Origin of the sequence: Leptolyngbya sp. FACHB-321, from assembly GCF_014695975.1 — a bacterium.
GTDB lineage: Bacteria > Cyanobacteriota > Cyanobacteriia > Leptolyngbyales > Leptolyngbyaceae > Stenomitos.
In genome coordinates this window covers 1-57,671 of sequence record NZ_JACJPI010000058.1, presented here as the reverse complement: position 1 = coordinate 57,671, position 57,671 = coordinate 1, and the positions used below count along the sequence as shown (strand labels likewise).

46 protein-coding genes and 2 pseudogenes are annotated in these 57,671 nt (G+C 50.5%); 18 read left to right on the top strand and 30 right to left on the bottom strand.

The window, feature by feature from the left end; all coding sequences use genetic code 11:
* Positions 1-73: 73 nt before the first annotated feature.
* The 4 genes from H6F76_RS11075 (at position 74) to H6F76_RS11060 (ending at position 2,973) form a co-directional block, all read left to right on the top strand.
* Complete coding sequence (locus tag H6F76_RS11075) at positions 74-289, top strand: hypothetical protein (protein WP_190451015.1); 216 nt, start codon at positions 74-76, stop codon at positions 287-289.
* Between the two features lie 127 nt (positions 290-416).
* Positions 417-683 (top strand): RNA-binding protein, encoded by a 267-nt coding sequence (locus H6F76_RS11070; RefSeq protein ID WP_190508187.1) that lies wholly within the window; start codon positions 417-419, stop codon positions 681-683.
* A 179-nt stretch (positions 684-862) separates the two neighbouring features.
* Positions 863-2,086 carry a (E)-4-hydroxy-3-methylbut-2-enyl-diphosphate synthase gene (gene ispG / locus H6F76_RS11065; protein WP_190450268.1) on the top strand — a complete coding sequence of 408 codons (1,224 nt, stop codon included), beginning with the start codon at positions 863-865 and terminating at the stop codon, positions 2,084-2,086.
* Positions 2,087-2,316: 230 nt separating this feature from the next.
* Positions 2,317-2,973 (top strand): hypothetical protein, encoded by a 657-nt coding sequence (locus H6F76_RS11060; protein WP_190508185.1) that lies wholly within the window; start codon positions 2,317-2,319, stop codon positions 2,971-2,973.
* A gap of 74 nt (positions 2,974-3,047) precedes the next feature.
* Here H6F76_RS11060 and H6F76_RS11055 read toward each other — a convergent pair whose 3' ends face one another.
* The 9 genes from H6F76_RS11055 to H6F76_RS11015 all read right to left on the bottom strand — a co-directional run bounded on the left by H6F76_RS11055 (position 3,048) and on the right by H6F76_RS11015 (position 10,362).
* Positions 3,048-3,590, bottom strand: coding sequence for a GIY-YIG nuclease family protein (locus H6F76_RS11055; protein ID WP_190508184.1), 543 nt, complete (start codon positions 3,588-3,590; stop codon positions 3,048-3,050).
* A 165-nt stretch (positions 3,591-3,755) separates the two neighbouring features.
* Complete coding sequence (locus H6F76_RS11050) at positions 3,756-4,085, bottom strand: hypothetical protein (RefSeq protein WP_190508182.1); 330 nt, start codon at positions 4,083-4,085, stop codon at positions 3,756-3,758.
* Between the two features lie 90 nt (positions 4,086-4,175).
* Positions 4,176-4,874, bottom strand: coding sequence for a CatB-related O-acetyltransferase (locus H6F76_RS31000; protein ID WP_190508180.1), 699 nt, complete (start codon positions 4,872-4,874; stop codon positions 4,176-4,178).
* A 188-nt stretch (positions 4,875-5,062) separates the two neighbouring features.
* The gene (plsY, locus tag H6F76_RS11040) at positions 5,063-5,746 is read right to left on the bottom strand and encodes a glycerol-3-phosphate 1-O-acyltransferase PlsY (RefSeq protein ID WP_190508178.1); all 684 of its coding nucleotides are present in this window, start codon (positions 5,744-5,746) and stop codon (positions 5,063-5,065) included.
* A gap of 91 nt (positions 5,747-5,837) precedes the next feature.
* A complete protein-coding gene (locus H6F76_RS11035) occupies positions 5,838-6,803 on the bottom strand; it encodes a DUF3086 domain-containing protein (protein WP_199322076.1) in 966 nt (321 codons plus the stop codon).
* Positions 6,804-7,130: 327 nt separating this feature from the next.
* Positions 7,131-7,526: a DUF3119 family protein gene (locus H6F76_RS11030; RefSeq protein ID WP_190508173.1), complete on the bottom strand. Its 396-nt coding sequence runs from the start codon at positions 7,524-7,526 to the stop codon at positions 7,131-7,133.
* A 362-nt stretch (positions 7,527-7,888) separates the two neighbouring features.
* Complete coding sequence (locus H6F76_RS11025; protein WP_190450275.1) at positions 7,889-8,215, bottom strand: thioredoxin family protein; 327 nt, start codon at positions 8,213-8,215, stop codon at positions 7,889-7,891.
* Between the two features lie 129 nt (positions 8,216-8,344).
* A complete protein-coding gene (locus H6F76_RS11020; protein WP_190450276.1) occupies positions 8,345-9,145 on the bottom strand; it encodes a PspA/IM30 family protein in 801 nt (266 codons plus the stop codon).
* Between the two features lie 773 nt (positions 9,146-9,918).
* Positions 9,919-10,362 carry an STAS domain-containing protein gene (locus H6F76_RS11015; RefSeq protein WP_190508171.1) on the bottom strand — a complete coding sequence of 148 codons (444 nt, stop codon included), beginning with the start codon at positions 10,360-10,362 and terminating at the stop codon, positions 9,919-9,921.
* Positions 10,363-10,838: 476 nt separating this feature from the next.
* Between H6F76_RS11015 and H6F76_RS30440 the strand changes: the two genes are divergently transcribed.
* Positions 10,839-11,342: a CPBP family glutamic-type intramembrane protease gene (locus H6F76_RS30440; protein WP_190508169.1), complete on the top strand. Its 504-nt coding sequence runs from the start codon at positions 10,839-10,841 to the stop codon at positions 11,340-11,342.
* Between the two features lie 145 nt (positions 11,343-11,487).
* On the opposite strand, the gene infB is transcribed toward H6F76_RS30440, so the two are convergent.
* The 6 genes from infB to H6F76_RS10980 form a co-directional block, all read right to left on the bottom strand.
* Positions 11,488-14,706, bottom strand: coding sequence for a translation initiation factor IF-2 (infB, locus tag H6F76_RS11005; protein WP_190508167.1), 3,219 nt, complete (start codon positions 14,704-14,706; stop codon positions 11,488-11,490).
* Positions 14,707-15,549: 843 nt separating this feature from the next.
* The gene (locus H6F76_RS11000; RefSeq protein ID WP_190450280.1) at positions 15,550-15,861 is read right to left on the bottom strand and encodes a YlxR family protein; all 312 of its coding nucleotides are present in this window, start codon (positions 15,859-15,861) and stop codon (positions 15,550-15,552) included.
* 11 nt (positions 15,862-15,872) lie between these two features.
* Positions 15,873-17,228 carry a transcription termination factor NusA gene (gene nusA, locus H6F76_RS10995; protein ID WP_190508165.1) on the bottom strand — a complete coding sequence of 452 codons (1,356 nt, stop codon included), beginning with the start codon at positions 17,226-17,228 and terminating at the stop codon, positions 15,873-15,875.
* An 87-nt stretch (positions 17,229-17,315) separates the two neighbouring features.
* Positions 17,316-17,777, bottom strand: coding sequence for a ribosome maturation factor RimP (gene rimP / locus H6F76_RS10990; protein ID WP_190450282.1), 462 nt, complete (start codon positions 17,775-17,777; stop codon positions 17,316-17,318).
* Between the two features lie 218 nt (positions 17,778-17,995).
* Positions 17,996-19,807: a signal peptide peptidase SppA gene (sppA, locus tag H6F76_RS10985; RefSeq protein ID WP_190508163.1), complete on the bottom strand. Its 1,812-nt coding sequence runs from the start codon at positions 19,805-19,807 to the stop codon at positions 17,996-17,998.
* Between the two features lie 64 nt (positions 19,808-19,871).
* Complete coding sequence (locus H6F76_RS10980) at positions 19,872-22,691, bottom strand: zinc-dependent metalloprotease (RefSeq protein ID WP_190508161.1); 2,820 nt, start codon at positions 22,689-22,691, stop codon at positions 19,872-19,874.
* Positions 22,692-23,770: 1,079 nt separating this feature from the next.
* Here H6F76_RS10980 and H6F76_RS10975 point away from each other — a divergent pair.
* Positions 23,771-29,125, top strand: coding sequence for a caspase family protein (locus H6F76_RS10975; RefSeq protein WP_190508159.1), 5,355 nt, complete (start codon positions 23,771-23,773; stop codon positions 29,123-29,125).
* 113 nt (positions 29,126-29,238) lie between these two features.
* Here H6F76_RS10975 and gndA read toward each other — a convergent pair whose 3' ends face one another.
* Positions 29,239-30,750, bottom strand: a complete 1,512-nt coding sequence (gene gndA, locus H6F76_RS10970; RefSeq protein ID WP_190450286.1) for an NADP-dependent phosphogluconate dehydrogenase — start codon at positions 30,748-30,750, stop codon at positions 29,239-29,241.
* A gap of 321 nt (positions 30,751-31,071) precedes the next feature.
* Here gndA and H6F76_RS10965 point away from each other — a divergent pair, with 321 nt between their 5' ends.
* A complete protein-coding gene (locus tag H6F76_RS10965) occupies positions 31,072-32,016 on the top strand; it encodes a Ycf66 family protein (RefSeq protein WP_190508156.1) in 945 nt (314 codons plus the stop codon).
* Positions 32,017-32,029: 13 nt separating this feature from the next.
* Here H6F76_RS10965 and H6F76_RS10960 read toward each other — a convergent pair whose 3' ends face one another.
* Positions 32,030-33,256, bottom strand: a complete 1,227-nt coding sequence (locus H6F76_RS10960; protein WP_190508154.1) for an amidohydrolase family protein — start codon at positions 33,254-33,256, stop codon at positions 32,030-32,032.
* A gap of 49 nt (positions 33,257-33,305) precedes the next feature.
* On the opposite strand from H6F76_RS10960, the gene H6F76_RS10955 reads away from it, so the two are divergent.
* The gene (locus H6F76_RS10955; RefSeq protein WP_190508152.1) at positions 33,306-33,956 is read left to right on the top strand and encodes a hypothetical protein; all 651 of its coding nucleotides are present in this window, start codon (positions 33,306-33,308) and stop codon (positions 33,954-33,956) included.
* Between the two features lie 39 nt (positions 33,957-33,995).
* On the opposite strand, the gene H6F76_RS10950 is transcribed toward H6F76_RS10955, so the two are convergent.
* From H6F76_RS10950 to H6F76_RS10940, 3 genes are read right to left on the bottom strand one after another with little or no spacing between them, the layout of a single operon-like run.
* The gene (locus tag H6F76_RS10950; protein WP_190508151.1) at positions 33,996-35,138 is read right to left on the bottom strand and encodes a CO2 hydration protein; all 1,143 of its coding nucleotides are present in this window, start codon (positions 35,136-35,138) and stop codon (positions 33,996-33,998) included.
* A 46-nt stretch (positions 35,139-35,184) separates the two neighbouring features.
* The gene (locus H6F76_RS10945; protein WP_190508149.1) at positions 35,185-36,702 is read right to left on the bottom strand and encodes an NADH-quinone oxidoreductase subunit M; all 1,518 of its coding nucleotides are present in this window, start codon (positions 36,700-36,702) and stop codon (positions 35,185-35,187) included.
* Positions 36,703-36,717: 15 nt separating this feature from the next.
* Entirely contained in the window at positions 36,718-38,553 is a 1,836-nt protein-coding gene (locus H6F76_RS10940; RefSeq protein WP_190508146.1) for an NAD(P)H-quinone oxidoreductase subunit F, read from the bottom strand.
* 756 nt (positions 38,554-39,309) lie between these two features.
* Here H6F76_RS10940 and H6F76_RS10935 point away from each other — a divergent pair.
* The 6 genes from H6F76_RS10935 to H6F76_RS10910 all read left to right on the top strand — a co-directional run bounded on the left by H6F76_RS10935 (position 39,310) and on the right by H6F76_RS10910 (position 44,626).
* Positions 39,310-39,618, top strand: coding sequence for a carbon dioxide-concentrating mechanism protein CcmK (locus tag H6F76_RS10935; RefSeq protein WP_190450293.1), 309 nt, complete (start codon positions 39,310-39,312; stop codon positions 39,616-39,618).
* A 187-nt stretch (positions 39,619-39,805) separates the two neighbouring features.
* Positions 39,806-40,159 carry a carbon dioxide-concentrating mechanism protein CcmK gene (locus tag H6F76_RS10930; RefSeq protein WP_106256501.1) on the top strand — a complete coding sequence of 118 codons (354 nt, stop codon included), beginning with the start codon at positions 39,806-39,808 and terminating at the stop codon, positions 40,157-40,159.
* A 6-nt stretch (positions 40,160-40,165) separates the two neighbouring features.
* A complete protein-coding gene (locus tag H6F76_RS10925; protein ID WP_190450294.1) occupies positions 40,166-40,468 on the top strand; it encodes a EutN/CcmL family microcompartment protein in 303 nt (100 codons plus the stop codon).
* A 271-nt stretch (positions 40,469-40,739) separates the two neighbouring features.
* Positions 40,740-42,758 (top strand): ribulose bisphosphate carboxylase small subunit, encoded by a 2,019-nt coding sequence (locus H6F76_RS10920; RefSeq protein WP_190508144.1) that lies wholly within the window; start codon positions 40,740-40,742, stop codon positions 42,756-42,758.
* A gap of 156 nt (positions 42,759-42,914) precedes the next feature.
* A complete protein-coding gene (locus tag H6F76_RS10915; RefSeq protein WP_190508142.1) occupies positions 42,915-43,535 on the top strand; it encodes a transferase in 621 nt (206 codons plus the stop codon).
* A gap of 323 nt (positions 43,536-43,858) precedes the next feature.
* Positions 43,859-44,626: a BMC domain-containing protein gene (locus H6F76_RS10910; protein ID WP_190508140.1), complete on the top strand. Its 768-nt coding sequence runs from the start codon at positions 43,859-43,861 to the stop codon at positions 44,624-44,626.
* Between the two features lie 180 nt (positions 44,627-44,806).
* On the opposite strand, the gene H6F76_RS10905 is transcribed toward H6F76_RS10910, so the two are convergent.
* Entirely contained in the window at positions 44,807-46,864 is a 2,058-nt protein-coding gene (locus H6F76_RS10905; protein ID WP_190508138.1) for an AarF/ABC1/UbiB kinase family protein, read from the bottom strand.
* 196 nt (positions 46,865-47,060) lie between these two features.
* Positions 47,061-47,567 (bottom strand): N-acetyltransferase, encoded by a 507-nt coding sequence (locus tag H6F76_RS10900; RefSeq protein ID WP_190508136.1) that lies wholly within the window; start codon positions 47,565-47,567, stop codon positions 47,061-47,063.
* A 526-nt stretch (positions 47,568-48,093) separates the two neighbouring features.
* Here H6F76_RS10900 and recN point away from each other — a divergent pair.
* Complete coding sequence (gene recN / locus H6F76_RS10895; RefSeq protein ID WP_190508134.1) at positions 48,094-50,070, top strand: DNA repair protein RecN; 1,977 nt, start codon at positions 48,094-48,096, stop codon at positions 50,068-50,070.
* A 1-nt stretch (position 50,071) separates the two neighbouring features.
* Here recN and H6F76_RS10890 read toward each other — a convergent pair whose 3' ends face one another.
* A complete protein-coding gene (locus H6F76_RS10890) occupies positions 50,072-50,851 on the bottom strand; it encodes a YdcF family protein (protein ID WP_190508132.1) in 780 nt (259 codons plus the stop codon).
* 365 nt (positions 50,852-51,216) lie between these two features.
* Positions 51,217-52,035 (bottom strand): YdcF family protein, encoded by an 819-nt coding sequence (locus H6F76_RS10885; RefSeq protein ID WP_190508130.1) that lies wholly within the window; start codon positions 52,033-52,035, stop codon positions 51,217-51,219.
* 295 nt (positions 52,036-52,330) lie between these two features.
* On the opposite strand from H6F76_RS10885, the gene H6F76_RS10880 reads away from it, so the two are divergent.
* From H6F76_RS10880 to H6F76_RS30995, 3 genes are all read left to right on the top strand, one after another.
* Positions 52,331-52,579, top strand: coding sequence for a hypothetical protein (locus tag H6F76_RS10880; protein WP_190508128.1), 249 nt, complete (start codon positions 52,331-52,333; stop codon positions 52,577-52,579).
* Entirely contained in the window at positions 52,530-53,018 is a 489-nt protein-coding gene (locus H6F76_RS10875) for a molybdenum cofactor biosynthesis protein MoaE (protein WP_190508126.1), read from the top strand. Before H6F76_RS10880 ends, H6F76_RS10875 begins: the two co-directional genes overlap by 50 nt.
* Positions 53,019-53,156: 138 nt before the next feature.
* Positions 53,157-53,288 carry a hypothetical protein gene (locus tag H6F76_RS30995; protein WP_277881212.1) on the top strand — a complete coding sequence of 44 codons (132 nt, stop codon included), beginning with the start codon at positions 53,157-53,159 and terminating at the stop codon, positions 53,286-53,288.
* Positions 53,289-53,605: 317 nt separating this feature from the next.
* Here H6F76_RS30995 and H6F76_RS10870 read toward each other — a convergent pair whose 3' ends face one another.
* The 6 genes and pseudogenes from H6F76_RS10870 to H6F76_RS10845 form a co-directional block, all read right to left on the bottom strand.
* Positions 53,606-54,445, bottom strand: a complete 840-nt coding sequence (locus H6F76_RS10870) for an aldo/keto reductase (protein WP_190508123.1) — start codon at positions 54,443-54,445, stop codon at positions 53,606-53,608.
* Positions 54,446-54,475: 30 nt separating this feature from the next.
* Positions 54,476-54,793, bottom strand: a complete 318-nt coding sequence (locus H6F76_RS10865) for a DJ-1/PfpI family protein (RefSeq protein WP_190508121.1) — start codon at positions 54,791-54,793, stop codon at positions 54,476-54,478.
* 137 nt (positions 54,794-54,930) lie between these two features.
* Positions 54,931-56,043, bottom strand: a complete 1,113-nt coding sequence (locus H6F76_RS10860) for an L-dopachrome tautomerase-related protein (protein WP_190508119.1) — start codon at positions 56,041-56,043, stop codon at positions 54,931-54,933.
* Between the two features lie 183 nt (positions 56,044-56,226).
* Positions 56,227-56,931 carry a TMEM175 family protein gene (locus tag H6F76_RS10855; protein WP_190508117.1) on the bottom strand — a complete coding sequence of 235 codons (705 nt, stop codon included), beginning with the start codon at positions 56,929-56,931 and terminating at the stop codon, positions 56,227-56,229.
* Between the two features lie 282 nt (positions 56,932-57,213).
* Positions 57,214-57,558 (bottom strand): annotated as a pseudogene (locus H6F76_RS10850) (glutathione-dependent formaldehyde dehydrogenase); the annotation flags it as partial.
* A gap of 7 nt (positions 57,559-57,565) precedes the next feature.
* A pseudogene (locus H6F76_RS10845) lies at positions 57,566-57,671 on the bottom strand (IS1 family transposase); the annotation flags it as partial.

Here is a 57,671-nt window from a genome sequence, read left to right as displayed (position 1 = left end):
TGCTCCATCAATGTTGTCTAGCAGTGCGACGCTGATACAAGCTCAAATTCGTATCTTACAGGAGCCTTTATCTGTGTTTCTTGATGAACTAACCCCCCTTTGGCAAGAGTTTTCGCAACAACCTGTGGCATTTTTAGGTGGCTTTCTCTCTGGGGTCTTTCGCCTTAATCTGTCTGAAGATCCGGTGAAAAGCTGGCTTGATCAGCAGGCGGGCAGCACTACAACGTCATCAACGATTGGGGGCAATAATGGCAATAGCGGTGCGCCCAAGTCGATTTCGATCGATTAAAGTGTGCTAACCCATAACTAATCGCCTCTACAGGTATCAGATTTTTCAGAATGAGAGGGAAGCGATGTGCTATGACCTGCTTGTAGGGTTTTGCACAAATCCTTCGCCCCCTCCATCTGATCATCTTATGACTATCTACGTTGGCAATTTGTCCTACCAGGCAACTCCTGAAGACCTGACCGAAGTCTTTGCTGAATACGGCTCGGTTAAACGCATATCTCTTCCATCTGATCGCGAAACGGGCCGCTTACGTGGCTTTGCCTTTGTGGAACTTGCTGAAGAGGCTCAGGAAGATGCCGCGATCGCCGAGCTAGATGGTGCCGAATGGATGGGTCGCCAGCTTAAAGTGAATAAAGCAAAACCTCGTGAAGAGGCTCGTAGCGCTGCACGGTAAGCCGAGTGCGAGCACTATTGTTGCGTCAGGTTTAAATTTTGGGGCTTGAGGGCAGTTGTAGATCCTTCTGTACCCAAGATTTTGCCGCGTCTTAACCGTCAAACTTGCCCCATCTATGGCAATCTGTAAGAACAGAGACAAATTATCCTGTCTTGCTGCCAAGACTTAATTAATAGCGTATGCAAACTCTGCCTAGCCCACCCACCGCCGCAACACCTCTTACCGCAACCACCGATACCACCATTCAGCGTCGTAAAACTCGCTCTGTGCCTGTAGGGAGCATTACGATCGGCGGTCAGCATCCTGTAGCTGTCCAGTCCATGATTAACGAAGACACGCTGGACATTGAAGGATCGGTTGCTGCTATTCGTCGCTTGCATGAAATTGGCTGCGAAATTGTGCGCGTGACCGTCCCTAGCATGGCGCACGCCAAGGCGATGGAGGAGATTAAACGTCGGCTGCTTGCGACCTACCAGCCTGTGCCGCTGGTGGCAGATGTGCACCATAACGGATTGAAAATTGCGCTTGAAGCCGCTAAGCACGTTGATAATGTGCGCATTAATCCAGGGCTGTATGTGTTTGAGAAGCCGAAGAGTGATCGCACTGAATACACCCAAACTGAGTTTGACGACATTGGCGAGAAGATACGCGAAACGTTAGAACCCCTTGTCGTTTCGCTCCGCGACCAGAACAAATCCATGCGAATTGGCGTGAACCACGGTTCCCTGGCAGAACGCATGATGTTTACCTATGGTGACACGCCCGAAGGCATGGTTGAGTCGGCGCTAGAGTTCATTCGCATCTGTGAATCGCTTGACTATTACCATCTAGAACTTTCGCTCAAAGCCTCTAGAGTGCCCGTCATGCTCGCCGCTAACCGCCTCATGGTGCAGCGCATGAATGAGTTGGGTATGGAGTACCCGTTGCATCTAGGCGTGACTGAAGCAGGCGATGGTGAGTATGGGCGTATCAAATCCACTGCTGGCATCGGTACCCTTTTGGCAGAAGGCATTGGCGATACGATTCGTGTGTCTCTCACTGAAGCACCCGAAAAAGAGATTCCTGTCTGCTACAGCATTTTGCAAGCGCTAGGGTTGCGGCGCACCATGGTGGAATATGTTGCCTGCCCGTCGTGTGGACGCACGCTCTTTAATCTTGAAGAAGTGCTGCATAAAGTTCGGAATGCAACCAACCATCTCACTGGGTTAAATATTGCGGTCATGGGCTGCATTGTAAACGGTCCTGGCGAAATGGCAGACGCGGACTACGGGTACGTCGGCAAACAAGCAGGCTGGATTTCGCTTTACCGTGGGCGTGATGAAATCAAAAAAGTACCCGAAGCACAAGGCGTTGAAGAATTGATTAATTTAATCAAGTCAGACGGCTGCTGGGTCGATCCTTAGGAATGGGAAGGTCGTTGAAGCGTTGAGCAGAATAAAGCTGTTTTCAACCGGTAGATAGATACTGACACATGACCTTTTCTATAATCTTCACTGCCTTTATCTGTCTAATCTTCATAACGTTGCCAGCTCTGATTCTGTACCTCATCTACTCTCGTATATCAAACTCTTGGCAAACTCGTCAGGAAAGCAAGAGGAGAGGAAAGGAATATGCTGCTTATAAGGTACGTTCATTGCAACAAGAAATTTGTGCTAGACAGCCCTGGTTTGATCCTAGATCGCCGCATGACCTGAAAGTTACGACTTACTTGGAGCCGCAAGACCCGATCGAAGTGGATACGCTCGAGAATCTGCGCTTGAGCCAATCGAATCTCTACTCCCCCCGCAACCAGTTTATTGTTTACCAGCAGTGGGGTGAAAGGCTACCGGAGGGTGGTCGTCCCTATCTGGCGTTAACCGTGCCTGCTGCCGCTGCTGTAGCTGAAATCATTAAGGGTGGTCCAACCTGCAACCTGATTCTTCTTTGCACTACTTTTATGCCAGGTGCCATACGCTGCTTCGTTGACACACTGATACAAAATGAAACTCCTGATAGTGCGCCACAGCTAGAGTTTTTAGGTCTTTTCTGGTATTTCAGCGGTGATGATATTACTGATGAACCAGAGCATTCATCTGATGTTGCTTATGCCGCCAATCGTCTCCGGCTTAAACGCTTAACAGTTTTAACGGGAGCCTTCAACACCGAATGCGAAGATCTTTTAGTAGCAGGCTTACAGCAAAACACAACGCTGGAATATTTTGGTGTCTTCCATAAAACGGAGCAATACACCTGGGAACAGATCCCTACTCCATGGGTTGATGCATTGGTCAGTGCTAATCGCAGTCGGTAAAGATGGGAAGAGTATAGAGATCTCTTAACCATACACAAAATACGAGCTAGAAGAGCCTTCATGAAGTAACACAATTACTTTAAATCCAGCAATCCTGTTTCTTTTAGTTTGGGATTGAAGCGAATTTCGACTTGAACGCCGCGAGATTTTAGCACTTCAAGAATTGCTGCCTCCACTCGACGAGCCACCTGCTTGAGTACTTTCGTTTGAGCAAGTTCATCGATCGCCCCCGCATAACTAGCCTGTTCTGCTGGTGTCATCTGTGCCTTCGCATCGATCGCCTGCGTCCACTTGCCTTCATCCGCACTATTGCCCAACGGCACTGACCCGTTTTCACTGATCCACGCTGTCCGAATTTCTTCCAAGATCGTGCGATTGGGACGATCAATTGTCAGTACCTTTAGTCCATAACATTGGTCTGGTTGACGGACTAAATGCTGCTTCAGGCTTAAATAAACATCGCGTGAGTAGCCAATATATTGCAGCGTTTGCTGTTGATCAAAAATGGCATACACGCCCACTTTGCCCTGAAATTGTTCCGGCAGTTGACCGCGATCGTCAATGTAGGTAAGAGCTTCCAGACTGGAAAGTGTCGGTGTATCAGTTTGGGAAGACATTTTGTAAAAGATGGAGATCAAGAGGTAAGGATGAAAAGTTGCTTTTAGCCTACTCCTTCAAAAGAGCAAGCTACAGCATTTAGCTTTATCCTTTCTTATTAACTATTTATGGCAGAGGAAAGGATTACGTTTAGCCTTAAGTCTTTCTTTCAGCTAAAACTCTCACTAAGACTCGTTGCTGTGCCGATAAATTGCACAAAGCCGACTCGGCTTAAAGATTTTTGCTTTAAACATGAAATTGGGCGGCACATTAATGATGACGTAACCAGCAGCATTTTGAAATTTCTCGAACTCGGCTGGCATTCCTTTCGGCGTTGCTGCACTGTAGGGAACAGGTTGAAAAAGTAATTCGGTAAACTCCACCGCTTGGCACTGTGCCTGTTGAGCAACCTGCTGAAGAAAAGGGTCACTCGTCAGCAACTCAAACAACGCTGCTTTTGCATCTGGGTCTAGAGTAAAACTGCTATCGAAGTGATCAATAATTTTGAGTAGCATACGGCTAAAGTGCGCGATGACGAATTGACTGCATACAATAGGGAAAGAAACACCCGAAGATCTATTACAGCTTTAATAGACTGACTTGCTTCAATTTGCCATGTGTCGATCTATAGCTTCAAAAAAAGCTACTGGGTTATCACTAAGAAGCTTTGGAAGAAACTCTTCAATCTGAGCATCGTCCCAATTCCACCATTTGATTTCCAATAGTTTCTGAATTATCTCCTTATCAAAACGATGCCGAATTACACGAGCTGGATTACCAACGACAATTGAATAGGGAGGAACGTCTTTGGCAACCACTGCTCGCGCACCTATTACTGCTCCATCTCCAATTTTCACACCGGAAAGAATAACTGCTTCTTGTGCAATCCAAACATCATTACCTATATCAACATCTCCCTTTGTCATTGGATGCCCTGTGATTTGTTCTCCTGCTTTCCAAAGTACATTAAATGGATAGGTTGTAATCCAGTCAACTCTATGCTCACCACCAATAAGTATTTGAACACCTGCTGCAATTGAACAAAAAGAACCGATTCGTAAAGTAGCACCCTCTCCCCAAGAAAGGATTTGTAGATCAGTATCGTAGGTTCCTCGTCCAAATTGGTATTCTGGAAATCGCTCTTGCAAGCTCAAATTCTTGGGGTTTGTTTTCAAACGTGTGATTGCTGTATCTTCATCGGTTAAATCTCCTATAAAGCAAGCATCCTTAAATTCGCCCACTGTAGACTCTCCAGCACTTTTTCTGTAAATTTTTTGCAGTAGCGTCCTAACAGCTTGAACCATAAAACATCTCCCCGTAAGATTTCAAGTACCAAGCATTGCTAATTAGACTTGTACACTAACAAAATCAAGTCGAAAACAACTACAGCTTTAAGACCGTATCGTTTTTTGATCGTTCTGAGTCTGCAGCAAAGGAGCTTAAAGTTTGAATCGAATCACTAACTAAGGCTTGTCTTTCATGCCTAGACTCCTTATAAACGTGGTGAACTATCAATAGTTTGCACTGTTTGTCCCAATTGGGGTTCATCACCAGAAAGCAGGCGTTGGATGTTAGAGCGGTGGCGGAGGATGACGTAGAGTCCGCCTAGAAGACCAAACAGGATGTAAGGTAAGGGCTGGTGTGTGAGCAACATGAAACCAGAAACCGCGATCGCTCCTGCGATCGAACTTAACGACACAATCCTGGACATTGCTAGCACCAGCGCAAACACTGTCAGCGTACCAATGCCGACTATCCAATTCATGGCTAGCAGCACGCCTAAACTGGTTGCAACTGATTTTCCCCCAGTGAAGCCAAGAAAAACCGACTTGCTATGTCCTAACAACGCTGCCATACCGGACAAAGTAACCATCCACGGTAACCACAGCGTGGTTTCTACAGCTGAAGGCAAAAACGCTTGAGCCTGAGCGAAGACGTAGAACCAATGGATAAGCGCGATCGCCGTTGCTCCTTTAAAGATGTCAATCAGGAGCACTACCAGGGCTGGAACTTTACCCACTGTGCGTAAGACATTCGTAGCACCTGTCGAGCCAGACCCATGCTCTCGAATGTCAATACCTTTCAATAATTTCCCTGCCCAATACCCGGGCGGTATCGAGCCTAGTAAATAAGCTCCTATAAGCAGCAGCCCATTCAAGGCAACCCAAAGTGCCATCGCTTGCTTTCCTTAATGCATCAGGGCATCGCTCGTTGTAAGCCAGGAGTAGCGATCGCGCCCATAACTAACAACTAAGCACCTAACAACTTTAATACGAATAGGTCGGCACTTGAGGATTGGGCGCAAACGCTAACCAAAGTGGAAATTGTAGCAACGACAGACTAATCTCATCTTCCGTTTCGTCAATGATGATTAGCGGCAATAGTCCATCTTTCACGAGACGATCAGCTTTTTGGGTCAGCGGCATGGGGTCTTCAAATAAGCCAACACCACGTTCTGGACCAAACTCACCACGGGTAATACCGAGACAATCTTGTAAACCCCGTCGCCATTCACCTAACCGTTCAGGCGATTGAGCAAGCACTAAGGTACGTAGACGATCGCCATACAGGGTGTACAAAATCGAAACAGTCGCTGAGGCAATCAAGATATTCTGCAGGCGACTGCCCATTGTTCGCACTGCACCACGTCCACCTTGAGTGAAGAACCAGTTGGAAACACGATCAGCATGAACGGGTTCAAAGGTACGTCGAAGCTGCCACGCAGAGCCATAATAGTCAGGACGATTCCGGTACTGATCCAGCAGATTGCGAATTTTCTTCGTTTGCTCTTGAAAACTCTGTTCACCAAATTGGGGTGCAGTCGTTTGCTGCGATGACGATTCTTTAACGGCAACTCGATCAACCGCTTTAACAGCAGCGCCAGGTTGGGGCAACTCTAATTGTTCTGCCGCAAGCGCCAAGTCTTGCAGACTACCAACCAGGTAGTCTTTAAAGCTTTGCACTCGGATTGCCAAATCCTGTGACACTCCAGCAAAGGTCGTTCGCATTTCGTTGCGAACCCGTTCTTGGCGGCGCTCAAGTTGCTCGACGCTAACCTGAAGAGCCTGTTTACGTTGCTCCAGTTCTTTTAATCCTTCCTGCACCAACCGCCCCAAAGCTGCCTGCGATGCTGCCGTTTCCTCTTGAAGACGAGCTTGCGAAGCCTGTAGTGTGGCAATTTCTCGTCTTAAGGTTTGTTCACGCCGCTGGAGATCGGCGACCCGTTGTTCCATCTCTGTCACCGTTGGTGGGGCTGAAGCGTTAGACGGTTGTGCCTGCGCCCCCTCAAGTCGCTCTACTAAGGGCAGTTTTTCCTCTTCAAGCAGTGCCTGGGCAGACGCTTCCTGAATACCGAGAGGCTCCAACGTTGAGCGATCGCTTGTCTCCTCAAAGATTGGTTTAGCAAGGTCAAAGGTCGCAGAGGCTTCAGGCTGGTAGTTCTCTCTACCCGTCGTCGTTGGTAATTCGTCTGGGTTCATATGCAATGCAGTTTTAAGTTGTTGATCACTAGTCGCCAGCAAGACTGAGAGCCTTCTATCAAGCAACTGTACAACTAGCGCTTAGGAAAGACGACAACGAGCGTCAAGGCAAGCCCGTAACGCTTTAGGGTCAAAGAGAATGGGTAGAAAGTGAATGCTGTTGACCTCTTTAAAGTAAAAGAGAATCGGCACAGGCGACCAAAAAATGCGCCAGTTTTGCCAATCCTGGTAAGGGAAGCGGCGAATCAGCGTTTGCCCCCGCTCAATGTCTAATGCCGTCTCAGTAAAGGAAAGTCGCAACGTCGCGGCTTGAACCAGTAAAAAGAACCCAAACAGCGCGATCGCCGCACTCACCCATACCTGTACAAAAAACAGAGGGACAGCCAAGAATACAATGGCGATCGGCAGATTGTAACTGGGTGATAGCACGATCGTTTCCGCAGAAGCAGTCGAGGCGGCAGTTGTCGTCACAAACATTACTCCCACTGTTCAAATCTATATTGCTCTTATCCCTTATTCTATGCTGAACGGTTCGCGGCTGAACTGCTAGCCCTGAAGTCGATAGGTTTGCAGAATAGCCTCTGCCCTGACGTTTACCTTTGCAGAGAATTTCTAAGGGAATGTGCGCTATTAATGCAGCAGACTCAACTGACGTTAGCCAGTTAAGCTGGTAGCCCTAATAAGAGTAGAAGGATCTCTAAAAAGTTGGGGCAACGTTAGGCAACTGAACAAGATGCATCGCATAGCGTAACCGAAATCAGAGTTCCCGCAGCAGGCAAGACCTCATAGTCCTTAAAGACATTTTCAGATCATGAGGGAGCACTGCCCTGACTGTCACCTTAGGCAAGATGAGGACTCAGAAAACCCTCTAGCTTTTGCTTGCTAATTGCGCCTTCAGTTGACTCCAAGACTTCTCCAGTTTTGAACAACCGGAACGCAGGGACACCCTCGATTTTGTATGTTGCAACGGCAGCGGGGTTAGGGTCTACCTCCATTTTGACAATCTTGAGGCGATCGCCGTAGGTCGTTGCCATCCCATTTACTACTGATGTCATCAGACGACAAGGACCACACCAGCTTGCCCAAAAATACACCAGTACGGGTTGGGTCGCCTGCAAAACCTCTGCTTCAAACTCCGTGTCCGAAATTGTAATGACGCTACTCATACCCGTTCCATAACCATGTCAACAAAATAATGCTTCCGTATTCTGGCGTGTTTTGCCATTCCCAGACAAACAGGAACGGCTAAAGGTTAAACAGTTTTATCCTCTAGCCGTTCTTTTTACAATTGCACTCTACAACTGATCGAGCTTTGTCTTCAGATCTTCAAGTTCAGCATCAACAGCAGGATCGGCGGCGGCAGTTGCTGAAGCTTGCGCGGTCGTTGGCGCTGCCGTTGCAGTACCAGGAAGCTGTGCCTGTGTCTGAGGTGTTGCTGGTCCCAGTAATTGCGCCTTCATTGCTGCCAGTTCATCATCAACACCGTTACCGGATTCTAGCAACGCAAACTGACTCTCCAGATCGGCACCGGCAAGTTCTGCTGAGGCTTGCGATCGAGCCTCCATTTGCAGCACTTTGTCTTCCATGCGCTCAAAAGCACCCATTGCGCTGCCAGTGCCCAAGCGACCCACGGTGTTTTGCAGTTGCTCATTGGCTTTAGCAGCACTTGCCCGCGCTTTGAGCATATCCTTCTTAGTTTTTGCTTCTGAGATTTTGCCTTCTAGAGCAATTAGGTTTCGCTTGAGTGTATCAACCATCGTCACCTGTTGATCAAGCTGAGTCTTGAGGCTGGCTGCTGTTTCGCTGTTAGTTTTCTTACGAACAAGAGCTTCGCGCGCCAAATTCTCATCACCTTTTTGGAGGGCTAGCTGCGCCCGTTGTTGCCAGTTATTTGCTTCGGTTTGAGCCTGATTGTACTGCTGCTGACTACGCTTTTGGCTGGCGATCGCGCTGGCAACGGCTTGCCGTAGCTGCACCAAATCCTCCTGCATATCAATGACAGTCTGTTCAAGAATTTTTTCGGGGTCTTCTGCCTTACTAACGACATCATTCAAGTTGGCTCTCACGACCCGACTCACACGGTCAAATAATCCCATGACATTCCTTTCCTTTCTGCGGTGTACAAGATTAGCAGTGCAGGCTGAGACATTCACCTGCCGATCGCCCCGATCACATTTTAAGCAATGACTATTTGATAACTTCTGCGGTCAATCCTTCCACTACAGAACAAAAATAAATAGCCTCGACTCTAGTGTAGAAACTCTTAAGCACGATCGCATCGATCGCAAGGGATTTTTTAAGAGATGCAATAGTGTTGAGCCTAGAAGACTAGCATAGCAATGAAGCAACTTGAAAAGTTGGATCACTACAATAGTACAAACCTTGCCAGATCTTTGGTGCCAGAGGCATTTCTGCAACTGCCAGCAACTAAGCCTGCTAGTGCATACAGGGATAGTCGAATTATTTAGAAACCTACGCCACAAGGTAACCAGAGCGTAATTCAAGGTGAATCAGCCAACGCAATCAATGTTGTAGTCAAAACCCCAAAAATTGTACGGGCATTTATAGAGCTGCCCTGCATGTTTAGGGAGCGACCAACTGCACCGGGCATAAATCACAGCTTGTCAGCCTTAGACTTCACCACTGAGGCAAGGCTTACCGTCAGGACGCTCATTTAGCTAGCTGTTAAGTAGGAGGGCTAAGATTAACTACCACTGAGGGACCGGGTTTCGACTGCGCTTAACCCGCCTACATGTAGAACTAAGAGCATTGGGACTTCGGCGTGAGCGCTCAGTCGAAATGCGTCTTATAAAGAATTAAATAATTACGCCTGGCTACTTAGAGCAACGCTCGAGCTAGGTAGCGACGCTTATCCGTGCGTAAAATTGTCTAAAAACGCCTCTAAGTTGCTGCTAAAGGTATGTTTCCAAGCGCCAACACTGCTTTCTTGCTGCTGTGCCCATTCGGTTTCTAATGCAAGACGGCTCTTTGCATCCAGTGCTTGGAACAGCATCTGTTTACCAAGCGCTGTAGCGCGCTGAATGCCTGCGACCAGCGCTGCAATACCGTATGCATCCAATGAGCCAACCCATAATAAATCGACAATCACACCGTCTGTTGCTTGTTCTAGTATGCTTTCTAACCCATGTTGAAAGTCACCGCTGTTAGCCTGGTTCAGCGATCCGTTGGGCTGAAGGACGAGGAAACGTGGTCTTACTGCTGATGCAAGGTGCGGTAGCGTTAAAGCTTTAGTATATGCAAGTGCTACAGGTGGTACTACCCTTACATCGATCGCATCGATCGTCATGTCCATAACATCTCCAGGTTGCCAGATCGGCGTGATAATCGATAACTGTAAAGCATCAAAAAAGATACACTCACCTACCTATACAGTGGACGAAGTTGTCTAGTTAAATGCTGTAGTTAATCACTGGCTCCCTGTGTTTGTTATCAGTTATGCCACTGCTATATATCACTCTAAACCAATGCGTCTCGTCATATGCAAAGGTGATTTTAGTCACTGACAAGGAGCAGCAGTTGGTAAGAAGTTCACTGTATTACAACACGGACTTAAGCTACTATTTCAAGCCGTTGTAAGAGTCTCTAGAGTTGAGTCACCGTCGAACTGCGGAGCAGTAGTTCAAGTCGGATAAGCCACTCGTCTTACAAAGCCGATTGGTTTGCACAAGCAAAGGAAGCTGTATTCTTTCCAACTTCGTACTGTTGCTAGGCATACTGTAGAATGTCACCTTGCCGGCAAGCAGCTCTTTGCTTAGAGTAAACTTCTAAGTGCAAAGCCTTTTTCGTCGCATTACATGTGCGTTTGTTACTGTCCCATGTGCAAAAGATTGGGTACAAGCAGTTGAGCTGATCGTCATTTTTGCTGTTCTTTACTTGCCGATCGGTTTTACGTTAGGCTTCCTTAAAATTGAGATCCAGTCGTCCTGGCAAACCATTCTTAGCGTCATTACAGGAACGTTTTTCATGCCAGCGTTGCTAGAAGAATTAGGTTTTCGCGTTGTACTACTGCCCCATCCAACAGAATTTCCAACTTCAAAGCAATGGATTTTTAGCCTACTTAGTTGGTTTGGGTTTATGGCGTATCACTTACATCCGTTTACTCCGCTCTTTTTTAGAGAACCTGCCTTTCTAATTGGCGCAGGGTTGATTGGCATTGTTTGCACAATATCTTATTTAGAAAACGGCTCTATTTGGGTTCCGGTCACGATACATTGGCTCATTGTAGCGGCATGGCTGCTGCTCTTCGGTGGCTTAGCGAGATTTCACAGCTAAACCTGACGTACTCCTTTGACAAGCGCAATTAGCAATCAATACTGCCAGCACCGCATTGTTTTTGAGAGGGGCGACCGAACAAAAAAGTGGGGTCACTCTAAAGTAACCCCACTTTGCTTCATAGACTCATCACCTAGCTAAGTGATTATTTTGGCGAAAGCGTCCGGCGCTTAGTAATCATACGATACGCCTCAATGACATCGCTTTCCTTCCAAGCGTTGAAGCTATCAATACCGATACCACACTCATAACCGGAGTTAACTTCACGGGCATCTTCCTTCATCCGCTTCAGCGAATCCAGATTGCCTTCGTAAACGACTTCGTTGCCGCGACGAATCCGCACCTTACAGTTACGGACAATCTTGCCAGATTGAACATAACAGCCTGCAACTGCACCGCGTCCTACAGGGAAGACTGCGCGTACTTCAGCCTGACCCAGAGCTTCTTCAATGAGTTCGGGTTCAAGTAACCCTTCCATCGCAGCTTGGATATCATCTAACAGGGCGTAGATGATGTTGTACTCACGCACATCAACGCCAGCGCGATCGGCTGCCTGACGCGCTCCAGTTGCCAACGTGGTGTTAAACCCAATCATGACGGCATCACTAGCGGCTGCAAGGTCAACGTCAGTTTCACTGATTTCACCAGGAGCAGCATACAACACGCGCACCTGTACCTCGTTTTGGGGTAACTGCTTGAGAGCACCTAAGAGCGCTTCTACAGAACCCTGCACATCTGCTTTTAAGACCAGGTTTAGTTCCTTGAGTTCACCTTCTTGAGCACGTGCCGAGAGAGTATTCAAGCTGACGCGGCGTGAAGACATTGCCTGTAGTAGACGAGACTGACGTTGCTCATCTGTTTTATCTGATGCAACTGAGCGGGCTTCTTTCTCGTCATCAAAGACTTGAAAGTCGTCACCAGCGGCTGGCACATCGCCCAGACCCAGTACCTCGACTGCAAAGGATGGGTCTGCTTGCTTAACGCGTTGCCCACGATCGTCCACCATTGCCCGCACTTTACCAAGAGCAGAGCCAGCAACGATCGTATCGCCCACCCGTAGCGTACCGTTTTGAATCAGTAGTGTTGCCACAGGTCCCTTCGCTTTGTCGAGATGAGCCTCAATTACCGTGCCTCTCGCAGAGCGATCGGGGTTGGCATAGAGGTCTTCTACTTCAGACACCAGCAGGATCATCTCCAGCAGAGTATCCAGGTTCTCACCCGAAATCGCACTAACCGCTACCATCACGGTATCGCCGCCCCACTCTTCGGGCACTAAACCGTACTCGGTCAGTTCTTGCTTCACGCGGTCAGGCTGTGCTTCTTCCTTATCAACCTTGTTAATGGCGACGATGATAGGCACTTCTGCTGCTTTAGCGTGGCTAATTGCTTCGATTGTCTGCGGACGCACACCGTCGTCAGCAGCCACTACCAGGATGGCAATATCTGTAACTCTTGCACCCCGTGCCCGCATTGCGGTGAAGGCTTCGTGACCAGGCGTATCAAGGAAGACAACCTGCTGCATCTGCCCTTCATGCTCAACATCGACGTGGTAAGCACCAATATGTTGGGTAATGCCACCCGCTTCGCCTTGAGCAACCTTGGTCTTGCGAATCGCATCAAGCAAGGTTGTTTTACCGTGGTCAACGTGCCCCATGATAGTGACAACAGGCGGACGACGCTGGAGTTTTTCCAGGTCATCGGCATCGATCATCTCAGTGATTTTCTTCGCCTCAGCTTCTCGCTGACCCGTTTCAACCTCAACGCCCAACTCTTGCGCCACCATTGTGGCAGTAGCGATATCCAGAGTCTGGGTAACAGTTGCTGCGATCCCCTTCATAAACAGAGTACGGATAATATCCGTATCAGGGATTGACATGATGGAAGATAGCTCTTGCACGGTCAAACCACCGTGAAGCACAATCGTCGTCGGCTTTTCAACCTTGACTTCCTGTTCACGTCGATCGCGTCGATCGCGCGAACCACCTGAAGCTCTTTTCGCCCTGGGTGCTGCTGTCGGGGCTTTCACCTGAGGTACGCGGGTAGACTTTGGCTTCGCAGGACGGACCAGAGACAAGCTAACCGGCGCGGCTGCATCACCGTCTTTGTTCAGAAGGCTGTCGATATCTTCGTCTTCATCCTCTACCGAAACTTGAGTACGGCGCTTTGTCTTGCCAGCCACCTTAGCGGCTTTTTCAGCTTCGCGTCCTTCCTCCTCTTCCTCCTGCCAGCTCTTAGCTTTTTTAGCACGTGGTAGCGTTGGTCTCGCTTGCAATAGTGCATCTGGAGACGCCGTTGCACCAGGAGCGGTTGGAGCACTAGCCGAAGGTGCATTCGGTCGGTTGACTCGCAGCACTACACCTTCGGTAGGTCGCGAACTTTCGACAGAGCCTTCGCCGGGGCGAACAGGGCGAGGTGGACGACGCAACTCAACGATCGTCTGTGGCTTAGGAGCTGAACGAGGATCAGTCGGTCTTACAGGACCAGGAGCCCGATTAACAGGAGCAGCAGGTCTGGGCACCCTTGGTGGCGAGTCAACAGCACTATCTGTACGTCCTGCAGGCTCTACAGATTCATTGACTGTCTGAGGTACCTGCTCCGATCGCGCACGCTTCAGAAGGGGTCGATTGGTCAAATTGACCCGTTGTGCATTGATCGAGGCACTGGGCGGAGCGGGGCGTGCAGGTGGACCCGACAATTCAGGCTGACTAATGTTGGAAGAACTGCTAGCAACAGCAGGAGTAGCCTCTATTGGAGCTTCTGAAGGTGCTAGAGGCGCTTCTTGAACACTTTCCAACTTAGTATTGCTTTCTAACTCAGTACTAGAGTCATCTAAGTCATCAACAGACTCATTAGTCAGAGGCTCTGATGAAGGTATAGCGGGTTCAGGACGGATCGCTGCATCGATTGCTGGAGCGTTCGCCGTAGCAGGATGGGCTGGACGGCTCGGTCCTGATGGTCTGGGTGGCGCTGGGTTAGCGGGCATTGCAGGCGGATCGATCGCCACTGGTTGAGGAGCGCTCGGACTCGGTTGTTGAGGTGGTTCCGGGCTGGGCGCTTGGCGAATGATTGGCTTGCGAATTTCAAGAATTTGCTGCTTCTTCTGCACTGGAGCGGCTGCTTTCGCCTTTGCCTCTGCCGCCTGAGAGTTAGCCCCGTTACGAGATGGGGCAGACTTAGCAGGAGAGGGACGATTGGCAGTATATTTCTCGGCAGCCGTACGAATTAACTCAGCTTCAGAATCAGTAATGGTGCTGCTATGGCTTTTTACTGAAATACTCAACTGTTCGCAAACGGCTAATAAATCCTTATTGTCCAAATTCAATTCCCTTGATAACTCGTAAATTCTGACCTTGCCATTATTCATCCACTCTGCCCTCGCTACCTATCCTGTTTTCACATAATTGCCTGCTGCTTTGACTAAAACGACATTGGATTCAAATTGAACTCGTTTCCACACTGGGAACAAAAGACCTACTGATTCCGATCGGGGTTGCTCTAGCTTCTCATTACAACAGTCCCAGAGCTACATGGGCAATGCCCACGATTTACACAGAGTTCTCTCTCCTAATCTTGCATGAATATGGTGGTACTGTCCCAATTTCACGTTCCGATTTCTATCAAAATTAACCCCCAATCCAAACATTCACTCTTCTCACACTAACCTACCTTTGACAAATCCGCCGCAAAGCATAGCTCCAGAATAAGCTTCTTGGCTAAAGCATAGATTTTTATCTATACAGAATAAGTTGGTATGAGAGTGGAGCAGAGGCACTACCTGCAACCTTGGGAAGTAGAAAACGGCGGTTAAGCATTACCTGGGTTACCGTCCTTTCTCAGACCATTAGAAAGTTCCTTTTGAGGAGACAGTAAAGTTTAACTTGTGACTCTCAATGTGACTCTCAAGTAGGGCAGCGCGGCTAGAGGGTATCCAATAAATGATGTGCCACCTAGGTTTAGAGCTTCTTTAGCAGAAGCTCGTAGTGCTGCCTACCAGATTGCTATGTAGACTGCACCGAATCACAGTGTGAGTTACCACCTTAGGAGCCAAAACTAACGCTATTAGTCTAGCCAATACCTGCCCTTTTGCGTGCAATAGTTAAGCAAAATCGCCTCTTTTTTGCAGAGTGTTAACTATGGGCAGATGGGGATCAAGCTATTTCGTCAGTCTTTAGGCTGTTGAGATGGCTGCTTCGCTAATCTAGTTTTGCTAGTCTGGCAAATTTGTCTGGTTCACCTCATGCTGAGTTGCCTCACTACTGTTAGCAAGCCGCTGCCAGAGGGCCTGAAACAATTCATCCGCTACGGCTGCTTTAAGCGCCCGACCCAGACGATTTTTTTTCTGCGCCAGTTGAAGACAGGTTGTTTGTGGGCAAAGGTATGCTGATCGCCCCATTCCACTGTCTAGCTGCACGTATGGAGGCGAGTCGGCTTGAGACGGAGCTACTCGGACAATGCGCCAAAAGGCTTGCTTTGTGGCAATTTTACGACAACTGATACAACAACGGTAATTTGGCTCCATCACATAATCGTTTAGGGGCGCTTAAGTGCATCGTCGGACTCGACACCAGAGCCGTCGGCTGCCGCACCTGCTTCTTGATCGTCATCAGAGCGATTAACTGCAATTTCAGGGGCTACATACTCAGTATCGATCGCGTCCTGCTCTTCGTCTTCGTATTCCTCATAATCTTCATCAAGCGGATAGAGCTGACGACGGGTTTCCAAGGCGGCGGCAATCTTCTCGTTCTCGGCTTCGTAGTCGTACTTTGCTGAGTCCTTGATGTCAATTTTCCAACCTGTAAGACGGGCTGCTAAACGTACGTTTTGACCTTCTTTGCCGATCGCCAGACTTAGTTGGTCATCCGGCACCAGCACATGCGTTTGCCGCCCTTCTGGATCAACTAGCCGCACTTCATCCACTCGTGCTGGACTCAATGCATTAGAAATATACGTAGCGGGATCAGGCGACCAGCGAATAACGTCAATTTTTTCGCCACGTAGCTCGTTCACTACAACTTGAATCCGCGACCCTCTTGCGCCAATGCAAGCACCAACCGGATCGACATCTCGCTCTAACGTATCCACCGCAATCTTGGTACGCGGACCCACAAAACGAGACGGGGGATTTGCTTCGCGGGCAACAGCAACAATACGAACAATTTCGTCTTCGATTTCAGGGACTTCGTTAGCGAAGAGATAAACGACCAGGCCTGCGTCTGCTCTTGATACCAACAGTTGCGGTCCCCGGTGAGCACCTTCTGATACTTTTTTTAAGTAGACCTTGAAGGTTGCATTTGCTCGGTAATTGTCGTTGGGGAGCTGATCCCGCTTCAGCAGTTCTGCTTCGACTTCTGGTTGTCCAAAGCTGCTGTTGACCGCCATGATGACAGATTGTCGCTCAAACCGCAGCACCCGTGCCTGCAAGACCGTGCCTTCGAGATCTTGAAATTCTTCTTGTACCAGCTTGCGTTGCTGATCGCGCAGTTTTTGGGCAAGTACTTGCTTCGTTTGAATCGCAGCCATACGCCCAAAGTCATCTTTGTCAGGAGTGACATCTAGCACCACGGTATCGCCTGGTTGTGCCTCAGCCGCCACTTCCTGCACTTCTTCAAGGGCAATTTGGTGGTCGGGATTATCTACTTCTTCAACGATCGTTTTTGCAGCCAGCACCCGGAAGCCTTCTTCTTCGACATCCAATTCGATCTCGAAGTTAGCGAAGTACTCTTCATCGAAATTGGGATTATCGAGCCGTTGAGTACGGCGATAGCGTTCGTAGCCCTTGAGCAACGCCTCTCGCAATGCAGCCTGCACTGCCAGCTTGGGCAGGTTTCGCTCCCGGCTGATGCCATCAATCATGTCTCTGAGTCCAGTTAGAGTGACCATTGACATTGGGAAAGTCTCCGTAAATGTGGGGGAATGAAGGGGAATGGGAGGACTGGAGTTGCTACCCCTTAAAAACTGCCGTCTTTGCTTGAGTTATCGCCGTTCGTCTAATTGCACTGTTTTTACCAGTGGGCGCGGAATGGCGATCGCCCGTCCTTTTTGATTGAGGTGGACGGCATCTTCATCACGACGAATAAGTTGACCCGTCCATGTTGTTTGCCCAGCGTACGGCTCAACTGTCGTCACAATGATGGCAAAACCTTTGAAGGAGATAAACTCGCGATCGGTCGTCAACAAACGTGAGATGCCAGGGCTAGAAACTTCCAGCACATAAGCATCCGGCAGAATCTCTGTTGTATCAAGCGTTGATTCCAGAGCGCGGCTCATCTGTTCACAATCTTCCAAGTTTGTATCGCGCTCAAGGTTACGAATGTCAACTCGCAACACTGGCGGCTGTTGGTTAGTGTGAAACACTGCCCCAACGACTTGCAAACCGAGGGCATCTGCCAGGGGCTGTGCTAGATCAATGACCTGTGGAATGAGCGGATGAGCCATAAGTACCAATAAAAAAAGTGGGCGTAACCCACTTCTCACGAAGTTAAAACTTCACGAAGCTAGGAGGCACTGCGATGAGTCCTCGTAGCGCTCTTGCCTAGTTTAGCGTATCAATCCTAGAGTTGACGCAAATTATTCTACGCAGCAGTGTTGTGTCGCTGCGATCGCGCTTAATTGCGCTAGCGGATGGCGATCGTCGGTAGTTTGGCGCCGTCAGTCTAGTCAATTCTAAAATTAAACGGCAGGCGTACATACACGCCCAAGGGGTCGTTCATTGACTGGAGTGCAGTTAAATCGGACTGAAGCTTTGTCACTTGGACAGTGAGTGGATCAGGAGTCGTGCCGCTCTGACCGAACTTAGCCGCAGCGTCATTGCCTAATTGCTCAAACAAGCGTTCTGCAAACCCACGTGTCTTGGGGTATTCTTCGATTTGCCAGTTATCGCCTAAATTAGCGCGTTTAGCAGCATCGCGTATGGCTGCGTCTATGCCGCCTAGTTCGTCTACCAAGCCAAGCTGTTTGGCTTTTAGCCCAGACCACACGCGTCCTTGAGCAATTTCGGCAACTTTAGCTTTGGTTAATTTACGAGAATCAGCAACTTTTGTAAGGAACTGGTCATAGATTTGGTCAACTGATCGCTGAATGATTGCCAGTTCTTGCGGATTTTTGGGACGGGAAGTGGTTTGGCTATCCGCGTAGCGTCCAGTTTTGACCGCATCCCACGTGATGCCATTAGCGTTGGCGATCGCCTGAAAATTGGGCTGGATACCAAACACACCGATGGAGCCTGTAATAGTATTGGGTTCGGCAAAAATGCGATCGCTGTAGGTTGAAATCCAGTAGCCACCCGATGCTGCGATCGACCCCATTGAGACGACCAGTGGTTTAGCTTTGCGTGTGAGTACCACTTCTCGCTGAATCACCTCTGAAGCCGTAGCGCTGCCACCAGGACTATTGACCCGCAGCACAACTGCTTTTACATCGTCATCCTGGCGGATTTGGCGGAGTTGTCTTGCAAGGCGATCGCCACCCACACTCCCAACGCCACCTTGACCACTAACGATATCACCCTCGGCATAGACAACAGCAATCTGCTGCTTACCGCCTCGATCAATCTTCGTTTCAGCAATTTTGGCGTAGGTTGCTAGATTCACTTGACGGAACGACTTGGTTTTCTCATCGCTTCCTGCTAGCTTTTTCAAGTCGGCAATAACTTCATCCGTATATGCCAGCTTGTCTACCAGTCGGCTTTTCAAGGCTTCGTTTGCCATCAAAATGCCCCGACTGTCTGCAATTTTTTGTAGCTGTTGCACGCTAAGTTTGCGGTCTTTGCCTGCGGCAGTTAAAAACTCACCCCACAAATCGTTGAGCAGTTGCTGCGTCTGTGCACGATTTTCGGGACTGCGCTTAGTAAGCAAAAATGGCTCTACGGCTGCTTTATACTTGCCGACCCGCGTTACCTGAACGCCAATACCAAACTTTTTGAGTGCGCCAGCGTAAAACATCGTTTCGGAACTCAAGCCATTGAAGTCAAAGGAACCAACGGGGTTGAGCACGATCGTATTGGCAACGGAACCCAGGTAGTACTCTCTTTCCGCCCAGGAAACGTCATACGCAATAATTTTTTTGCCAGAGGCTCGAAAACGCTGCAAAGCCTCTCGCACCTCTTTAAGAGTGGCAAACCCAGTGCCGCTAGTGCTGTCTTCGTTCCCATAAAGGTAGATACCAACAATTTTGGCATCGCGGGTTGCCTCATTAATGGCATCTAGAACAGCGCGGAGGCTAATCGTTTCGTCGGCTGGATTACCTGAGAGAGCGTTTCCTAATGCTTGGCTAGTGCTAGAACTGCGCTTTGCATCCGTGATATTAGTGCCCAGATCAAACACTAACACCGACTTATCTTTCACCTGAGGTTCAGTATCACGTGCGGCGATCGCAATAACCAGGACTAGAAGACCACTAACGCTTAAACCTAGAAAAATTAATAAGCCCAGTACGGTTGCCAGGGTGTTTTTAAAGAAGTCGCGCATTCAAAGAGGTTCCAGAGGTGCCGTTTCTATCCTAATTGCCTTTATCCTAATCGCGTTTGTCCAATCATTGGGTTTGCAGTTTGGCATCCAAGATTTTGGCAAGGCGATCGCGCGTTTCCTCTAGATAGGCTCTTGTCTCAATGTTTGCGTCTCTGCCCTGCCGCTTCAACATATGATCGAGCGCATTGGCGAGCTGCTTCAGTTCATACCATGCCAAAGTGCGAGCATCATCAGGCACATCAGCAGTACGCAATACCATATTGGTCAACGCTTTCAAATGCTCACGCTGTAAGCCTCGCCGTAGGCTAGAGAGTTGCAGTTTTTCCTCTGGCTTAAACATTTCACCCCAGATAGCAGTTTGCAGAGTGCCGAACAGCTCTGGCAAGGCGAAGGACTGCCCATGTGTCTTGAGGTCAGCATCGCGCAGTCGGGACAGACGATCGGTGTTCAGCAGGTCATACAGCACCCTCGCTTGTAGGGAAAGGATGCGATCGTGAATCGGGTAATCAAGTGAATCCATCTGTGCTTCTTCGCCCCAATGTTCCCAGCGTGACGGAGCGAGCTTGTTTAAGAAGGCAGGGGAAAACCGAAATTTATTGGCATCAAAGACGTGGGTTTGCAGCAATGCTAATGCTTGGCGCTGCTGTTCAGCGGGGACCGGCTCAAAGGGCAGCCGTCCTGCCACATCGCCGCTCCGAAAGCGATTAAAGGCTTGCCCACCCACATACGTGGTTAAGAACCTGGAGTATTGGAAGTAATAGTAGAAAATTTCATCGAACTTCTGCCGCACGTCGCTAAAGCTTTCGCCTTTTGTAGGAGAGCTTTGATCAAGCGTTTGCCACATTTTGAGAGCATTCTCCATCTGCCACGGTGCGTAGGTCAACAGATCCCCACTGAGGTCAAAAGGAGTCGCCAGTGGGTCTAGCCCAGCATAAATATCTTCATCCGTGGCATAGGCCAGCGCCGGTTCAGGGGCACGTCCAGCAATCTTGTCCAATAGACGCATTTCGGCTTGCGGTACCAGGGCGTTGCTGGGGGTATAACCGTAGGCGATTGCCCACTCATCGTAAGGACCAACCGTCTGTGTAAAGTAATCACCCTGAGGCGTGCCCTGGGGTGCAAGATTTATAGCGCTGTAGTCCATTACGGATGACACTAAACCGTTCTGATGCGTGATTGTAGTGTTGTTTAGCTCGGCGGGCGACAACATGGCACTGCCTCGGAAGTTGTGGCGTAGTCCCAGTGTGTGTCCGACTTCATGGGCAATGAGCGATCGCAAATAGGACTGCACAAACTGCTTCATCGCGTTACTGCCGGGTGCTGCACTGTGCAACATTGAGAGCGACATGGCACCGATCGTCAACTGCCGTGACGCTTCTGCGCCGTAGCACAGGTCGTAATTACCCAATCGTTGCAGCATCCGTCGAGACTTTAAGGCGGGTGCCGACATTGACTTCGAGAGGGGAGTTGCCATCCCGTCACCGCAGAGTCTGGAACGACTCGTTAAGGGCTTTTGTGCTGACTGCGATTGCTGCGACTGCGAGAAGGTCTGATATGTCCGCTTGAGATACCGTGCAAAGTTAGCATCAATCAAAATATCAGCATCCAAAATCTCGCCTGTGAGCGGATTGACCCGTACCGGTCCCATGCCAGCAAAGTCGGCATCAAAGGAACTGAGCCAGCGAATGGTGTTGTATCGCACGTCCGCAGGGTTCCACGTAGCATTGTCAGGCATCTGGCGCACTTCGATCGCGTCCTTAAAACCTGCCTGCTCGAACGCTTTATTCCACATCAAAACACCGTCTCGCACCGCCTCTCGATATTCCAACGGCACTGTATTTTCAATCCAGAAGACGATCGGTTTCTCAGGCAGCGAAAGCAGAGCGTCAGGGTCTTTTTTCTTCAAATGCCACCGCTGGATGTAGCGGACAAATGGCTCTCTCGGCGAATCGTCCGAAAAGTCTTGGTACGCCGAGATAAAATAACCGACGCGATCGTCTGCCAACCGAGGGCGGTAGTCATGGTTTGCAGGTAGCTGCGACAGACTGTAGCGCACCCGCAGGTTAAACGTATTGCTATCTGGCAAGGCTGACAAAAAGGGTGGTGGTTCTCCTCCCATCGCACCCGTAATGCCATAATCAGACTCCAATTCCACATTCAGCGGAAACACTTGCACTGGACCGAAGGACGCTTTGCCTGCTTCCACGTTGTAGGTTGAGCCAAGCATATCTGCCAAAAACTGGCTTAGTTGAGGTAGATCGCTGAGGAACAGTGGCTTTAGATCAATGAGCAGGCTTTTACGCTGGGGATGAATGCTGCGAATTGTGAGTGCCTGCAACACAGAATCGCTAAAAGAACGCTTAATCGATCGCTGGAGTGGATCGCCCGGACGAGTCCGAAAAAAAACGTTGGGCACCACAAACTGAAGCTTGTTGCCAACGCGACGAAAGTTGAATAAGAAATCTTTGAGTGGTAGCCCGCTGTAGATCCCACCTTGCCCAATCCCCGATTCCATGGTGATGGTGCAGAGGTAGTTGACATTCAGTTGCTCAGGCTTGATTTCAGCATAAAGGTTGCCGCCTGCTCGATCGCGATACAGCGTAAACAGCCCATTGAGCCGCTCGGTTCCCTTGGTCGCTTGCTCAAACGGCATTAGGTTTGACGGTGCTGGCGCAGTCTCATCTTCGTCGGATTGAGCTTGAGCAAGGGTCTTTGCGTTGATCGCTGGTTGAGTACCTGTTTTACCAGCGTTAGCGTCGAGCGATCGCTCCGCAGAGATGATCGCCGTCTGCGATCGCGATGACCATTCGCCCCGAACGGCGGCTGGCAGTAACACCAGCAGTAATCCCAGCGCAAACGCTGCCGCCAGCAAAATTCGTTTCATGTGTCAGCGCTGTATCCAATAAAGGAAAAACCGTCGAAGCATCATACTGCTAAGGAGATTTCTACCAAACAAAGTACCCATAGAGGCAGGTTTAGCAACAGGACTAGCAGCTAGAGAGCAAGATTCTGACAAAAGCGCCCGAATTCCTGCTGGCAACTAGCTACAGAGCTACTGATAGCCGCACTCAAAAATCATACTGCTACGTAATACAGCTAACTGTGACCTAGATACCACTATTCTTAGCTGAGAGTCGGGGTGCATCTCTTAGCTGAGAGTCTAGGTGCATCGCGAGCGTCTGCAAGTCCGTGAGGTCAGAGGCTAGCCGTCAACATGAGCAACTAGCGCCGTTAAACACCGCTAACTACGGAAACGTTTGCTGGTGGGCACCTTGAGAAACCAGTATTTTTCGCCTATCAAGGGATTTATTTTATAAACTCTATCAGTGTTACTACTATCTACTTAACTCATTACTGACTCAGTAATTTCAACTAAAGCGAAACGTTTAACCCGTAATTTTACGGTCCTTACAGTTGTGTATTGCTGTTGCTTAATCAAACAAAACTTTGTTATTAGATTTTTTGTGCCTTAGGAATCCAAACATATTCATTGCTCAAAAAAATAGTCGTTGAAGCAAGTCTAGAGACATCGTCTTAGGCCATATGTGTAAATCCTAAAAAAATCACCCTTAGGGGTGTTACCCCTTTTACAAAAAGCAAAAAAATCACTACGTTTAACTTAATGAACCGCTTTTAAGGTCTAGAGCGTCTTCAGCTTCCAACGCCAAAGCTGTGTGTACGCTGGACTTTTCATGCTCGTTGCTATTGATGAGATAAAAAATCAGCCATTTAGCTGATGCTATTTCATCCATACTATACAGTTAATAATTTTCTTGCTCGAAACATCGTTTGTTGGGCTTCTAAAAGAGCAATCAACATTCTTTGTATACGTTTTTAGTGTGTGTCGTGTGTGTGCCCTGATGATGCCTTTAACTTTTTTAGAAGCGCGTATTTGGAATATTGCTAAAGACGATTAAGCGCATCATTTAGCCTCATTGAAAAGCTGTGGGGAAGGTTTACACTATGTCACGTGACGCTCTAGTTGTTGGAATTAGTACCTATCAGTGTTTGCCAAGTTTAAATGCGCCCTCCCATGATGCGGAGGCGATCGCACAACGGCTGCAAACAGATGGAGATTTTCGGGTCGCACGGATGCCGGAAATTGTGCAGGCGGGGCAATCAAGAATTGGCTTTAAAACCCAGGTGACAGTAGCGGAACTAGAAGCCGCACTCATTAAGCTCTTTAAGCCCAAGGGCACTAACGTTCCGCAAACGGCACTCTTTTACTTTTCGGGTCATGGGCTGCAAAAAGATGCAGGGGTACAGGAAGGTTTTTTAGCGACCAGTGACGCAAACCCCAACGCTGGCTTTTATGGTCTTTCGCTCTTTTGGCTACGGCGACTGCTGCAAGAAAGCCCCGTACGACAACGGATTGTGCTGCTAGACTGCTGCCATAGTGGTGAACTGCTCAACTTTTTAGAAGCTGATCCAGGTGCCCGTTCCGGTACCGATCGCCTCTTTATGGCGGCATCACGGGAGTATGAAGCTGCTTACGAATCCATGATTGGTAAGTACAGTGTTTTTACACAAGCACTATTAGAGGGTCTTGATCCAACTCGCGTTGCGAATGGCACGGTCACTAACTATGCACTGACCGATTGGGTTAGTAATGCGCTCAAGCGGGAGATGCAGCAGCCCCTGTTTGAAAACTCTGGCAGTGAAATCCTTCTTACACGCGGTCAAGGTGCACCAACGAGCGTTAAAACCGAGCTTGTCCAGGATGTTTGTCCCTATCGGGGTCTAGAGTTTTTTGATGAAGCACACGCTGACTACTATTTTGGACGCGAAGAACTGACCGATCAGCTCATTGAGAAGCTCAGAACTGGAAACTTTGCTGCTGTGGTCGGTGCGTCTGGTAGCGGTAAATCTTCACTGGTGCGAGCGGGGTTGATCCACACCTTGCGTCAGGGCAAGAAGTTTTCGGGGAGCGATCGCTGGCGCATCCAACTGATTAGCCCGACAGAACAACCGCTCAAAAGTCTGGCAACTGCATTTGTAAACCCTAAAGATTCAGCGGTCGATCGTGCTGAACAATTGCGACGAGCAGAAACCTTGCTCCGGGATGGCGGTACCGGGTTGTCTCACCTGATTCGCGCCAGTTTAATGTCTGCCAAACACGGCAGAAATTCCCGGCTCTTGCTGATCATTGACCAGTTTGAGGAAGTGTTTACACTCTGCCAGGGACTGCAAGCAGAGCGCGATCGCCTGAACTTTTTTCATAGTCTCATCACGGCTTTACGCGAATTGAATGATTGCTTCAGCGTCGTTGTGGTGTTGCGGGCAGATTTTTTTGGTAAGTATTCGCTTTACAACGGTCTGGCAAAGCAAATCGAGCAAAATTTGATCACGGTGACGCCCCTTACCTATCAGCAAATTAAAGCCTCGATCGTCAAACCGGCGGAGAAAGCAGGCATTATCTGTGAACCCAACCTGATTTACAACATTTTGCTGGATGTAGTGGGTGCACCAGGAGAACTGCCCCTCTTGCAGTACACGCTACTAGAACTTTGGCAACGGCGGCAACTTGACCCAGAGGGTGGAGCCGCTCACCTAACGCTGGATGCCTACAACGAATTAGGCGGCGTTCGAGGCACATTGCAGAAGCGGGCAGATGATCTTTTCTATAGCCTTACGCCAGAGGAACAGCGCGTTGCCAAGCGGATTTTCATCGCGCTAACACAAATTGGCGATGGCACCGAGGATACCCGCCGTCGTATTTCTAAATCTGAACTTATTAGCCCCTGGTTTCCGGCGGCGTTGATTGAGCAAGTGCTGGAGAAACTGGTTGCTGCCAAGCTAGTTGTTACCAATCGCGTGCTTTGCGTCGGCACCAGCCAACGCAGGGTGATACAAGAATTTAATAATGTGTCTACAGCGTTGCGTTTTGCCCAAATGCGCCGGGGTAAATGCTCACAGGAACTGTCAGACGATCGCGCCCCATCCATTCTTTTTAGCAACAGTACCAATTTCGATATTGCTAGCCTGACGCAGCGATCAGTGAGCAAGCTCTCAGATGCCTCCACCTCTGTAATTAACAGTAGCGACACTCAAGAAACGGTTGATGTCGCACACGAAGCACTGATTCGGAATTGGACGCTGCTACGCACATGGCTGGACGAAAATCGAGAATTACTTCAGCGGCAGCGACGCATGGAGCAAGCTGCCAAAGAATGGTACGCCTTACAACAGTCGCGATCGCCCGAATATTTGCTACATGGCGATCGCCTCACCGATGCCGAGGATTATGTGATTGCCTATCCTGATGAGCTATCGGCACTTGCACAACGTTATATAGCCGTAAGCCGTGAGGAAAACCGGCGCGCACAAAAAGAACGACGGTTACTGCAACTGGCTGTGCCCTGTACGTTACTTGTGGCACTGGTTGTCACCTTTAGCCAGTACCGGGCAGTCGTCAACAGCCAAGCCGAAAAAGATTACCAGCTTCAGATTGCCACTGCACGACAGCAGGCAGCCGTCGCGCAAGCCATTTTGCAAGAACCAGATGGTGACCCTACAACAGCACTACTCATTAGCCGCCTTGCTGCCGAGAAAGGAGGGTATACCTACGAAGCGCAGGCAAGCCTGCGTACTGCGCTACAAAAACTGCGGTTACAGGTCAGCCTACAGGGGCATCGCGGCGCTGTTCACCAGGCTATTTTTAGCCCTAATCAACGTCAGCTTGCTACGGCTGGAGCGGATGGCACAATTCGGCTCTGGTCGCTGGAGACCCAAGTGATCGAGAAGGTTTTTTCCTGGCGTGATGCGGAAAACCCGTTAGCTGCGACGGCGATCGCTACTCCGAATGCGCCAACGGCTACGGCGATCGTTGCGATCGCGTTTAGCCCAGATGGAACGCAGCTAGCCGCGATCGCCCAAAATTCTGCGGCTATTCAGCTTTGGTCAGTGGCATCGGGTAAACGGCTGCTCACATTAAACGGTTTGCTAAAACCTGTGCAGCAGATAACATTTAGCCCCAAAGGTGATTGGCTGGCAGCAAGTGCAGGCAACGAGGTACGGGTGTGGGATGCCAGGAGTGGGCAACCGCAAGCAACGCTCCGTCATGCGGCTCCTATTAACAGTTTGACCGCTAGCCCCAGCAACCGAGCGCTGTTGACCACTAGTGGCAACAATGCCCAACTCTGGCAGAGACACCCCTGGCAGGTAAGCTCCTGGCAACGCCACAAACTGCTGCGCCATGATGCTCGGGTGCGTAATGCTACGTTTAGCCCCAATGGGAAGTTAATCGCCACTGCCGCTGACGACGGTAGCGCATACCTCTGGCGAGTTAATACCGGGCAGTTGCGCCAGATCTTGACAGCAGCTAGTAGCACCATGCCAATGCAAGGCAGTAGTTTACGCTCGTTTGAGCAGGCTGTGCAACCCCTGAAACAGGTCATGTTTAGCCCAAATGGGCAATTGCTAGCCACTGTTGATGCTAGCTGCGTCCGACTTTGGAATGTTAATTCTGGTCAACTATGGCAACAGTTGGAGCGATCCAGTGAGTTGAACAACGCTAATCTAGCTGGGCAAACTGACCGATCGCCAGGATCGGGTCCTTATCCAAGAGCTGCTAACAGTCTCGCCTTTAGCCCTAATAGCCGTCAGCTAGTGATGGCTGATCACCTTGTGGGCGACGAAGACACAATCCCTGTTGCGCGACTGTGGGATCTTTCCACAGGACAGTTGATTGGTAGCTTGAAGGGGCACTCAGGCGCAATTGAGACAGTGCAGTTTAGCCGCAATGGCTCTCTGATTGCCACTGCTAGCACTGATGGTTCTACACGTTTGTGGGCAACCGAGATGGGCAGCGAGTTTCCCACACTGAATACAACGAATGGGCAAAGGCTGTGGGCAGCATTCGGTCGCTTGCCGGGGGCTGTGTCCATGCTTCCACTCAACACAGCCACGATCGCACATGCCAGCTTTAGGTCACAAACACCAGAGGTTTCACCACTTGAAGGGTTTGGTGGCATCGTAACCGTAGCGATCGATGGCACTATTAATACCTGGAACCCCACAAAGCCAGCAGCAGTCTCAGACAAGGCGCGTATTGCTTCTGAGTCAGCCGCCCCCTTATGGAGTCCAGCCCGTTTAACGAACATGAGGTTCGATTTCCGGCGCTTCTTTGGAGCCTCAATGTTGGCGCTAAAAGTCCCTGAGCCTGCGATCGCGCCATCAGGCAGGCTGTTTTCAGACCCATTAGCCACACCTGTAACTGTAGCTGCAAATAATCTGGCAACCGCAGAGTCGTCTACTGCATTCAAGCCGCTGCTACAAAGGCAGGTGCTACAAGCAGCTAACGCTCACGATGCTTCAAACGGTCTTGCCTCAGTTGTTGCAACACCTCACGTTGCCTACCAGCACACCCCTAAGCGACCAAGCGGCATCCCAACTAGTGCAAAGCTTACAGCCGTTGCCTTTAGCGCTGATACACAGTGGATAGCGATCGCTCATACCAGTGGCACTGTAGAAGTTTGGCAACGGCAACCAGACCAATCACTTCAGCGGGTGCGTCGCTTGGATGCAAACAAACTCGGTAGCGTTAATGCCGCTGGCTCAACCAATCAAGCTCAACCGCATCGCCTTAAAACAATCTATCAGCTTGCCTTCAGTCCTGATAATCAAACGCTTTTGGGCGTGAGCGACGATCGCGTCATTACTCTATGGGATGTACCGTCTGGCAAACTAAAGCAGCAGTTGCAGGGGCACGCCGCTACCATTGAGCAAGTACAGTTTAGTGCTGATGGTCAGCGTGTAGTAAGCGCCAGCCGCGATCGCACCGCCCGCCTTTGGCACGTAGCCTCTGGTCAACTCCTGACCACGCTTTATCACCGGGATGTCGTCAGTAGCGCTCGCTTTAGCCCCAATGGACACTTGGTCGCTATTGCCAGTTGGGACGGCACCGCCAGGATTCTGAATGCCAGGACAGGCGTCTCTCAGGTCATTATGACCGGGCATCGAGGCGCAGTGCTTGATGCAGAGTTTAGTCCGGATGCAACAAGATTAGTGACCGCCAGTGCGGATGGCACGATCCGCCTATGGGATGCAAAGACAGGTACAGAGCAAGCCTTACTACGCCCTGCTGAATTAGGCAGCACAGCAGAACCGATTCAACAAGCCTTCTTTAGCCCAGACGGTCGTTATGTTGCCAGTCTAAGTAAAAGTGGGCAACTACGTCTCTGGGCTGCAACCTGGGAAGAACTGCTGCACCTTGCGCGCGATCGTACCCTGCGTCAGCTTCAACCAGAAGAATGTTTGCGCTACTTACGCCTTTCGCCCCATGCATGCCCATCGTTGGAAGTAAGCAGCAAGGGCTAGGTGCTGTGAGCCGATCGAGTGAGACAGAGAATTGACTCAACACAAAAACGGTGCGCTTGATTAATCAAAACGCACCGTTCTTACTATTTAGCTTAGCTGCTCGTATAAGCAAGCTAGCTGAGCGTTTCTGCTTCTTGCTTCTGAACGTCTGCTTGAGTAGGCTGGTGCTGGTCTACCAAAACCGTATCCGGCGTTGGCAATTGAATCGATTCATCAGGCTTCATCCATTCTGTATGGAAAACGCCCTCCTTATCGGTACGCAGGTAGGTGTGTGCGCCGAAGTAATCGCGCTGTGCCTGGGTCAAGTTTTGCGGCAGGCGATCGCGTCGGTAGCTATCAAAGTAGTCCAGCGACGCACTAAAGGCGGGCACCGGAATGCCAACTTTGGCAGCGGTCGCAATCACTTCTCTCCAGGCTTCCTGACGATCCAGGATCGTTTGTCTAAACTCAGGAGCCAGCAGCAAATTAGGTAGAGATGGGTTTTCATCAAACGCTTGCTTAATCTTGTTCAGGAAGCCAGCGCGAATGATGCAGCCGCCTTTCCAGATCCGGGCACATTCACCCAAATCCAACTCGAACCCATAGGTTTCTGAAGCTTTGCTAAGCAGCGCCATACCCTGAGCGTAAGAGCACATTTTGGAACAGTAGAGCGCATCTTTTACCTTTGTCACAAAGGCTTTGGTGTCACCCTCAAAGGTTGCAGTTGGACCAGGCAACAGTTTTGATGCCTCCACGCGCTCTTCCTTATAGGACGAAATGATGCGAGCATTGACGGCTGCAATAATGGTGGGGATTGATACACCCAGTTCCAGCGCATCTGACACAGTCCAACGTCCGGTGCCCTTTTGACCCGCCGCATCCAAAATTAGCTCAACTAGCGGAGTGTCAGTATCAGGATCAGCCTTTGTGAAAATATCTGCCGTGATCTCAATCAGGTAGGAATTGAGTTCGTCCGTGGTATTCCATTCGGCGAAGACTTCATGCAGTTGCTCTGAGTTGAGACCCAGTACACTCTTCAAAAGGTCATAGGCTTCGGCAATGAGCTGCATATCGCCGTACTCAATGCCGTTATGCACCATTTTGACGTAGTGACCTGCGCCACCAGGACCAATGTAGGTAACACAGGGACCATCATCAACCTGCGCAGCAATTTTAGTCAGGATAGGTTCCAGGTAGTCATACGCCTGCTTTGTCCCGCCAGGCATCATGCTAGGACCGTTGAGTGCGCCTTCTTCACCACCACTGACCCCCATGCCAATGAAGGTAAATTTGGCTGACTCCAAATCTTTAGCGCGGCGCTGCGTATCTGTAAATAAAGAGTTGCCACCGTCAATCAGAATATCGCCCTCATCCAGGAGGGGCTTCAGTTGCTCGATCGTGGCATCGACAGGACCACCTGCCTTCACCATGATCAAAATTTTGCGGGGACGCTCCAATGCCGCTACGAATTCCTCTAGAGAGTAAGCCGCTACGACATTCTTGCCTGTTGCTCGTTGCGCCATAAAGGCATCTGTCTTCTCGCGGCTACGGTTGTAGACGGCGATAGGAAACCCGTTACGCTCGACGTTTAGCGCCAGGTTCTCGCCCATAACCGCGAGACCAATTACACCAAAGCTTTGTGCCATAAGATTCTCTGCTTAACTCTGCAATTTGCTTGGGCTGTCCAATTCCCCTTCAGGGTAGCTCGAACATCTTAGGTTAGCCTGGAAGAGAATCTTAAGCTGTCATGCATTTGACGGTGCAGGAGGACGTATAACGTCCTTATTACTGCAAACGATATTGCTGAATGACTTGAGGAATCGGTACTTTCAAGATCAACCTTAAGAGTAAACAGTCGATCGCCCCTACTGAAATTCCTGCGTTCAAGCAGCAACGCCACGAAAACTTTAGCGCACCCTGACAGAATAGATTTATAAGTAGTTGTTGGCGCAATTGGGGGCAGCCATATGCTGGCATACGTTTTGGCACTGGTCGTTGGTTTGAGCAGCGTTGCTCTCTATATGGCGGCATTTTTTTTCCCAGAGGTGCATCGCAAGAATGATTTCCTCTGGAGCGGCTTGGGGATGTTTTACGCGCTGGTGTTGTGGGTTTGTGCAGGACGCATAACGGGTGGCGTGCTTCTGGGACAGACAACGAGTGTGGCACTACTAGGCTGGCTGGGCTGGCAGACGCTAGTGTTGCGGCGACAGGTTGCACCTCGAGACCAGCAAACAGCCGTGCCGACAGCAGCAGAGTGGCAGTCAATGGTGGCAAAGGCATGGGAAAGCATCTCCAGTGCTGAGTTAGTTGCGCCGCTTGCCAAGTCGATCGGCAAACAGTTTGCGAAACTTGCAGCCTGGGCTGGGGCATTGGTAGCAACGTCTACCAACACGACCCCACCATCACCACCGACGGTTGATTCGCAAGCGTATGTGCCCCTGACACCAGCAGACTTTGCAAATGCGAGTCAGGCTAGGATACAGACGCCTGCAGTAAAGACACCACAGACGATCGCGCCGACCAAAGTGTCGGTACCGAGCAGCAAGATACAGCCAGGGGAAAGCCCGATTACGGCGATCGGCAAGCAAGTGCAGGGTGCCTTTAAAGGGCTAACTGCAAAACGTGAGAGCAAGCCTGTTTACGTGAGAAAGCAGTTTCGCACGCCAGATGTTGAGCCAGCGCCAGCAGCCGTAGATCCAGCGGCCCTTGATGTTGCAGTCCTTAAGCTAGAGAGCGATCGTGTTGCGGCAACTCCATCGGTCTCAGATGTAGTAGAAGCGGCGATTGTGGACGCTGAAGCAACTGTTTCACCCACAACAGTTCCATCACCTACGGCTTCCTCGCCTTCTTTGGATGCTGAAATATTGCCTGATCCAGACGTGCAATCAGACGCTCCAAACCTTCTGCGGTGATCAATGGGCACAATCACGAAGCAAAAAACGTTTGCTGGCAATGACTTTGAGCCACAATACGCCCCTTTTTAATGACGGTGCGTTGAGTAGGTGCAGCACCGATCGCTTCGGTCACTGAGGTCGCATTAAGCATCACTAGATCAGCAGCGTTGCCAGGAGCAAGACTGTGGTTTGAAAGACCAATTGCCTGTGCTGCCTGCGTGGTTGCCATTGCCAAACAGAGTTCATGGCTGGCAGCCGTATTAAGATGCAGCACTTGCGCCAAAAGGGTACACATCTTGAGCAAATCGCCATCGCCAAAGGGCGTAAACAAGTTTTGTACGTTATTAGTTGCTAAACCTGTGTTAACCCCTAACGCAGTCAATAGATGGGCAGGGGCAACGCCCCGACGGACGTTGTGCGTATCGTGACGAGCCATCATGTAAAGGTCTGTAGCCGGAAGCGCCAGAATTGAAATGCCTGCGGCGGCAGTGTCAGCGGCGATCGTCTCCAACTCTCCTGGTGTTAAGCCAGCGAGCCTGGCCATATGCCCCAGACAAACCCGTCCATGCCAGCCCCGTTTCTGCGTTTCAGCAATCACGACAGGTAAGAGCAAGGGAGCATCATCGTCCAAAAAATCTAGGTGAAAGTCGACATCACAGTTGAAATCCTGAGCGATGTCAAACACGATACGAATATTCTGCTCTGGGTCAGGATCGACATACGGTGCAGACCCAATGACATCAGCACCCAACGCCATCGCCTGTCGCAACAGAGCCTCAGTACCAGGCTGATTTGTAATCCCTTCTTGCGCGAAGACAGCAAGCTGAAGCGTTAAGCCCCACGCATAGTCTTGACGTAAGGGCAGCAGTGCTTTGATACCGGTCAGTTGGATCATGGGATCAACTTCTACGTGCGATCGCATAGCAGTTGTGCCAAAGGCGATCGCTTGCTCAATGACCCGTCGTGCTCTGGCTTGGATATCAGCAACCGTGAACGATCGCTTGGCGTTAGCAGTTTCTTGCAGTGCTTCGGTAAAAGTACCCGTCTGCCACTGCACGCGATCGAGCAAAAAGGCTTTGTCGAGATGAATGTGTGCGTCTACTAAGCCAGGAATGACAAGCCCGCCTTGGGCATCAAGCGTTGTCTCTGCGGGAGTAGCAATCGATGGCGCAATGGTGATGATAGTGCCATTATCAATCGTTAGATCCCATTGGTGCGATCGTCCCGGTAGCCGTGCCTTTGTAATTTTTAGATCCATGCACCTGTCGTTATAGTTAGCTTAATGTTGCTGCTTGTAAAAAGACTGTATGACTGTTGACCAGAGACCGACATCATCGCCTGACCATAGCGCAGTTTTGCATCAGGCTGCGGCTGCATTTCAAAGCAAAGTTAGTGAGCGCCCTACGGCTGAAGCGGTGGCTGAAGCGTTGGTTCAGGCAGAAAAAGTGGCAAAGCAAGAGCGTCTGACCTACCCGTTTGAGCCATTGTGGGGCAACTGGCGGCTTTGTTTTGCTACAGGAACGCGCAAAGTTCGGCGTGGCGGCATTGTGCTGGGGAAAGGCTTCTATGTACCAAAGCTAGCGGTTGCACAGCTTTCCTTTAGCGCTGAAGCGGGTACAGACCCAATATTGGGACGAGGCGCAATCGGTAACCAGGTTGAGGTGGGTCCAGTACTGCTGCGGTTTACTGGACCAGCGCACTACCTCGGCAAGAAGAATCTGCTGGCGTTTGACTTTACCCGTCTGCATATTGGAGTGCTGGGCAAAACGGTTTATAGCGGTGCAGTGCCAGGGCGTAAAACCAGCAATGATTTTTATCGTCAAACCGTTAGTACACTGCCCTTTTTCGCTTTTTTCCTGGTAACACCAGACTGCCTTGCTGCCCGCGGACGTGGCGGCGGTTTAGCGCTATGGGTGAGAGTACACTATACAGTGTGCAAACTAAAAGGGCAAAGCTAATAGCAGCGATCAGCCTTCAGCTTTCAGCTTATTAATCCCCTAAGTAGGCTGCACCTCTGCCAGACGGGAGTCTAGAAGGCGATCCATCCAACCTTCTAGATACACCTGGTTCTGACGCTGCTGTTCTGGGTCGTTGGTTTCTAAGGGATAGGGCGCTAGACCAAAAATAGTTGCGGTTGTGACACAGAACATGGATTTCTGGAACGTTTCGCAAATTTTTACGCGCAAATCGTCTTCACCACGCTTTCCACCTTTGTAGATATCGTGTAAATAATCCGGCAAATAATGTCGCATATCCTGCATCAGTAAGGTGGGGGGAATGCCAGCACCACCGATCGGCAACGGATCAGCAAATAGCGCCCCATAGCCAAAGCGGCTCTGATCCGGCGGAATTTGATGCAACTGAGCGTTATACGAGACCGTACCCGAAAAGGGTGTGCCACGAAAGAACACTGCCTCAACGTAGGGCACTGCCACATCGGGGAGAAACGTTAAGCCGACTGAAAGGGGGATAATTTCATGGGTTTGGTTACGCAACGTAACCGTGTAAGTAATAGGAAGACTAGCAGCAGCTACCAGCCCGTCCTGGATATGGGTCACAACCTGTGGAATAGACTGGATTTTTCCTTCGTCATAGAGATCAGACAGTGACAGAAAGATCTCACTCATCACCTTCCAAAACTGACCCAGCCCACTGTAGTAAGCCAGTTGCCGCACATGCTCTGGCAAAAATTCGGGAAATAAGCGATGCAATGCAATCAGCCCTGGATTCCCTTGAATGCGCGTTTGAATCGCCGACTGCGATCGCGCCATAAACTCTGGGGAATCTAGATAAGCATCTAAACCGCCACCGCCATGCCAAAACATTGCTTTCATACAGTATTCGGCATATTCAAAATTGATGCGATCGTGTTGCCAGTGGCGCAAGAGCTTGGCAAACGACACATCGCCATTGAAATACTTGAAGAATGGAAAAAACACCAAAAACTGCTGCTCGGAAATGTAGAGCAGGTTGCGGTAGTAAGCATCCAGCACAATGCCATAACTTTTGAGGATGCCTACAACCTCCATGACATTTTGCTGTGTATCCGGCAGCAACGCCCCACCCGCCTTTAGGCGATTGATGTAGGGCGCGAACGGATGGGAGGAGGAAGGGGGATGCGCTTTAAGGGTATCGGTCATACTGTGCCAGAGGGACGAAGATCGAAGATGGGCTGTGGGCAAGTGCCTATTCCATTATTTCTGCTTTGGACATTGGTTGCGCCACCATTACTGTTGGGGCGATCGCCAAACGAGCAGGCAGCAATGAAGCCATCGTTGTTTCGCTGTAGTGTACCAACCAGTTTGGCTGTAGACCCAGCAGCAAAACCAAGGCACCTAAGACCATAGCTGGTGCACGATCGCTCCAGTAGACAGGCGGCAGATCCTGCACAGGTTCCGATAGGCGACCAAAAAAGACACGGTTGACGAGCAGCAAAAAGTAAACCGCTGTTAACCCGGTGCCGACCATTGACAGCAGCGTTTGGGTTGGGAAGATGGGAAAGCTACCCCGAAACACCAAAAATTCTGAAACAAAGCCCACCATGCCAGGGAGACCAGAGCTTGCCATTACACCCAGAATCATCAGACTGCCAATGAGTGGTAAGCCACGCTCCGGATTCAGCAACCCTTGCAGCACCTTGAGGTCACGGGTGCCTGTTTTTTGATACACCACACCAACTAGCAAAAAGAGCATCGCTGCAATGAGTCCATGACTGACCATTTGGCAGACAGCGGCTAGGAGGCTCAGAGGTGTAGCTGCCGCAGCGGCTAACAAGACGTAGCCCATATGCCCGATCGAGCTATATGCCACCATCTTTTTCATGTCTGTTTGCGCGATCGCCATAAACGCGCCATACAGCACACTTAGCGCCGCCCATGATGCCAACCACGGAGCCAGTACAGCCCACGCCTCAGGAAACAGCCCCAACCCAAACCGTAGTAGCCCGTAGGTACCCAGCTTTAGCAGCACGCCTGCTAGCAAGACTGAAATGGGGGTTGACGCTTCAACGTGAGCATCGGGTAACCAGGTGTGAAACGGCACTAGCGGGATTTTGATACCAAAGCCAATGAGCAGTGCCCCCAGCAGGAAAAACTGTTGTCCTAACGGCAAAGCCTGCGTTAGCAGGGGTTCGTAGCCAAAACTAGATGCACCTGTTAATAACGTTGAACCTAAAAAAGCCGCCAGAATCAAGATGCCCGAAATAGCGGTATAAATCAGAAACTTGGTGGCAGCGTAACCTCGGTTGGCTCCCCCCCAAATCCCAATCAGCAAGTAAAGGGGAATCAGCTCCACCTCGTAAAACAGAAAAAACAGCAGCAAGTTCTGAGCTAGAAAGGCTGCAGTCACACTTGCATTCAGCAATAACAGCAGGATGTAATAAAGACGGGGGCGACTGACTGATGGTGTGCCGCTTGCGATCGCGATCGTCGTCAGTAACCCGTTAAGGGCAACCAACGGCAGTGAAAGCCCATCCATACCCAGGTCATATGTCAAGCCAAGCGGTTCAATCCATGTAAGATGCTCGCTAAATTGCATCCCCGCCTGCCCTACGTCAAACTGGCTACCCAGCACGATCGTCCAGACAAATGTCCCCCCAGTTGTCAAAAGAGCGATCAAACGCGCCCGTGTAGGGATCAACGGTTCTCGTCCAAAGCCAACGAGAAGCGCACCCAACAGCGGTATCCAGATCAAAGCACTGAGCATTGTCCTACTCCAGAATCACCATGCGAACCAGACCAAAACCCCACCCAAGAGGCTCACTGCTACCATAATCGTGAGCAAATAAGCTTGAGACTGCCCCGTGATGCTGTACTTCAGGCTCTCGCCGCTGAAAATTGAAGCAATGCCCAAAAAATTGACCATACCGTCAACAATATAGCGATCGCACCAATTGCTAAAGCGGGCTAGCAAGACCACTCCATTGACCACGCTAATTTCGTACAGTCGCTCAATATAAAAGTCGTAGGACAGAAGATCTTGCAGCATCCGCCAGGGCAAGTGCACTGATCGCGACCATGCTTTGTGGAGATAGACCGTTGCCCCAATCAGGCACCCAATAATGCCTGACAGCACCAGCAAAAATGCCGCTGTGTGATTGAAATACTCCCAATCAGGCAACAGTGATAATCGTTGCATCATTAACGGTGTCAGCAACGTCACGATCGTTAACGATACCATTGGTACTGCCATTGCCCAGCCAACTTCTGGTGCGCGGCGAGTCTTCGGTTGCGGAGCGCCCAAAAACACCAGGCGAAAGACTCGAGTCAGGTTTAGCGCTGTCAGCGCATTGACCACTAGCACAACACCGACCAGCCAGGGCGCATCGGTCCAAAAGTCGTCCATGCCTAGCCGCAAAGCCCAAAAACCACCCAGCGGTAAGATGCCGACCAAGCCAGCAGACGCAACAACAAAGGCTGTCGTCGTCACTGGCATCCGTGACCATAGACCACCCATTTCAGTTAAGTCCTGGTTTTGCGTGGTAGTGATAATGGCACCCACGCTCATAAACATCAACGCTTTAGTAACCGCATGAGCAAAGAGCAGCATGAGCGCAAAACCAGTCCATTGAGTACCCACTGCCACAAACACCAAGCCTAGATAGGCACTAGTGGAATGAGACAGTGCACGCTTAATGTCAATCTGCGCGAGCGCCACGAGCGAGGCACCGATCGCAGTCATAGCGCCAATCACAATCAGCGTCGTCAATGCCACAGGCGAAAGGTTCAAAATCGGTTGCAGCTTAATCAGCACATAAGCACCGCAGGCAACCACCACCGAATTTCGTAAGATAGACGCTGGATTCGGACCTTCCATTGCCTCATCCAGCCAGAGATGGAGTGGAAACTGAGCACACTTGCCCGTTGGTCCAGCAATCAATGCTAAGCCCAGCAGCGTTGCTGTGAGGGGAGACAACGTTGCCGTCTCTGCCCACTCATAAAGGTCAGGGAAACTCAAGCTACCGCTCAACGTGGACAACGCCACTACACCCATCAGCAGCAAAATGTCGCCCACACGCTTGGTCAAAAAAGCATCCCGTGCCGCTGTAACAACCAGGGGTTGCGCGTACCAAAAACCAACTAGCAAGTAGGTTGAAAGCGTTAACAGTTCTAGCAGTCCGTAAGTTAGCAGCAACGAATTGCTTAAAGCCAGACCGCTCATTGCTCCTTCAAAAAAACCCATCAAGGCAAAAAACCGTGCCAGTGCCCAGTCTTTTTCCATATAGCCCAACGCAAATAATTGCGCCAGCAAACTCAGCCCTGTAACCAGCTCCATTGCACCCACGCTGACCGCTGAGATATCGAGAACAAAGGTTAAATCCAGATCTGCGGTTTGCAGCCAATGAAAGACTAGGGCTTGAGGCGGCTGATTCCAGGTCGATCGAAAGACGGTCGTGCCATGAATAAACGCCAGCACCGTCATCAAGAGATTAATGTAAGCGGCAGGCCGGGGACCCGTACGACGGACAATGCCGATCGTCCAAGGCAGCGTCAGTAGCGCACCCAAGACACCGTAACAAGGTATCCACCAACTATTTTGGAGGAGAAACTGAATCATTTAAAATACCATTGCACTAAAATGTCAGCAATTCTTACTAATTTCTAAGCAATCTTTACTAGTTTCTAAAAACTATGCACTCAATGCTAAAGACTCACTTTAAATCATTTCAACAGAACCAAAGTAGTTGATAAACTTGAGTTAATTATCAATGCATTAGTTTAACTAGCATTACTTTAGCTTAGGACTGCCGTCCTAAAAAAGCAAAACCTCAGACAACAAAAGCGCCTATAGTTTCATCAATCTTGACTTATCGCTACAAGTTAACTAATCGCATCAACGTCTCATAGACTAAATACAATGGATGGCATAGACTTTCGTCTATACCTCTGATGACGTTCCCTTTGCTGGCTGTAGTGTCGAGGCTAGCTCCGGGATCAACCTTAGTCCTGTCTAACAGTTGATCCCGGCAAAGTACACCTGACGGAAATGCCTGTCACATCGTCGCTCAAACGGTTATGAAGTAAATGGAACTGCTTAGCCGAGAACCCCTTAGACCACCAGAGGGTTTCGATCGCCAAAAATCAGCTTTCTTAATAGCTGAAATCTGAAAATATTATTTACAGTTATATTGCCAAACGTCAAACAATCGTTCTATTCTTAGAATCGAAGACACTCAAGCTTCAAAAAAAGCTTAAATCATGGCAATTTCGTCATCAATTTAAAGAGTATCCTTCGCAATGACCATTGTTACCAAATATTTGTATATAGCATCAAATGTTTGCACAGTGACTTATGACTCTGTAGGAGAGGAGTATGCCGATTGCTGTTGGAATGATTGAAACAAAGGGCTTTCCTGCGGTTGTGGAAGCTGCGGATGCTATGGTCAAAGCTGCCCGCGTAACCCTGGTAGGCTATGAGAAAATTGGTAGTGCACGTGTCACAGTCATTGTGCGCGGTGATGTCTCTGAAGTACAGGCATCCATCGTGGCAGGCGTTGCGTCAGCAGAGCGGGTCAACGGTGGTGAGGTTTTATCCACTCACATCATTGCTCGCCCTCACGAAAACCTGGAATACGTGCTGCCGATTCGCTACACCGAGGCGATCGAGCAATTCCGGGTGTAGTTAAAAGCAGGATGTTTCATCCTTTTTGTTCACATAACTAGACTTTATACGCTCGTTTAAAGCCACACCCTTCCACCCGTTTCCGCGATTTAACTGATTGGCGGAGCGGTTCTTGAGTGTTATTTGAACTGACTGTTTAGAGTTTAGACATTAACTTTTCGGCTATTTAATTTAGGGAGTACGACTCATGGCAATTGCTGTTGGAATGATCGAAACACTGGGCTTTCCCGCTGTTGTGGAAGCTGCCGATGCGATGGTGAAAGCTGCTCGTGTGACGCTTGTAGGCTACGAGAAGATCGGTAGCGGTCGCGTTACGGTCATTGTGCGCGGCGACGTTTCCGAAGTGCAGGCTTCGGTTGCGGCTGGTGTTGATAATGTGAAGCGCGTCAGCGGTGGACAGGTACTCTCGACCCATATCATTGCTCGTCCGCACGAAAACCTGGAATATGTTCTGCCTATCCGCTACACCGATGAAGTGGAGCAGTTCCGGGATAGCGTCAGTGGTAGAGCAATCCACGCTGGTCCTTACACCAGACCATAAAGCTGTATGCAGATTGCAAAAGTCCGTGGCACGGTCGTCAGCACTCAAAAAGAACCAAGCCTCAGTGGCGTGAAGTTCCTCCTCTTACAGTTTATGGATGAGGAGGGTGCTCCACTACCACGTTATGAAGTGGCAGCCGATCAGGTTGGTGCTGGGCTAGATGAGTGGGTGCTAGTGAGCTGCGGTAGTGCGGCTCGTCAGGTGGCGGGCAGCGAACATCGTCCGATCGATGCTGTGGTGGTGGGGATTATCGACACGGTTAGCGTTGACGATCGTCGCCTTTACAACAAGAGGGATGATTACCGTTAGTGTACGAACTTTAAACTCTGGACTCCAGACCAAAACCCTTAAAGCTGGCTAGTAATAGACCAAGGTCCGCCTGAAAAAGGTTTTGGCTGACCAGACTCTAGTCTCTGGGGAGAGAACGACTCACCCTAGAGACTAGAGTTGGTTTGCACAGGTGTAAGAGATTGTGGTGTTGGGTTCAGCGTTTCTAGTTTGGCTTCGTTCAGCTCACTCTGCTGCATGTCCCATCGTTTCAGCAGGGTCTTCTTTAAGTTTTTCTCAGGAGCATTCGTTTATGGTAGCTCGTAGCTCTGCGGCTCCCCCAACCCCCTGGTCAAAAAGCCTGACCACCCCAAAGATTGACGAATCTGCCTATGTACATTCGTTCTCAAACATCATTGGGGACGTTCGTATTGGTGCCAAAGTAATGATTGCACCCGGAACGTCAATCCGTGCTGATGAGGGTAGCCCTTTTCATATTGGCAATGGCACGAATGTCCAAGATGGTGTGGTGGTGCATGGCTTGGAGCGCGGGCGCGTCGTTGGTGATGACAATCATGATTATTCCGTCTGGATTGGAGACAATGCCTCTATTACCCATCTGGCGTTGATCCACGGTCCTGCGTATGTTGGCAACGACTGCTTTATTGGCTTTCGTTCCACTGTTTTTAATGCGCGGGTCGGTCAAGGCAGTATTGTAATGATGCATGCTCTCATTCAAGATGTTGAGATTCCACCCGGCAAATATGTTGCCTCTGGGTCGATAATTACAAATCAACAGCAAGCCGATCGCCTGCCTGATGTACAAGCAGGTGATATTAAGTTTGCAACACATGTATTAGGTATTAATGATGCGCTGCGATCGGGGTATCACTGCGCTGATAATGTTAGCTGTATAGCCTCTGTGAGGGATCAAATGACGCGGGCTTATGAATCAAGTGGATCGGCGAACTCAGCGAATACGCGCCTGAGTTCAGAAGTGGTGCAGCAAGTGCGGCAATTGCTCGCTCAGAATTTGCGGATTGGTACGGAGCACGCAGATGCACGACGCTTTCAGTCGGCATCATGGACAAGCTGTGAGCCGATTCAGGCAACGCGTGAGTCAGAAGTGCTGACCGCGTTAGATGCCTGTTTAGATGAACATAGTAATGAATACGTTCGCTTAATTGGCATTGACCCTAACGCGAAGCGGCGAGTCTTAGAAACAATCATTCAGCGACCCAATACGCGCACTGGCGATCAAACGCGGTCAGCGCCTGCAACCTATAGGGGTACGGATCGTACATCGGCTGGTACGGCTCCTTCCAGTCCTGTGCACGGTAATAACGTGAACCAGGGCGCGATCGCCCAAGTTAGCCAGTGGCTTGCTCAGGGTTATCAAGTTGGCTCAGAATATGCAGATAAACGCCGCTTTCAAACCAGTTCGTGGCAAAGCTGCGGTGCCATTAACGCTAGGCGCGAAGCTGATGTTATTGCAGCACTCCAAAGCCTTACTGCCGAACATGGCGGCGAGTATGTACGCCTAGTCGGTATTGACCCTCAAGCAAAGCGGCGCGTTGGCGAGATCATTATTCAGCGACCGGGTACTCCCTTTGCGGCTTCAACGTCACAAGGGTCTAGTAGCAGTGCTGCAACCTATGATTCCGGTGGTAGCAGTTATGGTCATGCGTCCAGCAACCTGGGTCAAGAGGTGATCGCGCAGGTGCGGCAGTTGCTCGCGCAAGGGCACCAAGTTGGGGTCGAACACGCCGACAAACGTCGTTTTCAAACCAGTTCCTGGCAGAGCTGCGGTGCGATTAATAACAAGCGTGAAGGCGATGTGATTGCAGCACTAGAGCGCTGCATGGCTGAACATAGCGGTGAATATGTACGTCTGATTGGCGTTGATTCCCAAGCCAAACGGCGCGTTGCAGAGTTGATTATTCAGCGACCGGGTGGGGCTTCTGCTAATGGTTCTGGTGGCAAGGCTGAAAGCAGCACGAGTTTTGGGGCTACTAGTTCCAGAGCTACTGCTGATAACGGTTCCAGCTACACTTCGTCTGCAACAAGCTTCAGTCAGGAAATAATCGGTCAAGTACGTCAGGCAATCGCGCAGGGCTATCAAATTAGCACCGAGTATGCAGATGAGCGTCGGTTTAAAACGAGTTCGTGGCAGACTGGCGGTGTCATTCAAGCAAAACGTGAAGCAGAGGTGCTGGCAGCTTTAGAAGCGGCTGTTTCGGAACAAGGTCGAGCCTACGTGCGCCTAGTTGGTACGGATCGTGAGGCAAAGCGCCGAGTAATCGAAACGACGATTAAGCGACCCACTAAGTGATCGCTCTGAACCAAGGATCGCCTGACTAATTGAAATAGTCAGACACGCAGCGTTGTTAGCTGTTGGTTACAAAGGTTGGTTCAAGCAGCGTTTAGTCCAACAGCTAGCAGTTAGCAACTTGTCGTTTTCTAACTTTCAAGTAAGGTTTTCCGTTTCATGCATGTGCCGTCGCTACAACCTGTGAATAGTTCTCACTTTTGTGTTAGTGGCGATGTCACGATTCATCCAACTGCCGTGATTGCGTCAGGGGTTTTACTCCAGGCAGATCCAGAAGCCCGCGTCATCATTGGTGCGGGTGTTTGTTTGGGTCTCGGTACAGTGATTCATGCTCATCAAGGGACGCTTGAAGTGGAGGCAGAAGTCACTATTGGTGCTGGGGTACTGGTTATTGGTACGGGCAAGATTGGCTCTAGCGCTTGCATTGGTGCAGCCTCAACGCTGTGGAATCATTCGATCGCCCGTGGGGAGATTGTGCCGCCGCTATCACTTTTGGGTGTGCCTAATGAGCGCTCGCCTGAGACGCAATCGACCGATCGTCAGCCGGCTGAAACCACAGTTATAGAGACTCCCAGCGTACCATCGGCTTCGCTGACCAAAGCTCAAGACTCCCCTAATGGTACGGTTGATCCGACTGCTAATCAGCCAGCGGCAGAAATTCAGCTTAGCTTTAGCACCCCTGTATACGGTCAGGCAAATTTAAACCGCTTACTGTCAACCTTACTGCCGCATAGACAAATGTTTCTTAACAGCAGTGAGGATGCAAAGAGTGACAGTTAGAGGTCAGGAGACAAGAGCCACTTAAAGCCTCAAACCATAATGTCCTAATGCAGCAATGACAGTACATAATCGTTAAGGCGAAACGAATCGCTTTAGACCTGAAAGCTAAAAGCTGTACCTTTTCTGAAAGAGCAACTAAACGCCAACGCAGGGCAACTCTTATCAATCCTCTTGGATTCGTGTTGAGGGTTAAACGTAGTCGAAAACCGATCAACAGGTACTTTTACTTCATGTACGTCCTTTAAACTGTTTCCGACCTCTGACCTTCTGCTGACTCGCAATCCAAGAGCCAAAGTTACAATTAAAAAGCAGTACCGAGGTTCATGATGGGGGGAGGTCAATACGATCCGAACGATTTTAGCGATACTGCCTTAGGTTTAGTGTCTACGCAAAGTTTTCCAGCGATCGTCGGTACGGCTGACATGATGCTAAAGTCGGCTGAGGTCGCTTTGGTAGGCTATGAAAAAATTGGCAGTGGACATTGCACCGCGATCGTTCGTGGCGGTATTTCTAACGTTCGCCTTGCTGTAGCAGCAGGGGTAGAGGCAGCGGAGCAATTTGGTCAAGAGGTGTCTAGCCTAGTCATTGCTCGTCCATTAGCCAATCTAGAGGCTGTGCTGCCTATTGGTAAATTGTTGGCTGATGCCGCACAAGGTTCAGGGGATAGTCGGTTGAGCAATCAAGCGATCGGACTACTTGAAACGCGCGGTTTTCCAGCTATGGTAGGTGCGGCTGATGTCATGCTTAAGTCTGCCGATGTGCAGCTTTCGGCACATGAAACGATCGGCGATGGTTTGTGTACTGTGATTATTCGCGGCGCAGTGGCAGATGTGGCAGTGGCGGTAGAAGCCGGAATGCATGAGGCAGAACGGATTGGCGAACTGCATGCGGTCATGGTGATCCCACGACCATTGTCTGACCTGGAACAAACGCTGCCACTAGCAAGCTGCTGGATCGAGCAGCCACTGCCGCTACGCTTGCCGATCGTTTCCAAAAAAGTGGCAGAAGCTGAACTGTTGGAACCGCTAAATCTAGAAGTTGCCCCTACTAAGCGCGAAGCACAAATGGAGCTTGAAGAGCCTCCAAGCTAGCTTACGTAGTACACAACTAATTTACTCTTGGCTTCACCCTTCTCCTTAAGGAGAAGGGTTTTTAGTTTAGACGGTTCCAGTTCACGCTTGCATTATGGGCTGAGAGTTAGGCACTCTATGCAGATTCAAAATGCAGGTGTCTCAAAGAAGCTGTCGCGTCAACTTACATCGCTCACCCACCTACAGATGGGCAGCTGGTAAACGCAATTGTTTAGAAGGCTGGTTGGCAGGATCAGCGTCACTCGTGAGAAGAAATTCGCGGATGAAACGGGCGATCGCTCGTTGCGCTAACCCGCCTGCAATTTGCTGCCCCATCTGATGAGCTTCTGGCTTGAACAGCAGTTTGGGGATTGCTGGTAGCAGTTGAGCTGGATCAAAGCCCTGTGTCTCCTTTAAGATGCCCCAAATGCGCTTGAGGTGTTCCAGCGTGGGCTGATCGGTCGTAACAGTGGCACGGTTGACGGTAAGACCTAGCCGTTCTGCAAAGCCATAGCGGATATTGTTGAGCGTTGCATTGCCAAACAGATCAAGTCCTTTAACCGCTTCTTCCACAATCTGGCGACGAATCAGATCTCCACGATCAGAGAAAAGGTAGTCCAGCGTTTGATCCACAACTTGGCTCAAATCGTAGTCAGTGCTGCCACGCGCATTTCGTAACAGGTTTTCCAGACGGTTCCAGCGAAAACTGCCGTCTTTAAAGAGCAGATCCTTAAGCGATGCCCGCAATTGTGGAGCCGGATCAGTCAAGAGACGTTTGGCAACATAAGGATAGGCTTTGCTTAAAACCTTGAACTCTGGATCAACGTTAATAGCGATCCCTTCAAGGGTAACGAGCGAGCGAATAATCAGCGCGTAATAAGCAGGCACCCGAAAGGGAAACTCGTACATCAAGGATGACAGTTGATCCGTAATGCTTTTGATGTTGATCTCTGCCACGCTCGTTCCTAATGCGTCATTAAAGACGGTCGCAAAAGCAGGAATGATCGGAGTCAGATCGGTATCAGGGGTAAGAAACTCTAAATTTACGTAGTCTCTCGCTAACCCTTCAAAGTCACGGTTAACAAGGTGGACGATCGCCTCAATCAAGCCGTAACGCTGGGCTGGTTTGACCTCACTCATCATTCCGAAGTCTAGATATGCCAGCTTGCCGTCAGGCGTTGCCAACAGATTACCGGGATGGGGATCAGCATGGAAGAACCCATATTCTAGAAGCTGACGGAGGGAGCATTGTACGCCCACCTCAATCAGGTAGCTGGCATCGGTTCCCTGTGCCCGAATTGCTTCTGGCTGGGTAAGTTTGATACCTGTAATCCATTCCATCGTCAACACACGCCGTCCCGTGTACTCCCAGTAAATTTTGGGTACGTACACATCTTTCATGTGCCCATAGAGTTGGGCGAAGCGCTCGGCATTCCGCCCTTCCTGGTTGTAATCCATCTCCTCAAAGATGCGGGCGGCGAACTCATCCATGATGGCAACCAGATCACTACGAATCTGTTTGAAGAATCGCATTGCCAGTGCTGCTAGCCCTCGCAGAATATAGGTATCCAACGCGATACTCTGTGCCAGCCCAGGACGCTGCACCTTAACAGCAACTTCTTCACCCGTTTTGAGCCTGCCGCGATAGACCTGCCCTAGTGAAGCTGCCGCGATCGGACTTTCGGTCAGTTCCGCATAAATCAGGTTAGGTGCATCACCTAGCTCTTCTTCGATAAAGCGATAAGCGATCGCATTATCGAAAGGTGGTAACTGGTCTTGCAGGCGGGTCAATTCTTCTAAATATGCAGGTGGCACCAAGTCTGGACGAGTTGACAACGCCTGCCCGACTTTAATGAAAGCCGGTCCCAAGCGCGTCAACATTTGGCGGAGACGTACCGCTTGCTGCTGATGCTTACGTTCGCTGAAGCCAACGCGAGTATTCCACCACCAGATCAGCCCAAACGTAATGAAGGGAAAGAAAATCTTGAGCACTCGTCCCCAGACCTGGAGAGGCTGCTGCTGATAATGTGCCGCGATCGCGTCTGCATTGTAACGCAGCGCACCATCAGTCTCATCAGGTAGGACAAGATCTGCTAACAGTAGGCGCTCTTCCAACTCAGCAGTGGTTGCGTCATCCACTACTAAGGTTGGAGTCACACCCTCTAACTCTGTTACCTCATGAAGCCGCCCTGCCGAGCCAAAAGGCATACGCTCTGAGTCTAACGAAGCGGGCATAGGCGGTGCAGTCTTAACATTCATGAATTTGCAGCCGGATGAGAGCAGTTATGTAAAGCATTGTAACAACAGTTCGTCTGTATCGTCAGACTGTCTCGTTAGATCTGTTGTCTTCGAACGTGTCAACACTGTATGCACAAGAACCGTTTTACTAAGTCAAGCACAACATTCCTCTACTTTGCTCCGTCCAGAGGGACAAATGCAAGGTGAGCTTTCCGCACTACACGTCATTGAAAGCAGACGGATAAACCACCCTGCCTCGATATGCCGCATGGAAGTGCTGTAATGGTTTGACCATAAAAGCAGCGTCTGGCACTGGAAAAGGAGACTCGATCGCGTACTCTACTGATGGCTTAAACCCAAAGCGTGGGTAAAACTGGGGATGCCCTAAAACAACAATTAAGGCTTCTCCTAACGAGTCTGCAACCGTTAAACCTGCTTGCACCAGCGCACTACCAATGCCCTGCTTTTGAAAAGCTGGCTGTACGGCAACAGGGGCTAGCGCTAGGATTGATCGACTCTCTTCGCCTACTAAATCGACATAGCTAAATAAAATGTGACCGACGATCGCACCCTCCTGCTCTGCAACAAGGGCTAAGGACGGGCAATAGCGATCGCTAGACCGAATGCGATCAATTAGTTGGGCTTCGTTTGCCTGACCAAAGGCTTGTGTCACAACTGTGGCGATCGCAGCGTAATCAGATTCAGTCTCAGGACGAAGCTTCATTGGCTAGTCTTTTTCGTGCTACTAGTACGACTTTAACTAAACCTGCCGCATAACCCATAAGACTACCAATGGGGGATATTTACCTGCTACAACCGTCAACGATCGCTGCCTGCAAACAGCTAACAGCCTAAAAAGCAGTTGCCAGCGCTTCAGCGGGGTGCAGCAATCGTATAAACGGTGATAATTAAAGTGGGCTGAACGATCGCTGCAAGAGAGCACATCAATATGTCGTACGCCGTAGTACAAAGCGATTGCTTTAGCATTGGTAGCACAGCCATGGCGCCTGCACCGGTTGTACCTGACACGCTTACATAAACTATCGTCGTCGCATCAGAGACCGCTAGTATCTAGAAGGGGAGTAGGGAATTGGTAATGGGATGTAGGGTAGAGAGTGCCGGAGCAGCAAAAGGATTCTTAAAAACCTTACACTTTAGCAGCACCTTAAAGTACTGAAAGTACGTTACAACAGCCTTCACCCACTCACCGCTTTATTCTCCCGCTCCTTCATCCCTCCCCACCCCTGCCCATGCTGCTTTCCCTGCGAATCGAAAATTTCGCTCTGGTAGATCACCTAGAGATCGGCTTAGATGCGGGTCTAACCGTGTTGACAGGTGAAACTGGTGCAGGCAAGTCGATTATCCTCGACGCGATCGATGCAGTACTAGGAGGCAAAGTTACCAGCCGTGCCGTTCGTACTGGAGCCGATCGCGCTCTTGTCGAGGCAGCCTTTAGACTTGATCCTGACCTCGCCTCCTGGCTGGAGCAGCAAGAGATTCAGCTCTCTGAGACTGCCCATCTGATCTGTAGTCGAGAGATTGTCGCCAGCCAGAGCAGCCAACGAAGCCGATCGCGCATTAACGGTGTGCTGGTTAACAAGCAACAAATGGAGCAACTGCGCGATCGACTCGTCGAACTCACGGCTCAAGGGCAAACCGTCCAGATTGGTCAACCACCCCTTCAGCGTGAATGGCTCGATAGCTATGGGGGGGAACCCCTGCTGAAGCAGCGATCGATCGTTGCCACTGCTTTCGCTGCTTATCAGCAAGCGCTCCAGACGTTAGAGAAACGCCGTAAATCAGAGCAAGAGCGCCTCCAACAGCTTGATCTCTTTGAGTATCAACTGAAAGAACTCACCGCTGCCAATCTTATAGAACCAGACGAACTGGATCAATTGGAGCAAGAACGCAAGCGTCTCAGCCACAGCGTGGAGCTACAACACCAGAGCTATCAGGTCTATCAAGCCCTTTACCAAAATGATGACGGCACTGAAGCCTGTGCAGACCTGCTGGGCAAAGCCGAAAACACTCTGAGGGAGATGGCAGAATATGACACCCAGATACAGCCCATCCTGGAAATGGTTAGTAACGCTCTCGCACAGGTAGAACAAGCCGGGCGGGAAATCAATGCCTACGGCGAAACGCTCGAGGCAGACCCACAACGCCTTCAGGATGTCCAGGGGCGCATTGTCGAGCTAAAGCAAGTGTGTCGTAAGTATGGACCCACTTTAGGTGATGCGATCGCCCTATATCAACGGCTTCAGGCTGATATGGACGAGCTTACGGGCGGCGGTCAATCCCTCGAAGATCTAGAGCGCGTGTATGAAGAACGGCGGAGTGTTTTAACTGAAGCCTGTGCTGCTTTAACGCAACAACGGCAAGCCACTGCCAAAGAGTTAGAGGAGCGGTTGGTCAGTGAACTCAAACCGCTGGCGATGGAGAAAGTGAAATTTCAGGTAGAGATCTCGCCTGCGTCTCCTTCTGCTTTGGGAGCTGATCGCGTCACTTTCCTCTTTAGCCCCAATCCGGGTGAGCCTCTGCAACCGCTGACCGAAATTGCGTCTGGTGGTGAAATGAGTCGCTTTTTACTCGCCCTCCAAGCCAGCTTTTCTCAAATTGATCCCGTTGGCACCTTAGTCTTTGACGAAATCGATGTGGGCGTTTCGGGACGAGTCACCCAGGCGATCGCCGAAAAACTCCACCAACTGAGTCAGCAGCATCAGGTACTCTGCGTTACCCACCAGCCGATCGTCGCCGCAATGGCAGACCATCATTGGCGCGTGAGTAAGCAGGTAATTGAGTCGGAGAAGGGAGAGGAGCAAGGAGCAAGAAGCAAGGAGCAAGGGGAAGCAGGGGAAGCAGCAGATACAAAGAACTTAAAACTCAAAACGCTTGCCCTTCCTAACCCGCTCGACTCCGTTCGCACTGTTGTGCGTGTAACGCCGCTCGACAACCAACAGCGACGCGAAGAATTGGCACAGCTTGCGGGCGGGCAATCCACCTCTGAAACAGACCAAAACCAGGACGCCGTTGCCTATGCGTTTGCCGATTCGCTGCTGACGCAAGCAGCAAACTTACGGCAGGCGCGATCGCCTCACTCTAATGGTGCTACTGCTGAATCGAAACCTGTCGCTGAACCGAAACCGGCTGCGAAACCCAAAGCTGACCCTGAACCAAAAGCGACCGTTGAGCCGAAAGCGAAGGCGAAAACGCGATCGCGCAAATAGCCTATCCCTTTGCGGCTAACGGTTCATGCCTGCTTACAGCCACTTCACGCTCACCAAACCGACCTTTGAGAACGTAACTAAGAATGCCACCATATTCCCTGGCAATAATGTTTAAACGCTCTCGGTAGCCTAGATTAGACGGCACAGAACTAGGGTATGCAATAACCTCAAATCCCAGACTCTCAAAAGTAAGTTGCGATCGCAGCATATGAGGCGAGTCTGTGACTAAAATGATGCGCTTAGCGTTTTGAGGCAAGAGTAAATCGGCTGTGAACTGGGCATTTTCTTCAGTCGTGAGCGAACAGTTCTCACCGCTAATTGCCTCCTTGGGAACACCGTTCTCTAGCAGTTGGCGTATCAGCAACCCTGCATCGCCACGCCCGCTGACAAAAATGTGCGGTGCCCGTTGTGCCTGCCAAAGCGACATCGTTGCATCTATGCGATCGCGCATGAAACGATGACCTCGGCCCAAAATCACGATTGCGTCTGCTTTTGCACCTGAATCAGCCGGAATTTGGCTAGTTAATGCCTGTGTCGCTAGGGCAAGCCCGGGTGGTGAGGTAAGGATGAGGCAAGCTAACGTCAGCGCTACAACAATCTGAGTACGCCGTCGATTCCAGCGGAACCGTTGGCTCCAGCGGCGGAGTTGTGCTCGTTTAGAGGGCTGACGTAAGAGCCATACGCACCACAACACAGCCAGAAGGAGCAGCCCCAAAACAGCAAGACGAGTCGGTAGAGAGAGCGGCTGCGTCAAGCGCTTGGAGATTAGCTGGGTAAGCATGACCCATTTGCTACGTAACCGGGGGCAAGCATCAGAATTTAGTATCTGGCTACTGATAGCAAAGATCTGAATCACGTCTAACTCCTGAATTGGTAGCAAAGCAGTGTGTTAGTAACGGGCTTGTTACAACACTGCGCTCATTTTAGGCTGCCTGTACTTACATAGTTTGTAGTCCTGATGAACCTCACTGGCTGCTCTATAAGTTTTTTGTGAGGGGCAAATAGAGGCTTTGCTCAGTGCTGCTGCGGGGCGCGCTGATTGAGGACCTAGCGCGATAGAAGGACACAACGGGTTTCGAAATGACTGGGCGCGATCGCGTCTATACAATGGACAGAATGTTGTTTGGGTAAGCGAGCAATAGCTGTTTAACCTTCCACTGCCGGAGCCACAAGCTGATCCGGTGAAGCCTCCTTCAGGGGGACGATCGCGGTTGGGTTAAGATCAGCGGCAGATGGCTCGCGGGGTAGAAAGCGCCCCTGCAAACTATAGCCAACGATGCCTAAATATTCTCGAAAGACCAGAAAGGCTTTCGTTCTAGCATTCAAACCCTGGGGCAGCGGATTGGTGTACGGTGTCACATCAAAGCCGAGGCTGCGAAACGTCAGGAGCGATCGCAGCATATGAGGTGGATCAGTCACCAATAAAATATGATGCACATTTCTCGGTTGCAAAATGGCAGCGGTGAAGCGAGCGTTTTCTTCAGTAGTGCGAGAGCACGGTTCACCATCGATCGCATCCGCAGGAATCCCTTTCTTCTCTAGCATTGTGGCAATTTCCTGGGCATCGCCCCAGCCACTCGCAAACAGCAGCGGTGCGCGACGTGCCTCCCAAAGCTGCGCTGAAACGTCAACTCGTTGGGGTCTCATTGCTTTGCCGCGTCCTAGGATCACGATCGCATCCGCAGGTTGACCAGCATCAGACGGCAAGAATGTAATTAGCGCCCGACTGCCAATTTTGAGCATTATTGGTGATAGCACCAGTAAATAAGCCACTAACAGCGCAGCGCCTAGCCCACTAATGCGTCGTCGCCAGCGCAAGCGACGAAACAGCCACGGCAAGACAATAATGAGCACTAAAGGCGGAATCACTAGTGCAGGTGTTGTCAGCCAACTAAAAAGTTGCCAGGAAAGGCTTGTCCAACTATTTGTCAGTGATCTTTGCGCACAGAGTGTTGGGTCTAGCATTGCTGTCACCTGATCAATTTTTTCTTGCCATACTCAACAACGATCGTTAGCCCTTGCGTCTCAAGCGTTTGTTAACAGAAAAACAGTAATGAGATAAGCAAACGTCTTAATTCAGTCGGTACCACCTTAACCTCTCTAGCCTTTGATGGCAGCAGTTGGATGGGTCAATACCAATGCCCTTTTTACACACTACAAAGCAAGCTCCCCTGCCTACGGCTTTCCCGTTATAAGAAAGATTAAGCGAGATCAATCAGGAAAATCTGTAGCTAGTACTTTCTGAGTTGCTCTAAGAGAGGTGCAAAAGCTTACATTTGGGTCTCAAAAGCTTGCTGATAGCGGCAACAGCCTTTTGCTGAGACTTAGGACGACTGACCCATACGATCGCTTCAAACGATCGCATCCAGGCGCTACACTTGAGGCTACCAACGCCATTCTCTTGCAATACTGGAATGTCGCTGAGGCAAGAGCATATAGCCGTGATTCATACTGCCCCTATGCAAACCAGACCGTCTCCCGTTTCCATTCCTACAGCCAGCAACGATAGCCTGGTCATTACCTTTGCACCGTTGCTACTGTCGGATGTGTATGCACTGGCAGAGGATGATGCCAATGGAGCGATCGTGGTGATGAGCGGTACGGTGCGCCATCAAACAGATGGGAGACCTGTGGTAGCGCTGGAATATCAGGCGTATGAACCGATGGCACTGCAAATCTTTCGCCAAATTGCAAACGACATCCACAAGCGCTGGTCGGAGGCAACTCGTGTTGTCATTCATCACCGCACAGGACGGCTGGCAATTGGTGAAATTAGCGTGCTGGTAGCAGTCGGCTGCCCCCATCGTGCGGAGGCGTTTGAGGCGTGCCAGTACGCGATCGACACGTTGAAACACAACGCACCGATCTGGAAAAAAGAAATCTGGCAGGATGGTTCTAGCAGTTGGGTCAGTATTGGAGCCTGTGAACAGCCTGGGGAGAATTGTTAGGGTGCGATCGCTATACCCAAAGTAAGCTTTTTTACTCTCTCCTATTATGAGTCTGATGATCTCAGATGAATTAATTCAAGCCTCTGGGCTCTCTTCCAATCTCTAACCTGATTTTGGTAGGTTACATTCACCTGCTTCATGGCGCGAGACGAAGCCTATCAAGAATCAGAACGACGAATTGAAGCAGCCCGTCAGGAGGAAGCTACAGAACTTGATCTGAGTGGGCTAGGTTTAATGAAACTACCAGAAGCGATCGCCTCTCTCACTTAATTGCAAAAGCTTGATCTTTTTGGTAACCAATTGATGGAACTGCCAGAAGCGATCGCCTGGTGCCGTCTGAGGTGCCAACGCCTCAGCGCGACTCAATGATCTGGCGATCAATTTCTGGTAGGCAGTCCAGCAATCCTCCAACCTGCTCAGTTGACGTACTCCCCTGATTAAAAATCAAGGGGAAACTCATGCGGATGTTACGAGGCAGGCTGAAGCACCGACTTCGCACCTTTGTTCCTGCTTCTTTGACTCTTAACTAGACTGTTGAGCGTCCCCGTCAGACCGTCTCTTAACAGGAGACTTGCGGGAGTTCAGGCTTACAGCATGGGAAGCACGCGGGGATGAGATCCGGTCGGGAAGGCTGCGTCGATTCGATCGATCTCGGTTTGGGTGAGATTGAGTTCCCCAGCTCCCGCGTTTTCGGCGGCGTGTTCGGGGTTGGATGCCTTGGGGATTGTGAAGAGCGAGGGGTGCCGCACTAGAAATCGGAGCGCGACTTGGCGAGGGGTGGCGTTATGGGCGGCGGCGATTTCCTGTAGTACGCGACCTGCGGTTGTGCGCGAGCTGGGAAAATCCCCATGACCAAACGGGCTGTATGCGACTACGGCGACCCCATGCTTCTCACACCAGGGGATCACAGCGTGTTCGATCGCCCGCTCGCTCAAATGGTAAAGGACTTGATTGCAGACGAGAGAACCCTTGCCAGCGATCTTCTGGACTGCTTCAAGGTCAGGCACATCGAAGTTGCTCACACCCCAGGAGAGAATCTTCCCCTCGTGCTGAAGCTGCTCGAAGGCAGCGATCGTCTCCTCCAGTGGGTGTTGACCGCGCCAGTGCAACAGATAAGAGTCCAGCCGATCGGTATGAAGTCGAGCGAGCGATTTCTCGCAGGCTGCGATCGTCCCTGTCCGAGAAGCATTTCCAGGAAGAACCTTGGAAACCAGGAAAACCCGATCGCGTCGTCCAGAGATCGCCTCTGCGACCACCTCCTCGGCGCTGCCGTACATCTCCGCCGTGTCGATGTGGGTCATACCGAGATCGAGTCCTTGGCGCAAAGCGGCGATCGCAGAGGCGCGGTCACCGTTGTCGATGTACCAGGTTCCTTGACCGATCGCTGCCACCTCGCGCTGCGTGGAACCAAATCGATGCTGTTCCATACTTGTCCTCCTGATTAACGCTCCGAGTTTTCACACCGTCTGCCTTACCTGCCCTGCATGGCTGAACAGCTCGATCATTTCCCGGTTGAAGGCTGGGATGTCGTCTGGCTTGCGGCTCGACACGAGGTTGCTATCAACTGGATTTACTTTATCGAGGGGGACATCTACCGGGAAAAAATCCCCTTTGTCATAATGGTTCCAGCCCTGAACGCGATCGCTCTTAGGTGAAATGATGTAGGTTTGAGCACCTGCTGACTCAAGGGCTTGCTTGGGTTGAGCCATTTCAACTTGCTCAAAGCCATCTGTAACCAGAATGGCAACTTTCTTATTCGTGAGATCTTCTGTCATCTCTACCTCCTAAAGTGTTGGCTAGACTTGGTTTTTTCATGTTCTTGTGGGGTTTAGGCAGCCTCACCTGGCTTGAGCACAACTTTGATACAGTTGTCCTTCTTGTGCTTGTTGTGCAACCCTCGCGTTTTCGAGCCTCACCGCAGTAGAACAGGTTGAGCGTCGATGCGAACGCGAAAGAGCGTATACGGCTTTTGGCGCAGGTCTTTTCCCTTTTGGTATTTCGCCTGACGATGCAACTGATTTGCTGTGACGTAGAGGTATCCATCTGCCGCAACGGACATTGTATCGGGCCACAGAAGACGGGGGTCGTGTACTACCGTTTCCCACTCTCCATCAGAACGGCGACGCAGAACCGCATTATGCTCGTAGTTCGTCGAGTAAATATACCCTGCCGCGTCTGTTTCGAGTCCATCGGAAGCACCGCCCCTGTCTCCTTCATCAATCACGGTTGCAGCAACGGCACTTTCGTCAATCGAGCGATCCACGAGTGCATCAATGGCAACACTGTAGAGCCGTCGGCTAGCAAGTGGGCAGTAGTACAGGCGTGACCCGTCTGCACTAATGGCAATCCCGTCTGACCCCATTTGCATAGGCTTGGTCTTCCCGTCCGGCTGACGTTCTAACAACGGACGACCCTCGACGATCGGGCGGAAACTTGATAGCGCCTCAGCCTTTGTAGATGGATGATCGTGCAGCTTGCGCCAGCTCTCGCCTGATGCCAAATCTACTACAATAATTCCGTTTGCCCCTTGGTCAGACGAATCGGTAATGAATGCCATGCCTTCGGTACCGCGCCGCAGGTCGAAGCGGACATCGTTCACATAGCTGGTAGGCAGGGCGACATCTTGGGGAAAGAGGATTGTTTTGATCACGCGATCGCTCGTCAAATCCACACAGACGAGCTTTGGTCCACCATACTGCGTCGGCTGGAACATCGGACTGCCCGTGTCGAGAATCCATAGGCGATCGGCCGGATCGACAACCACACTTTGCACAGACACCAGCGTCCCAGCGAGGTCGTTAGGGTTGGTACGATTGATTGCCTCGTCAGGGTAAGCTACAGAACGGCCTTCCCGGACTTCCGCCACGGTGAATGCGACCTCATCACCCCACTTTGGAAAATTGACGAAGACGCGCCCCTGATGTGACACTGTCACGCCGGTTAGCATTGCGCCGTCAAAGTGAGCAACTGTCTCCAGTGTGCCTAACGACTCATCGGTGGGTAACTTCTGCAACTGACTAACCATTTTTCTATGTTTCCTCTAAACGTTGGCTGTATGAATCTCGATTCCGTCTGCTCCACGCTCGTTTACCCTGGCTTGCTTCTCCCTTGCCGCCAGCTAGATTGTGTGAGCTTGCTGTTCCAATTTCAGCCCTATCAGCCCAGGATAGGGTTGAGTTAGACTAAGCCGATTAACCTCGCGCAGTAGCTACTCGCTCAAGTACTCAGCCTCGTTCGGCTGCTCTCCAGGCTTATAGCGCGGCTTGGGCTGTGGCAGCAGGAAGAAGGCGACGCACAGCAACGCGATGACCACTCCGACGCGCGGTGCCACGATCGCGATCGGAACTGCGGCGATCTGGATCAGCGTCGCAATGCCATAGCGGCGCGTCATCTGCCGGAGGAAATCGGTCGTGAGCCGTTCGTCCATCACCCGGCGGCCCGGCATTCCGTAGAACCACTTCGCCATCCAGGTGCAGGCGGTCAGGGCAAGACCGGCAACCAGGGTCAGCGACGCGACGGGCTCGAAGCCCGTGCCGAGGTGGAAGCACCAGACGCGAATTGGATAAGGAATGACGACGATCGCCAGCAGGAACAGGAGGTTGATCGCGCCGAACCAGTGATCACTCTTCGCGTAAATGCGGCCCGAATAATGGTGCTGCAGCCAGTAGGCGCCGATCACGACATAGCAGAGAATCAGCGCGAGATATTCGCGCCACTGCTCGGCCATGGCGCTCGCCAGGTCGCTGTAGCCTTGCGGGCCCTCGGGCGATCCGGGGACCTTGATCTCGACGATCAGCAGGGTCAGCGCGATTGCGAAAACTGCGTCGCTGAACCCCTCGAAGCGGCCGAGCCCGCGCTCGGCACCGTGTGTTTCCGCGTTGTTGCGTTGGTTAGGCCCTTTGCGTAGAATCATGTGAGTCGTGTCTCCCCTGCAGAAGCCGATCCTCGCGGCGCAGCCGTCGCTAAAGTAGTCAGGCTATAAACATAAATCACCCTAGGGGCGCGTAATCTTTGTAGGACGATCTCCTAAGCCCTTAACGAGTGCCAAGGCCCCAACGCGGCTCAAGAGTCTGGTGATCGCTTTTGGGTAGGCAGTCCAGCAATCCTCCAACCTGCTCAGATAGGAGCGATTGAACTACCAATGACTCTGGACTGGCTGAATCATTGGTAGTTCTAAGCTTGCCTCACTGGGATTTCAGGCACTCTGACCTGGCTTGAGTACGATCTTGATGCAGTGATCCTTTTTGTGCTTAAAGATCTCGTAACCATCCGGGGCTTGCTCTAGCGGTAATCTGTGGGTAATCACAAACGAAGGATCGATATCGCCCTTCTGAATGTGCTCCAGTAGCGGGGTAAAATACCTGTGAACGTGAGTCTGTCCCGTTTTCATGGTCAAGGCTTTATTCATAAAAGCCCCCATGGGAATCTTGTCTACAAAACCACCAAATACACCGGGAAGGGATACGGTGCCACCTTTACGACAGGCAACGATCGCCTGTCTAAGCGCGTGCGGGCGATCGGTTTCTAAGCGCACCGCTTGGGTAGTGCTACACAAGTAATGATGCGTTGTAGTGATGGATGAAATACCAAAGGGCACCAATATGATTCTCTACGGATTTTGAAAATGACAAGGTTTTGCGAACCAGTCGAGAC

Excerpts from the sequence above, each read along its gene's own strand:
- H6F76_RS10905 (WP_190508138.1), bottom strand. The coding sequence starts at position 46,864 with ATGAATGTTAAGACTGCACCGCCTATGCCCGCTTCGTTAGACTCAGAG.
- gndA (WP_190450286.1), bottom strand. The coding sequence starts at position 30,750 with ATGGCACAAAGCTTTGGTGTAATTGGTCTCGCGGTTATGGGCGAGAAC.
- H6F76_RS11000 (WP_190450280.1), bottom strand. The coding sequence starts at position 15,861 with ATGGAGCCAAATTACCGTTGTTGTATCAGTTGTCGTAAAATTGCCACA.
- nusA (WP_190508165.1), bottom strand. The coding sequence starts at position 17,228 with ATGTCAATGGTCACTCTAACTGGACTCAGAGACATGATTGATGGCATC.
- H6F76_RS10980 (WP_190508161.1), bottom strand. The coding sequence starts at position 22,691 with ATGAAACGAATTTTGCTGGCGGCAGCGTTTGCGCTGGGATTACTGCTG.
- H6F76_RS10945 (WP_190508149.1), bottom strand. The coding sequence starts at position 36,702 with ATGCTCAGTGCTTTGATCTGGATACCGCTGTTGGGTGCGCTTCTCGTT.
- sppA (WP_190508163.1), bottom strand. The coding sequence starts at position 19,807 with ATGCGCGACTTCTTTAAAAACACCCTGGCAACCGTACTGGGCTTATTA.
- H6F76_RS30995 (WP_277881212.1), top strand. The coding sequence starts at position 53,157 with ATGGCGCGAGACGAAGCCTATCAAGAATCAGAACGACGAATTGAAGCA.
- H6F76_RS11030 (WP_190508173.1), bottom strand. The coding sequence starts at position 7,526 with ATGTTTGTGACGACAACTGCCGCCTCGACTGCTTCTGCGGAAACGATC.
- H6F76_RS10955 (WP_190508152.1), top strand. The coding sequence starts at position 33,306 with ATGACTGTTGACCAGAGACCGACATCATCGCCTGACCATAGCGCAGTT.
- H6F76_RS10875 (WP_190508126.1), top strand. The coding sequence starts at position 52,530 with ATGCAAACCAGACCGTCTCCCGTTTCCATTCCTACAGCCAGCAACGAT.
- ispG (WP_190450268.1), top strand. The coding sequence starts at position 863 with ATGCAAACTCTGCCTAGCCCACCCACCGCCGCAACACCTCTTACCGCA.
- H6F76_RS10925 (WP_190450294.1), top strand. The coding sequence starts at position 40,166 with ATGCAGATTGCAAAAGTCCGTGGCACGGTCGTCAGCACTCAAAAAGAA.
- H6F76_RS11050 (WP_190508182.1), bottom strand. The coding sequence starts at position 4,085 with ATGCTACTCAAAATTATTGATCACTTCGATAGCAGTTTTACTCTAGAC.
- H6F76_RS11070 (WP_190508187.1), top strand. The coding sequence starts at position 417 with ATGACTATCTACGTTGGCAATTTGTCCTACCAGGCAACTCCTGAAGAC.
- H6F76_RS10915 (WP_190508142.1), top strand. The coding sequence starts at position 42,915 with ATGCATGTGCCGTCGCTACAACCTGTGAATAGTTCTCACTTTTGTGTT.
- H6F76_RS10890 (WP_190508132.1), bottom strand. The coding sequence starts at position 50,851 with ATGCTTACCCAGCTAATCTCCAAGCGCTTGACGCAGCCGCTCTCTCTA.
- H6F76_RS10965 (WP_190508156.1), top strand. The coding sequence starts at position 31,072 with ATGCTGGCATACGTTTTGGCACTGGTCGTTGGTTTGAGCAGCGTTGCT.
- H6F76_RS10860 (WP_190508119.1), bottom strand. The coding sequence starts at position 56,043 with ATGGTTAGTCAGTTGCAGAAGTTACCCACCGATGAGTCGTTAGGCACA.
- H6F76_RS10930 (WP_106256501.1), top strand. The coding sequence starts at position 39,806 with ATGGCAATTGCTGTTGGAATGATCGAAACACTGGGCTTTCCCGCTGTT.
- plsY (WP_190508178.1), bottom strand. The coding sequence starts at position 5,746 with ATGGCACTTTGGGTTGCCTTGAATGGGCTGCTGCTTATAGGAGCTTAT.
- H6F76_RS10855 (WP_190508117.1), bottom strand. The coding sequence starts at position 56,931 with ATGATTCTACGCAAAGGGCCTAACCAACGCAACAACGCGGAAACACAC.
- H6F76_RS31000 (WP_190508180.1), bottom strand. The coding sequence starts at position 4,874 with ATGGTTCAAGCTGTTAGGACGCTACTGCAAAAAATTTACAGAAAAAGT.
- H6F76_RS10870 (WP_190508123.1), bottom strand. The coding sequence starts at position 54,445 with ATGGAACAGCATCGATTTGGTTCCACGCAGCGCGAGGTGGCAGCGATC.
- H6F76_RS11015 (WP_190508171.1), bottom strand. The coding sequence starts at position 10,362 with ATGGACATGACGATCGATGCGATCGATGTAAGGGTAGTACCACCTGTA.
- H6F76_RS10960 (WP_190508154.1), bottom strand. The coding sequence starts at position 33,256 with ATGGATCTAAAAATTACAAAGGCACGGCTACCGGGACGATCGCACCAA.
- H6F76_RS10950 (WP_190508151.1), bottom strand. The coding sequence starts at position 35,138 with ATGACCGATACCCTTAAAGCGCATCCCCCTTCCTCCTCCCATCCGTTC.
- H6F76_RS10900 (WP_190508136.1), bottom strand. The coding sequence starts at position 47,567 with ATGAAGCTTCGTCCTGAGACTGAATCTGATTACGCTGCGATCGCCACA.
- H6F76_RS10920 (WP_190508144.1), top strand. The coding sequence starts at position 40,740 with ATGGTAGCTCGTAGCTCTGCGGCTCCCCCAACCCCCTGGTCAAAAAGC.
- H6F76_RS10975 (WP_190508159.1), top strand. The coding sequence starts at position 23,771 with ATGTCACGTGACGCTCTAGTTGTTGGAATTAGTACCTATCAGTGTTTG.
- H6F76_RS10910 (WP_190508140.1), top strand. The coding sequence starts at position 43,859 with ATGATGGGGGGAGGTCAATACGATCCGAACGATTTTAGCGATACTGCC.
- H6F76_RS11025 (WP_190450275.1), bottom strand. The coding sequence starts at position 8,215 with ATGAGTAGCGTCATTACAATTTCGGACACGGAGTTTGAAGCAGAGGTT.
- H6F76_RS10865 (WP_190508121.1), bottom strand. The coding sequence starts at position 54,793 with ATGACAGAAGATCTCACGAATAAGAAAGTTGCCATTCTGGTTACAGAT.
- H6F76_RS11020 (WP_190450276.1), bottom strand. The coding sequence starts at position 9,145 with ATGGGATTATTTGACCGTGTGAGTCGGGTCGTGAGAGCCAACTTGAAT.
- H6F76_RS10885 (WP_190508130.1), bottom strand. The coding sequence starts at position 52,035 with ATGCTAGACCCAACACTCTGTGCGCAAAGATCACTGACAAATAGTTGG.
- recN (WP_190508134.1), top strand. The coding sequence starts at position 48,094 with ATGCTGCTTTCCCTGCGAATCGAAAATTTCGCTCTGGTAGATCACCTA.
- H6F76_RS11055 (WP_190508184.1), bottom strand. The coding sequence starts at position 3,590 with ATGTCTTCCCAAACTGATACACCGACACTTTCCAGTCTGGAAGCTCTT.
- H6F76_RS10940 (WP_190508146.1), bottom strand. The coding sequence starts at position 38,553 with ATGATTCAGTTTCTCCTCCAAAATAGTTGGTGGATACCTTGTTACGGT.
- infB (WP_190508167.1), bottom strand. The coding sequence starts at position 14,706 with ATGAATAATGGCAAGGTCAGAATTTACGAGTTATCAAGGGAATTGAAT.
- rimP (WP_190450282.1), bottom strand. The coding sequence starts at position 17,777 with ATGGCTCATCCGCTCATTCCACAGGTCATTGATCTAGCACAGCCCCTG.
- H6F76_RS11035 (WP_199322076.1), bottom strand. The coding sequence starts at position 6,803 with ATGGAACAACGGGTCGCCGATCTCCAGCGGCGTGAACAAACCTTAAGA.
- H6F76_RS10935 (WP_190450293.1), top strand. The coding sequence starts at position 39,310 with ATGCCGATTGCTGTTGGAATGATTGAAACAAAGGGCTTTCCTGCGGTT.